At 58.8% G+C, this 57671-nt stretch carries 49 protein-coding genes, 2 tRNA genes, 1 pseudogene, 1 riboswitch and 1 other annotated feature (1 of these 54 only partly in view); of the genes and pseudogenes, 24 read left to right on the plus strand and 28 right to left on the minus strand.

The genetic code is table 11. The features are described from left to right. Positions 1–481: the 5' portion of a thiaminase II gene (tenA, locus tag F4X57_01080; protein ID MYC05769.1), read on the minus strand. 188 nt of this gene lie to the left of the window's left edge; 481 of the gene's 669 nt are visible here — the first part of the coding sequence; it begins with the start codon at positions 479–481; its stop codon lies off the left edge, out of view. Between the two features lie 42 nt (positions 482–523). After that, entirely contained in the window at positions 524–907 is a 384-nt protein-coding gene (locus F4X57_01085; GenBank protein ID MYC05770.1) for a hypothetical protein, read from the minus strand. Between the two features lie 112 nt (positions 908–1019). Between F4X57_01085 and glpK the strand changes: the two genes are divergently transcribed. Then, positions 1020–2522 (plus strand): glycerol kinase GlpK, encoded by a 1503-nt coding sequence (gene glpK, locus F4X57_01090; GenBank protein ID MYC05771.1) that lies wholly within the window; start codon positions 1020–1022, stop codon positions 2520–2522. A gap of 329 nt (positions 2523–2851) precedes the next feature. Continuing rightward, positions 2852–3901, plus strand: a complete 1050-nt coding sequence (locus F4X57_01095; GenBank protein MYC05772.1) for an Ldh family oxidoreductase — start codon at positions 2852–2854, stop codon at positions 3899–3901. Between the two features lie 280 nt (positions 3902–4181). On the opposite strand, the gene F4X57_01100 is transcribed toward F4X57_01095, so the two are convergent. Beyond that, positions 4182–6713, minus strand: a complete 2532-nt coding sequence (locus F4X57_01100; GenBank protein MYC05773.1) for a hypothetical protein — start codon at positions 6711–6713, stop codon at positions 4182–4184. Positions 6714–7065: 352 nt separating this feature from the next. On the opposite strand from F4X57_01100, the gene F4X57_01105 reads away from it, so the two are divergent. From F4X57_01105 to solA, 4 genes are all read left to right on the plus strand, one after another. Then, positions 7066–7515 carry an EVE domain-containing protein gene (locus F4X57_01105; protein ID MYC05774.1) on the plus strand — a complete coding sequence of 150 codons (450 nt, stop codon included), beginning with the start codon at positions 7066–7068 and terminating at the stop codon, positions 7513–7515. A gap of 259 nt (positions 7516–7774) precedes the next feature. Next, complete coding sequence (locus F4X57_01110) at positions 7775–9100, plus strand: MFS transporter (protein MYC05775.1); 1326 nt, start codon at positions 7775–7777, stop codon at positions 9098–9100. 162 nt (positions 9101–9262) lie between these two features. Continuing rightward, positions 9263–10360, plus strand: coding sequence for a 3-isopropylmalate dehydrogenase (gene leuB / locus F4X57_01115; GenBank protein MYC05776.1), 1098 nt, complete (start codon positions 9263–9265; stop codon positions 10358–10360). A gap of 274 nt (positions 10361–10634) precedes the next feature. After that, positions 10635–11771: an N-methyl-L-tryptophan oxidase gene (solA, locus tag F4X57_01120; protein MYC05777.1), complete on the plus strand. Its 1137-nt coding sequence runs from the start codon at positions 10635–10637 to the stop codon at positions 11769–11771. Between the two features lie 88 nt (positions 11772–11859). Here the strand turns inward: solA and F4X57_01125 are convergent, their stop codons facing one another. Next, positions 11860–13026, minus strand: coding sequence for an FAD-binding oxidoreductase (locus F4X57_01125; GenBank protein ID MYC05778.1), 1167 nt, complete (start codon positions 13024–13026; stop codon positions 11860–11862). Between the two features lie 168 nt (positions 13027–13194). Here F4X57_01125 and F4X57_01130 point away from each other — a divergent pair, with 168 nt between their 5' ends. Further along, positions 13195–14130, plus strand: a complete 936-nt coding sequence (locus F4X57_01130; protein ID MYC05779.1) for an ABC transporter substrate-binding protein — start codon at positions 13195–13197, stop codon at positions 14128–14130. A 291-nt stretch (positions 14131–14421) separates the two neighbouring features. On the opposite strand, the gene F4X57_01135 is transcribed toward F4X57_01130, so the two are convergent. After that, entirely contained in the window at positions 14422–16893 is a 2472-nt protein-coding gene (locus tag F4X57_01135; GenBank protein MYC05780.1) for a leucine--tRNA ligase, read from the minus strand. 54 nt (positions 16894–16947) lie between these two features. After that, positions 16948–17208 (minus strand) — a binding site (T-box leader). 177 nt (positions 17209–17385) lie between these two features. Here F4X57_01135 and F4X57_01140 point away from each other — a divergent pair. From F4X57_01140 to F4X57_01170, 7 genes are all read left to right on the plus strand, one after another. Further along, a complete protein-coding gene (locus F4X57_01140; protein ID MYC05781.1) occupies positions 17386–17643 on the plus strand; it encodes a hypothetical protein in 258 nt (85 codons plus the stop codon). Positions 17644–17655: 12 nt separating this feature from the next. Continuing rightward, positions 17656–18222, plus strand: a complete 567-nt coding sequence (locus F4X57_01145) for an adenylate kinase (protein MYC05782.1) — start codon at positions 17656–17658, stop codon at positions 18220–18222. Between the two features lie 189 nt (positions 18223–18411). After that, entirely contained in the window at positions 18412–19482 is a 1071-nt protein-coding gene (locus F4X57_01150) for a tartrate dehydrogenase (GenBank protein MYC05783.1), read from the plus strand. 6 nt (positions 19483–19488) lie between these two features. After that, the gene (locus F4X57_01155; protein MYC05784.1) at positions 19489–20241 is read left to right on the plus strand and encodes an endonuclease III; all 753 of its coding nucleotides are present in this window, start codon (positions 19489–19491) and stop codon (positions 20239–20241) included. A 389-nt stretch (positions 20242–20630) separates the two neighbouring features. Continuing rightward, positions 20631–21671, plus strand: a complete 1041-nt coding sequence (locus F4X57_01160; GenBank protein MYC05785.1) for an N-acetyl-gamma-glutamyl-phosphate reductase — start codon at positions 20631–20633, stop codon at positions 21669–21671. A gap of 183 nt (positions 21672–21854) precedes the next feature. Then, positions 21855–21930, plus strand: a tRNA-Glu gene (locus tag F4X57_01165). A gap of 47 nt (positions 21931–21977) precedes the next feature. Further along, positions 21978–22772 (plus strand): class I SAM-dependent methyltransferase, encoded by a 795-nt coding sequence (locus F4X57_01170; protein ID MYC05786.1) that lies wholly within the window; start codon positions 21978–21980, stop codon positions 22770–22772. Here the strand turns inward: F4X57_01170 and thiS are convergent. From thiS to F4X57_01185, 3 genes are read right to left on the minus strand one after another with little or no spacing between them, the layout of a single operon-like run. Beyond that, positions 22769–23062 carry a sulfur carrier protein ThiS gene (gene thiS / locus F4X57_01175; GenBank protein MYC05787.1) on the minus strand — a complete coding sequence of 98 codons (294 nt, stop codon included), beginning with the start codon at positions 23060–23062 and terminating at the stop codon, positions 22769–22771. The genes F4X57_01170 and thiS overlap by 4 nt on opposite strands. Further along, positions 22965–23666: a thiamine phosphate synthase gene (gene thiE / locus F4X57_01180; GenBank protein ID MYC05788.1), complete on the minus strand. Its 702-nt coding sequence runs from the start codon at positions 23664–23666 to the stop codon at positions 22965–22967. The genes thiS and thiE overlap by 98 nt, the downstream gene beginning before the upstream one ends. Positions 23667–23675: 9 nt before the next feature. Then, a complete protein-coding gene (locus tag F4X57_01185) occupies positions 23676–24467 on the minus strand; it encodes a thiazole synthase (protein MYC05789.1) in 792 nt (263 codons plus the stop codon). Positions 24468–24613: 146 nt separating this feature from the next. After that, positions 24614–24726: riboswitch (TPP riboswitch) on the minus strand. A gap of 297 nt (positions 24727–25023) precedes the next feature. Between F4X57_01185 and F4X57_01190 the strand changes: the two genes are divergently transcribed. Beyond that, on the plus strand, positions 25024–26748 hold the full coding sequence (locus tag F4X57_01190; protein MYC05790.1) for a DUF4349 domain-containing protein: 1725 nt from the start codon (positions 25024–25026) through the stop codon (positions 26746–26748). Beyond that, positions 26729–27229: an NUDIX domain-containing protein gene (locus F4X57_01195; protein ID MYC05791.1), complete on the plus strand. Its 501-nt coding sequence runs from the start codon at positions 26729–26731 to the stop codon at positions 27227–27229. The genes F4X57_01190 and F4X57_01195 overlap by 20 nt, the downstream gene beginning before the upstream one ends. 64 nt (positions 27230–27293) lie before the next feature. Here the strand turns inward: F4X57_01195 and F4X57_01200 are convergent, their stop codons facing one another. Together F4X57_01200 and F4X57_01205 are read right to left on the minus strand one after the other, a co-directional pair. Continuing rightward, positions 27294–27815, minus strand: a complete 522-nt coding sequence (locus F4X57_01200) for a heme-binding protein (GenBank protein MYC05792.1) — start codon at positions 27813–27815, stop codon at positions 27294–27296. A 3-nt stretch (positions 27816–27818) separates the two neighbouring features. After that, on the minus strand, positions 27819–29279 hold the full coding sequence (locus F4X57_01205) for an amidohydrolase family protein (protein ID MYC05793.1): 1461 nt from the start codon (positions 29277–29279) through the stop codon (positions 27819–27821). 207 nt (positions 29280–29486) lie between these two features. Here F4X57_01205 and F4X57_01210 point away from each other — a divergent pair, with 207 nt between their 5' ends. After that, a complete protein-coding gene (locus F4X57_01210) occupies positions 29487–30404 on the plus strand; it encodes a HEAT repeat domain-containing protein (protein MYC05794.1) in 918 nt (305 codons plus the stop codon). Here the strand turns inward: F4X57_01210 and F4X57_01215 are convergent. Beyond that, the gene (locus F4X57_01215; GenBank protein MYC05795.1) at positions 30401–31057 is read right to left on the minus strand and encodes a GNAT family N-acetyltransferase; all 657 of its coding nucleotides are present in this window, start codon (positions 31055–31057) and stop codon (positions 30401–30403) included. The two genes, F4X57_01210 and F4X57_01215, sit on opposite strands and share 4 nt — an antisense overlap. Continuing rightward, positions 31047–32174: an ROK family protein gene (locus F4X57_01220; GenBank protein ID MYC05796.1), complete on the minus strand. Its 1128-nt coding sequence runs from the start codon at positions 32172–32174 to the stop codon at positions 31047–31049. The genes F4X57_01215 and F4X57_01220 overlap by 11 nt, the downstream gene beginning before the upstream one ends. A gap of 11 nt (positions 32175–32185) precedes the next feature. Here F4X57_01220 and F4X57_01225 point away from each other — a divergent pair, with 11 nt between their 5' ends. Then, entirely contained in the window at positions 32186–33181 is a 996-nt protein-coding gene (locus tag F4X57_01225; GenBank protein MYC05797.1) for an ATP-NAD kinase, read from the plus strand. 5 nt (positions 33182–33186) lie between these two features. Then, positions 33187–34782, plus strand: coding sequence for a gamma-glutamyltransferase (gene ggt / locus F4X57_01230; protein ID MYC05798.1), 1596 nt, complete (start codon positions 33187–33189; stop codon positions 34780–34782). Between the two features lie 172 nt (positions 34783–34954). Here ggt and F4X57_01235 read toward each other — a convergent pair whose 3' ends face one another. From F4X57_01235 to F4X57_01255, 5 genes and pseudogenes are all read right to left on the minus strand, one after another. After that, positions 34955–35383: a hypothetical protein gene (locus F4X57_01235; GenBank protein MYC05799.1), complete on the minus strand. Its 429-nt coding sequence runs from the start codon at positions 35381–35383 to the stop codon at positions 34955–34957. Between the two features lie 546 nt (positions 35384–35929). Further along, a pseudogene (locus F4X57_01240) lies at positions 35930–36292 on the minus strand (VOC family protein). Positions 36293–36476: 184 nt separating this feature from the next. Beyond that, positions 36477–37001 (minus strand): tetratricopeptide repeat protein, encoded by a 525-nt coding sequence (locus F4X57_01245; protein ID MYC05800.1) that lies wholly within the window; start codon positions 36999–37001, stop codon positions 36477–36479. Positions 37002–37022: 21 nt separating this feature from the next. After that, positions 37023–37112, minus strand: a tRNA-Ser gene (locus F4X57_01250). 101 nt (positions 37113–37213) lie between these two features. Next, positions 37214–37675, minus strand: a complete 462-nt coding sequence (locus F4X57_01255) for a DUF1801 domain-containing protein (GenBank protein MYC05801.1) — start codon at positions 37673–37675, stop codon at positions 37214–37216. Positions 37676–38066: 391 nt separating this feature from the next. Between F4X57_01255 and F4X57_01260 the strand changes: the two genes are divergently transcribed. Next, positions 38067–39137: a DUF917 domain-containing protein gene (locus F4X57_01260; protein MYC05802.1), complete on the plus strand. Its 1071-nt coding sequence runs from the start codon at positions 38067–38069 to the stop codon at positions 39135–39137. 244 nt (positions 39138–39381) lie between these two features. Continuing rightward, positions 39382–40941 carry a hydantoinase/oxoprolinase family protein gene (locus tag F4X57_01265; protein ID MYC05803.1) on the plus strand — a complete coding sequence of 520 codons (1560 nt, stop codon included), beginning with the start codon at positions 39382–39384 and terminating at the stop codon, positions 40939–40941. A gap of 105 nt (positions 40942–41046) precedes the next feature. Here F4X57_01265 and F4X57_01270 read toward each other — a convergent pair whose 3' ends face one another. From F4X57_01270 to F4X57_01295, 6 genes are all read right to left on the minus strand, one after another. Beyond that, a complete protein-coding gene (locus tag F4X57_01270; GenBank protein MYC05804.1) occupies positions 41047–41559 on the minus strand; it encodes a YIP1 family protein in 513 nt (170 codons plus the stop codon). Then, positions 41552–42583 (minus strand): 6-bladed beta-propeller, encoded by a 1032-nt coding sequence (locus F4X57_01275; protein ID MYC05805.1) that lies wholly within the window; start codon positions 42581–42583, stop codon positions 41552–41554. The genes F4X57_01270 and F4X57_01275 overlap by 8 nt, the downstream gene beginning before the upstream one ends. A 20-nt stretch (positions 42584–42603) precedes the next feature. Next, on the minus strand, positions 42604–44055 hold the full coding sequence (locus F4X57_01280; protein ID MYC05806.1) for a DUF1800 domain-containing protein: 1452 nt from the start codon (positions 44053–44055) through the stop codon (positions 42604–42606). A 733-nt stretch (positions 44056–44788) separates the two neighbouring features. Continuing rightward, a complete protein-coding gene (locus F4X57_01285) occupies positions 44789–46174 on the minus strand; it encodes a hypothetical protein (protein MYC05807.1) in 1386 nt (461 codons plus the stop codon). Between the two features lie 55 nt (positions 46175–46229). After that, on the minus strand, positions 46230–47948 hold the full coding sequence (locus F4X57_01290; GenBank protein ID MYC05808.1) for a DNA polymerase III subunit alpha: 1719 nt from the start codon (positions 47946–47948) through the stop codon (positions 46230–46232). A gap of 747 nt (positions 47949–48695) precedes the next feature. Next, the gene (locus F4X57_01295; GenBank protein MYC05809.1) at positions 48696–48905 is read right to left on the minus strand and encodes a transposase family protein; all 210 of its coding nucleotides are present in this window, start codon (positions 48903–48905) and stop codon (positions 48696–48698) included. Positions 48906–49013: 108 nt separating this feature from the next. Here F4X57_01295 and F4X57_01300 point away from each other — a divergent pair, with 108 nt between their 5' ends. Both F4X57_01300 and F4X57_01305 read left to right on the plus strand, forming a co-directional pair. After that, positions 49014–49268 carry a transposase family protein gene (locus F4X57_01300; GenBank protein ID MYC05810.1) on the plus strand — a complete coding sequence of 85 codons (255 nt, stop codon included), beginning with the start codon at positions 49014–49016 and terminating at the stop codon, positions 49266–49268. Then, positions 49237–50127, plus strand: coding sequence for an NAD(P)-dependent oxidoreductase (locus F4X57_01305; GenBank protein ID MYC05811.1), 891 nt, complete (start codon positions 49237–49239; stop codon positions 50125–50127). Before F4X57_01300 ends, F4X57_01305 begins: the two co-directional genes overlap by 32 nt. Before the next feature lie 20 nt (positions 50128–50147). On the opposite strand, the gene F4X57_01310 is transcribed toward F4X57_01305, so the two are convergent. From F4X57_01310 to F4X57_01330, 5 genes are all read right to left on the minus strand, one after another. Next, positions 50148–51110, minus strand: a complete 963-nt coding sequence (locus F4X57_01310; GenBank protein ID MYC05812.1) for a 6-bladed beta-propeller — start codon at positions 51108–51110, stop codon at positions 50148–50150. Between the two features lie 112 nt (positions 51111–51222). Continuing rightward, positions 51223–52659 (minus strand): DUF1800 domain-containing protein, encoded by a 1437-nt coding sequence (locus tag F4X57_01315; GenBank protein MYC05813.1) that lies wholly within the window; start codon positions 52657–52659, stop codon positions 51223–51225. Positions 52660–52663: 4 nt separating this feature from the next. Continuing rightward, positions 52664–53797: a DUF1501 domain-containing protein gene (locus F4X57_01320; protein ID MYC05814.1), complete on the minus strand. Its 1134-nt coding sequence runs from the start codon at positions 53795–53797 to the stop codon at positions 52664–52666. A gap of 133 nt (positions 53798–53930) precedes the next feature. After that, positions 53931–54818, minus strand: a complete 888-nt coding sequence (locus tag F4X57_01325) for a polysaccharide deacetylase (protein ID MYC05815.1) — start codon at positions 54816–54818, stop codon at positions 53931–53933. A gap of 104 nt (positions 54819–54922) precedes the next feature. Beyond that, complete coding sequence (locus F4X57_01330; protein MYC05816.1) at positions 54923–55714, minus strand: SDR family oxidoreductase; 792 nt, start codon at positions 55712–55714, stop codon at positions 54923–54925. 267 nt (positions 55715–55981) lie between these two features. Here F4X57_01330 and F4X57_01335 point away from each other — a divergent pair, with 267 nt between their 5' ends. Next, positions 55982–57205, plus strand: coding sequence for an MFS transporter (locus F4X57_01335; protein MYC05817.1), 1224 nt, complete (start codon positions 55982–55984; stop codon positions 57203–57205). Positions 57206–57671 lie beyond the last annotated feature (466 nt).

Raw genomic sequence — 57671 nt, forward strand, 5'->3', positions numbered from 1 at the left:
AGTTGGCATATAGTGGCGCGTTTTTCGGCAAGCCGCGGTCATACAGCATCTGCCCTATCTCGCTGTAGCCCCACATGCAGGGCAGTATCGCACTCGAAATTTCGCCTACGCTGCTGCGATGCGCAATCTGCAAGAGGTGGCGCGTGTATGCGTGCGTGGTCGGCGATGCTTGTGTCGCCAGCAGTTCTTCCTCGCTGATGCCGAACTCTTTGCAAGAGCTCACATGCAGCGCCATCTCGGTGTTGAGCGTCTCGTCGAGCAGCTTGGCGAACCAGCCCATGTCGCCCACGTTGGGCGTCTTGGCGGCGGCGAGCGCAATCACGCGACAGAAGTCGATGAGGTAGATGTAATCCTGCCGCATGTAATACTGGAACTTCGCCAATTCCAGCGTGCCGTCGCCGATGCCGCTGACGAGCGGATGATTGTGCTCCGCGTCCCAAATATCGGCGCACTCCCGCCGAAGGTCATCCGAAAACCCCATAACTCCCTCTCAAATCCTGTTTATCCCGTTAGCCATGGCGCATCAGCCCTCTGCCCGCTCCACGGCAATGCGCGTTCCTGAGCGGACTTGTTTCAGCACGGTGGCGTCGCCTTGGATGCTGCCTAGCGGATTGACTGCGCTCGCCGCCCGTATTTCGTCGCCTCTGCTCGCCGGCGTGCGCCCGAAGAACAGGCACAGTGCCTGACCCGGCGGCCAGTACGCCACCGCGCCCATTTCGACGACATCGTTGGCGCCGTCCTCTTCACTCGCGTTCACTGCGATGCGGAAGTAAATCTCGTCGCCCCAGGTGTTTCCGGATGCCTCTAACGGCAGCGCGTCCCATACCAAGTCGGCGGTCGCACTGTCGTTCAGGCTTGCCGTTACGGACACCTCGCCCGCCGTAATTTTGATTCTTCGGTCGCTCAATTGCGTCTGCCCCTTCACAATTCATTGCCGTCCGTCATATACTCACGGCGAATTATAGCCGAAAACGGCCGGACCTTGCGTCAAGCGGAATTTTGATACGGGCAGCACAGCAATGACAACATCGGGATACATACTGGCGATAGACCAAGGCACGACAGGCACGACCGCCCTGCTGGTGGACGGCTCCGGGCGTGTCGTGTGGCAGGCATACCGCGAGATTACGCAGATTTACCCGCAGCCGGGCTGGGTCGAGCACGACCCGAATGACATCTTCGAATCGGTGATTGAAACGGTGGACGAGCTGTTGGAAGCAACCGAGATTGGCGTGCGACAGATTAACTCCATCGGCATCACGAACCAGCGCGAGACGACAATAGTCTGGGAGCGCAGCACAGGCAAGCCGGTGTTCAACGCAATTGTCTGGCAATGCCGCAGGACTGCGCCGCTCTGCGATGCGCTGAAGGCGCGCGGATTGGACGCCGATGTCGTGGAGAGAACCGGGCTGCCCATCGACGCGTACTTCCCCGCGACCAAGATTCGCTGGATACTCGACCACATCCCGGACGGACAGCGGCGCGCCGAGAATGGCGAGCTCGCATTCGGCACGGTCGATTCGTGGCTGATGTGGCAGCTGACGAACGGCACTCTGCACACCACCGATGTTACGAACGCATCGCGCTCAATGCTGTACAACATCGACACCCTCGAATGGGACGCGGATTTGCTAAGTGCGCTGGACATTCCCGACGCAATGCTGCCCGCAGTACAGCCATCGAGCGTTGTATTCGGCTACACGGGCGGCAACTTCTTCGGTGGTCATGCGATACCCATCGCGGGCGTTGCGGGCGACCAGCATGCCGCGCTGTTCGGGCAGGCGTGCTTTGATCCGGGCATGGCGAAGAATACCTATGGCACGGGGTCGTTCATCCTCATCAACAGCGGCGCGGAACGCGTGCACTCGCGGCAAGGCTTGCTGTCCATCATCGCCTGGGGCATCGGCGACAGCGTAACCTACGGTTTGGAGGGCAGCATTTTCTCCACCGGCGCGACCGTGCAATGGCTGCGCGACGGCTTGCAGTTCATCGAAGAGTCGTCAGATGTGGAAGCTCTCGCGGCGTCAGTCGAAGACAATGGCGGCGTATATCTCGTGCCGGCGTTCACCGGGCTGGGCGCGCCGCACTGGGACATGTACGCGCGCGGCACAATGCTGGGCATAACACGCGGCACTGAGCGCGGACACATCGCGCGCGCCGCCCTAGAATCGACCGCATACCAGACGCGAGATGCGATGGACGCGATGAAACGTGACACAGGATTGGATATTCCGCTGCTGCGCGTGGACGGCGGCGCCACCGCGAATGAACTGATGATGCAGTTCCAAGCAGACATTCTCGGCATATCCATCGAGCGGCACGCCACCGCGGAGACAACCGCACTTGGCGCAGCGTATCTCGCCGGACTCGCCACCGGATTTTGGCAAGATACGACCGAAATTGCGCAGAATTGGGAGAGCGACAAGCGCTTCGAGCCGACGATGAGCGCCGAACGCCGTGATAGGCTGTACGCTAAGTGGCAGCGCGCGGTGGGAAGAGCAAAGGCTTGGGAGCGGGCGTAGTCCGCAGTCATTTAGCCACTCAGTCAGTAGAGAGTTACCATATCATCGAGAGGATTTCATAACTCCATAATATTGTCATTCTCCGCTTTTTGTCATTCCGAACGCAGTGAGGAATCTGAAATCATCGCATGCAAACCTGTTTCCGGCTTTAGATTTCTCGCTTCGCTCGAAATGACACGGGTGAATTGCCGAAATGACAGGCATAAATTGGATTTGTGAAAGCGTCTTACATCATAAAACAAGATTGAAATTACATTGCCCTGCCCTAACCTTCCATCAAGCAGGCAGGAACTACAGCAAGGCAGAACAGTAATCGCTAGGAGAGAACAATGCCTACCGTCCAAGCAGATCGATTGCAGAACATAGCGGCGCAGCTCCTCATCGGGGCGGGCGCGAGCGAGGAAGAAGCCGACATAGTCTCGCGGCACTCCATCGGCGCGAATCTTGCCGGTCATGATTCGCACGGGATCATCCAGATTCCCACATACATTGACCGCGCCAAGCGTGGGCATATTGTTCCCGGCGCGCCATTCGACATAATCCGCGAGACATCGACCACGACGGTGATAGACGGCAACTGGGGGTTCGGCTATGTCGTGTCGGAGCGGGCAATGGAGATTACCATCGAGAAGGCGAAGCAGCACGGAGTCGCCGCCGCGACGGTGTTCCGGCAAAGCCACGTCGGGCGTGTCGCGGACTACCCGATTATGGCATCCCACGAGAACATGATCGGCATAATGACCGCCGACTCCGGCAGGTCGTCTAAGGGCGTCGTGCCGTTCGGCGGACGCGAGCCGCGTCTTGGCACGAACCCGATCTGCATCGCCATGCCCAGCAAACTCGAAGGCCCGATGTTCATCGATATGGCGACTAGCGCGGTGGCGGCAGGCAAGCTCGGCGTTGCGGTCGCGCGCGGCGCGTCGGTGCCGGAAGGCTGGATTATCGACAAAGACGGCAATCCTTCGACCGATCCCAGCGACCTGCGAAACGGCGGCGCGGTGCTGCCGCTGGGCGGCCCTGAAGGGCATAAGGGATACGGGCTGTCCGTGATGGTCGAGATACTGTCCGGAATTCTCACCGGACTCGGCTTCGGGCACGACCCGTCTGGCCGCCACAATGACGGCTGCTTCCTCGCCGCGTTCAACGTGGATGCATTCCGCCCGGTCGAAGAGTTCAAGCAAGAGGTAACCGAGTTCGCGCAGTACCTGAAGAGCACGCCCACCGCCGCCGGATTCTCCGAGGTCTTCTACCCCGGCGAGTTGGAGCACTTGAAAGAACAGACGCTACTGCGCGACGGTATCACCGTCGAAGACAGCACATGGGACGCACTCAAAGCGCTCGCCGACGAATACGGGTTGACTGAATCGCTCGAAATGTAGTTATTCCGTCCGATGCACAAGACGATCTCGCCGCCCGTACTGGGGCTCTTCACCCCGTCCTCCCTTCCCCCTTGATGGGGGAGGGATTCACTGACTGAGACGATTTCATAAGTCCTTAATGTTGTCATTCTACGTTGCTTATGTCATTCCGAGCGCAGTGAGGAATCTGAAATCGCTGCATGTAAACCTGTTTGCGACTTTAGATTTCTCGCTTCGCAAGAAATGACAGGCATAAATTGCATTTGTGAAATCGTCTCACTGATTAGTCCTACTTGGACGGCTACGAATACGCGCTGCCGTACAGCGCATTAAACAGCAGTTTATATGTGCCACGTGCTTGCGCTCTGAATTGGGGCCTGAAGCCGAATAGCACAACTTCGCCTTCACCGAGCGGTATGCTTGCGAGTGCGGTCCTGTTGTACAGATTCTCGGGTCCCACCAGCATGCCGCTGAACAGAGGATTGCGCATCGGGAACTTCGCCACCACCCTGCCGCGCCGAATATCGAATGCGGGTCCGTCGTAGAACATCACCGCCGAAAGGCTGGGCATCCCGTAAGAAAGCGGATGCCCAGCGTCCAGCAGCACGGCGAGCAGACTACCCGGGCAGTAGAAGTCGGCGCGCTTCAGATCTGCCAGCACATTGCGCACGGGCAATTCAAGATGGCGTATCGCATACCGCGCCGAGCCGTCCCATGTTACCAGCGTGCCGCCCTGTTCTACGAATTCGCGCAGGTTATCCGCGCCTTGCTCACCAATGCCGCCGGAGTATTTGGGATGGTAGTACGACTTTCTATGTCCCCAGTGGATATGCCGCACGAGCTGGTGTGGTAAAACGATAGCGTCAAACTGCTCGCGCAGATTGCCTTCGTGCGTCTCTTCATTCAGCAGCGAGTGGTAGTCGAAGCCGTATTCGTCCAGCACATAGCGCGTCCAACCCTCTTCCACCGACGCGACGTAGCTCTTGTACACGGCAATGCGCGGCTTCGACAACTTGTGGTAAGCGACATCGGGTATGCTTTCGACCGCGCGTATAGAGTTGGCGGACGGCTCTTGCAAAGTGTCGGACACAACGCCGTTCAACGATTGCGCGTTTTCCACTATGAATGCACCTCGCGCGTATGACACGCCTTCGATGGCGAACGGCTCGCGCGCGCGCCGCACATTCCCGCCTGACCGCAGCAGGTTGTTCACCAACCGCGCGCTCGCGTTCGATTCGGGCGATATAATCCAAGCGGCGTGCTTCTTCAAACCGCCATTACCGCGACGACGCACGCTATTTTCCGACAGCGTGGCGGGCATTGATGGCTCGCTCTCTTCGAGCAGCCTTAGCGGGGCGGAAAATCTGCCTCTGATGGTGTACGAGTTAACGCCCATTAGCATCGGCATGCAGTGTGCCGTAACATCGTAGGGCACCTTGAAGGGACCACCGGGATGCGTTCGCACTTCCGGATATTTGTGCTGTTCCAAGAGCGTCTTCGCGAAACCCCAGTACGGCTGCCCGTTCAGGATGACGCGAGAGCCGGCTGCAAACGGCTGCCCGTCCGCGTTGAATGCCTGCGTCGCTTCGTGGACTTCGACCATACCGGTGCGCAGCGCGTCCAGCATTTCGGCGGCGGCGGAATGGTCGTGCTGCTGCGTGGGAATGATGAACGCGCGCGGCAATGTGTGCTTCTTGATGGCATTCTTCGCCACCTGATAGAAGTTTCGCAACAGCGTCTCGCGCAGCCGGGCGGAATGCGTTAGGCACGACTTCGCGGCAATCAGGTTATATTCCACGATGTCGCTCAAACGCCAAATGCCACCCTTCCATGGCAGCGGATGGTTCCAAGTAATCTCCGTCGGCGTCTCGCCCCTGTCGGTTTGCAGATTGCGCTCCGGCACATTCACCGGCGTAGCGATGCGCGCACCCGCAGCCTCAGTCAGCATCCGCACGCCGCCGTGATACTGCTGGTACGACCTGTTGGGGCTGTACGCATCGTACACGACATTCATCGACACGCCCGCCTTGCCCTGCGCAGTCAGGTCTGCCGCCATCGCCGCGCCGAGCATCGCGCTCTCCGCGTTCAGGATTGCGTCCACATTCGGCCCCATCGGGTTTACGAACGGCGGCACCATCATGCGTACGCCGGTAGAGCGCGTCTGGTGCATGTCCAGCACAACATGCGGACGCCACGCGTTGAAGCAGTGGTCGACTAGCAGACGAGTTTCCTGCTGCGTGAACATGAACCAGTCGCGATTGTTGTCATGTCCGGTGTAGTGCTGGTACAGGAACGGCGGCATAACGCCCTCATAGGATTCGCCGAGCGTGCTCTCGTACCATTGTTTCACATCGATGAGCCCGTCCGGATTCGTGCAGGGCAGCAGCAGTAGAATCACATTGTCCAGGACCGCCCGCGCGTCTTCCCTTTCGTCGGTCGCCAGCCAGTGCGCCAAAAGCATGGACATCTGCGTCGCGCCGACTTCCGTCGCGTGTATGCCGCAAGTGATGGCGATGACTGCCTTGCCCTGCCGTATTAGCGCGTCTGCTTGGTCGTCTCCTGATATGGCGCGCGCATCCGCCAACCTCGCCTGCGCGCGCTTGTGGTCGTCCAAGTTCGACAGATTCTCCGGGGATGATATGACTGTCAATAGGAATGGGTTGTCTTTCGTGCTTCTTCCAATCTCAACCGTCTGCACGCGCTCGGACATCTCACCGAGCATCTCGAAGTATTCAGCGATTTCCTGCCAACCGGCGAGTTTCCTATCCGCGCCAACCTCGAATCCTAAATGTTCCGCAGGAGTGGGTATCGATTGCTCTCTATCGGCTGCCATATAGTAGTCCCGTTTGAAATACGTTGTTGTAAGATATTCTGGAATCGAATCACACGGTGATTCGGTAAACAATACATTATGTCATAGTTGGGTCATATTCGGTCATTTTTGTTTAGGCGGGGAGACGATTTCACAAATCCCTAATGTTGCCATTCCGCATTACTTTCATGTCATTCCGAACGCAGTGAGGAATCTGGAATCGTTGCATCCAAACCTGTTTCCGACTCTAGTTTTCTCGCTTTGCTCGAAATAACAGGTATAAATGGCATCCGTGAATTCGTCTTTCAGGCAGAACCAGATAGTAGGATACATCAAAGGAGTTGGAAAATTGTCTCAAAAGCGATACTGGCTAATGAAATCAGAACCCGGCGCGTACTCGTTCAGCGACCTGATGGGCGAGGAAGACAGCACGGCTGAGTGGGACGGCGTGCGCAATTATCAGGCGCGGAACATGATGCGCGACGATATGAAAGTCGGCGATAGCGTCATCTTCTACCACTCGAACGCCAAGCCGCCCGGCGCGGTAGGCACGGCAGTCGTAGTGCGAGAGGGTTACCCCGACCACACGGCTTGGGATTCTGAATCGGAGCATCCCGATCCGAGAAGCACGCCGGACAATCCCGTCTGGTACATGGTGGACATAAAGGCGGTCGCAGAGTTCGAGCGGTTTGTCCCTCTACGCGAGATCAAGGCGACGCCGGGCTTAGAAGAGATGCCGCTGGTCAAGAACTCACGCCTATCCGTGCAGCCGGTCACCAAGCAGCAATGGGACATTATTCTGGCATTGGGCGCGCAGGAATAGCGGTTGCAGTCGTTGTAACTGATAGCAGATTCAGGCCGTGCATGTTTGCGCTACCGTTGACGACCCTGCCGAACTTGCCCATTCCCGCTTGCCTACTGGCCCGATTGCCTACTGGAAATATGCGTCTGCATGGAATAGCATGCGCCGTTGGCAAGAATCGCTTGTTGACATTCAGTCGCGGTAATGTGAATATCCCATTGCGCATGGCGCGCCGCTTTGCGCCAAGCGACAGCCTAGGGACACGAAAGGTCGCCCGTCAATGCAGCATCCGCACGGCACACCAGAACAACACGAACATACACCTGACCCCGATGTCGCCAATCATGACGACCACGGACATGGACACGGACATCACCCGCAGGGAATACGCGGTAGAGGCGGATTCATCATCTCCGGCTTGACGGGCGGGCATGGCGTCTTCCACTGGTTCACGCAGAGCCTGATTGTCCTTTTGCCCGAGATACGCGAAGCTTTTGCGCTGAGCGGTGGCGCGGTAGGCGGCATCTCGACGGTGCGAGAGCTTGTGTCGGGGTTAGTAACGCTGCCCGGCGGCATCATCGCGGATGCGCTGCGCAAGTATTGGGGGCTGGTTCTCGCGCTGTGCATGGCATTCTTCGGCATTGGTTGGCTGATAATCGGTCTCGCGCCCAGCTATGTAATCTTGCTCGTTGGCATGGGCGTAGTCGCGCTGGCAGCGTCCATCTGGCACCTGCCGGCTATGGCGTCCTTGTCGCATCACTTTTCGCACCGCAGAGGCACGGCGCTGTCGTTCCATGGCGTTGGCGGGCAAGTCGGTGATGTCATTGCGCCGCCGGTTACCGTGCTGCTGCTCGGTATCTTGACATGGCAGCAAATTATCAGCATCTACGCAGCCGTTCCCATCTTCCTAGCTTTCCTTGTCTATTGGGCATTCAAGAACATCGGCAGGACAGGCGAAGAAGATACGGCAAGTCGTGGCGATCAGTGGGAAACATCAAAACGCATTCTACTCAATCCAATTTTGTGGATTGTCGCATTCGTTGGTGGCATACGAGGAATGGCGTTCATCGGGCTAATCACATTCTTTCCATTGTTCTTGGATGACATCGGGTTGTCTCCTGTATCCAGGGGCTTTCATTTTGGCGCGCTACTCGCGGTTGGAATAGTGGCGACACCGATTGTCGGATACCTTTCGGATAAGCTTGGCAGAAAGATTGTCCTCGTTCCCGGTCTGATATTGCTTGCCGTGATGGCGTATTTCCTTGGGCGAGCGGAGCCGGGCATACTACTCATCGCCATAGTATTGCTGATGGGCACTTTCCTGTACGGCGACCAGCCTATCCTGACGGCTCTGGCGCTCGACGTCGTGGGCGACGAAGTACCTACGACAGTGCTGGGAATTCTGTCGCTGGAGCGTTTCGTGCTCAGCGCGGCATCGCCTTTAATCGCCGGTTGGCTCTACGACAACGGCTTCACATTCGGCGGCATAGAACTCGGCGGGCCGGAAGCGACCTTCACCTATGTCGCTGCGCTGTTCTTGATTGGCGCGGTGATATTGCTGGTAACGCCACTGCCGCGTCCGGCGCGCTCGCCGGGGCATCATTGATCGCCGTGATTACCACAAAATGGCTGAACTTGCCCTAGCCTATTTCGCAGGCAGAGGCCTGTGTGCCCAGCGTTGTATTGCAGTATAATACGCCGTGCGAAATACGCGCCGCAGAGCGCTGACGCACTGCATCAAGACAGAGCAATTTTGACGGAGAAGTTGATGAACTATTCTATTACCGTGCTGCCGGGAGACGGCATCGGACCTGAGGTCGTGGCGGAAGCGGTCAAGGTGATGAACGCTGTCGGCAATCGCTTCGGGCATACTTTCGATACGGGCTACGGCAGGGTCGGCGGCAATGCTATCGACGATTTCGGCACGCCCCTGCCGGACGAGACGGTCGAGATGTGCGGCGAGACGGACGGCATATTGTTCGGCGCGGTCGGCGGACCTAAGTGGGACGACCCGCGCGCGCCCACACGCCCCGAGGACGGCATACTGGCAATTCGCAAAAGCCTTGGGCTGTTCGCCAACCTGCGCCCGGTCAAGGTCTATCCGCAGCTGATAAACTCTAGCCCGATAAAATCGCACCTGCTTGAAGGCGTGGACATGATTATCGTGCGCGAGTTGACGGGCGGGCTGTATTTCGCAAAGCCTAAGAAGCGCTGGGACACCTCGCGGGGACGGCGCGGCGTGGACACGCTGAAGTACACTGAGCAGGAAATCGCGCGCATCGTTCGCGTGGGCTTCGAGTTGGCGCAAGGCCGCCGTAAGCGCCTGACATCGGTGGACAAGGCGAATGTGCTCGAAACCGGCAGGCTTTGGCGCGAAATCGCCACCGAGATCGGCGAGGAATACCCCGATGTCGAGCTTGAGCATGTTCTCGTTGACGCGGCATCGATGCAGCTCATTAACAATCCGGCGCACTTCGATGTCATCGTGGCGGAGAATACATTCGGCGACATTCTGACAGACGAAGCGTCCGTGCTTGCGGGATCGATGGGTATGCTGCCGTCTGCGAGCCTATCCGGGCTGCCAAATCCGAGCGGTCGCGGCAAGCGCCCGGTCAGCCTGTACGAGCCGATTCACGGCAGCGCGCCGGACATCGCCGGTCAGGGCATCGCGAATCCCATCGGCACCATCCTGAGCATGGCGTCGATGCTACGCTACTCGCTGGGACTCGACGACGAGGCGGACGCCGTAGAGCAGTCTGTCGAGGGCGTCCTAGCGGAGGGCTACCGCACGCCAGACATTGCCGGAGATGGCGGCGAAGTTTGCCGCACAACCGACATGGGCGATGTTATCGCGGGACGGGTATAGTCGATTATAGACATTAAGACTTGCAAGTGTCTGTAATTCAGACGGATACGTTACCGGCTGCCGAATAGCGTGTGTGTTGGTATTCATGCTCGTCATTCCCGGACAGGCGGGAATCCACGCGGCTGATGGGCACCCATTTTTTGCAACACCAGCACATATTGAGAACGCCGAATAGCGAACCCCATAAAACCTAAAGCCAGTGTATAGTGGTAGTTGATTCAATCGGTTATATTGCCGGCTGGCGGCATAGTTCGCGGACTGCGGAGGCGGCGCAATGACTACGACACAGCACTACGACGCCATCGTCATAGGGCTGGGCGGCATGGGCAGCGCAACGCTGTATCAACTCGCGCAGCGGGGCAAACGCGCGTTGGGCATCGAACAGTTCGGCATCGCGCACGACCAAGGCTCGTCGCACGGCGTAACGCGCATCATCCGGCTGGCGTACCACGAGCATCCGTCGTATGTGCCGCTGATGCGCCGCGCCTACGAACTCTGGCACGACCTCGAAACCACAGCGGACGAACAGATTTTGCACATCACAGGCTCGATAGACGCCGGTCCGCCGGACGGATCGAACTTCAACGGCTCACTGCTGTCCTGCGAAGAGCACGACCTGCCGCACGATGTGCTGACAAGCGCCGAGCTTACCAAGCGTTTCCCAGCCTACCGCCTGCCGTCCGACACGATGGCGGTGTATCAAGGCGATGGCGGTTTTCTGCTGCCGGAGCGGTGCATATCGCTGTTCGTGGAGCGCGCGCAGGCTTTGGGCGCCGCCGTCCATACGGGCGAGCGAACATTGGAGTGGCAGCCAATCACGAACGGCGTGCGCGTGCGAACGGACCGCGGCGAGTACGGAGCCGAAACGCTTGTCATCTGCGCCGGCGCATGGGCGTACAAACTGCTTCCCGGCATAAGCGCGGCGGCAGTCCCGGAACGGCAGGCGCTGGCATGGTTCAATACGCTGCAACCTGAGCTGTACACGCCCGACTCGTTCCCTGTCTTCAATCTAGTCGTGGACGAAGGGCAGTTCTACGGCTTCCCGGAGTTCGGCATTCCCGGCTTCAAGCTCGGCAAATATCACCACTTCTTCGAGGATGTTGATCCGGACACAATCGACCGCGAGCCAAACGCCGCTGACGAAGCAGTGCTGCGAGACTTCACCGAGAAGTACTTCCCCGCAGCCGCCGGTGCGACATCATCGATGAAGGTGTGCATGTTCACCAACAGCCCTGACGAACACTTCATCATCGACCGCCTGCCCGACGCGCCGCAGGTCTCAGTTGCGGCGGGATTCTCCGGGCACGGGTTCAAGTTCTCCAGCGTCGTAGGCGAGATTATGGCAGACTTAGCCCTGGACGGCGCGACAAAACACGACATTGGGATGTTCAAGCTGGCGCGGTTCGACTGACGAATTGGCGCGGTATTCTTGGCATCATACACACCATACGATTGAATGGCGAGTTTACATCAATGCAGTTAGCACTTCACTGATACGCCTAATTTGCCGTCTTCATGCCAGCGAATCGCCCTAGGCGATACGGCGATAGCACGGCATCAACAACCGCGCCGTCGCATATTTCTAGCATCGCGAGTTGGCTTAGCAGTGGCGCCAGTGTTACGCCACTGTGTGTTAGGGCGATGTACAGATTTGGCGCTTCTCGTGTGAAGCCCATTATTGGGTAGCCGTCTAGCGGCATTGGTCGCCAGCCGACCGGGACGGGCACCGCCGTTGAGCCGTTGAGCGCGGGCAGGAACCGACGCGCGCGGTCTAGCAAATCATCTGCGTGCGCTTGGCTGTCGTCTTCTGCTAAGCTTTCCTGATTGCCCTCTCCTATCATCATCCTGCCGTCGGCGCACTGCCGGATGTGAATCTCTTGCCGCCCGTCTGCCGATGAGGGCGCATAGATGACCGGCACACTTTCCAGCACACGCGGCAGCGGATTCGTGCGAATTACCACACCCGGACTCCGATATTGCGGCACATGCACGCTTGCCATCGCGGCGAGCGGTGTAACATCAGTGCCGGCAGCCAGCGCTACGGTGTCACATTCGATTGTGCCGGATGTCGTTTCGACCGCCTTTACCTTGCCATCGTGCGACTGGCTCAACCCGACGACTTCCGTGTTCGTGAGGACTGTCCCACCAAGCTCAGACAACCGGCGCACACATGCATCGACGACCATTTGCGGCTCGACCTGAGCTTCGTTCTCGCTATATTCTGCGGCGGCGGCACTGTCCACCGCGAGCGCCGGCTCAAGCTCTCGCAACTCCGCCGCGTTGATGAGACGCGACGGGTATCCCCACGCCTGCATTTGCCTTACTTCAGATTCGAGCCGCTCCGCCTCATTCGGCTCGGTCACCCACGACACCTTGCCGCCCCAGCGCAGCCCCACGCTCGCGCTGTCTCCGTCGTCCGCAATCTTCGCGGCGAACTGCTCCCACATATCCATTGAGCGGCGGTTTAGGTTGTGGTAGTCAAGCGGCGCCTTCAGGCCGGCATTAATCCATGCAAAGCTGTGGCTGGACGCACCGCTGCCGGGCAACGCCTTGTCGATGAGCGTGACGGCGAATCCGCGTGCAGCTATCCGATAGGCGATGCTCGCGCCTACGATGCCCGCGCCTACGACTACCACACGCGAACTGCCATTGCGCGAGTTTGGCATAAGTATGACTCCTGTTTGCCAATGCCTGTTTGGTGATTATGTTTGCGAAATTGATGCCATTCAAATTATTTTTGACCACTCTAAATTTGGTCTGCGCGGCGACTTGGAATATAATGTCGCCGTGCGTAACAACGATACCATACATTGAACTGAACAGGAGACGGCGAAATGAGCGACACGACTTTGACATTTGCGCTTGGCAATTACGGGCATACGACGCCGCTTAAGGACGGCAGCGTAACATCGAGCAGGTTCGGCATGGAACACAAAGAAATCACGCCTGTGCCGATGATATTCCGGCGGATGGTGCGCGCGCTGGAGTTCGATGTCGCGGAGATGGCACTCGCGACATACCTGTGCTCACGCGCGCACGGCAAGCGACTCACCGCGCTACCTATATTCCTGACGCACGACTTCTATCACGGCGGCATACTGGTCAACAGGAACTCAGGCATCAGCGCGCCGAAGGACCTTGAAGGGCGCAGAGTCGGCGTCCGCAGCTATACTCTGACGCCGGGCGTATGGACGCGCTCGATACTGCAGCACGAACACGGCGTGGACTTAGACGCCGTAACATGGGTGCTGTCGGGCGATGAGCATGTCGAAGAGTTCGTCGAGCCATCGAATGTGGAGTCGTCGGCAAACAGCGATCTCGCCGACATGCTGATTTCAGGCGAAGTGGATGCTACGATAGGCGCAGGTCCAATTGATTCGGACGATGTAATGCCGATGTTCCCCGACGCCCCGCGGTTGGACGCCGCGTGGCACGAGAAGACCGGCTTGTACCCCATCAGCCACCTGCTCGTCGTGAAGGACGACCTGCTAGACGGCATGGACAAGATCGCGCACGAACTCTACGGCATGTTCAGCGAGGCGAAGGCGCCGTATGTGGAGCGCCTGCAATCCGGCGAGGCGTCCGGACCGGGGGATCAGAGCTTCCTTGCGCGAGCCGAAATCGTGGACGGCGACCCTATCCCCTACGGCTACGAAAGCGCCCGCCACACGCTCGAAACATTCATAGCGCACAACGTTGAACAAGGCGTAATTCCCACCGTCGTGGACTCGGAGACGCTGTTCCCCGCGGATACGCTGAAGCTGGCGTAGTTGGCGGGTCGGACGGAGGTCACGGAGGCGTTCCAAGGATTGTGGGCTCAGTGGTCGTCTGACATTCGTCATTGTGAAAGTGTGTGGCAGAGCAATCCCCGTCCGGTATTAAGGGCCTCCGCGAATTGCTACCCAGAGCCGGATAGACAGGCAGGCGGCCGCCCCAAGCAGGAGTCAGCCGCCGACACTGCCGGCAACGCACTGACGGACAACTTCTGTCAAGTGCGTCAGATCACTTTGAAGCTCGCGGACGCGCTTCTAATGCGAGAGCACATCCACCTACCCTTTACGCTACCGCGCCACCACATTCACCAACTTGCCGGGCACATATATCACACGAGCTACTGATTTACCTTCGATGTGCGGCGCAACCCTACCGCTTTGCAAAGCGGCTGTTTCGGCTGCTTCTTGGGTGATGGACACAGGAACTTCCAGTTTGTCGCGGACGCGGCCGTTTACCTGCACTACCAGCGTGAATACCTCGTCGGCGGCTAGTTCTTCGTCCCATTCGGGCCAGGTATTGGCGTGGACGCTTCCTTTGTGTCCCGTAATTTCCCAGAGCTCCTCGGATACATGCGGCGCCATCGGGGACATCAATGTGAGCAGGTTGCTGACCGCCTCAGCCCAGTGCTCGGAGTGGATGCCCTTGTCTTCCCAGTGCTGGTTTAGCCCGTTCGTGTACTCCATCAAGCCTGCGAGCGCCGTGTTGAACTTGAAGCGGTCGAGGTCTTCGCCTACACGCTGAATTGTCTTGTGCATCAGGCGCTGCACATCGCGCACGGCGTCATCGTCGCGCGGGAAGTCGTCGAGCTGTCTCCCGTCGCGCGTGGCGACATCCCAGACACGGTTGATCCAGCGCGCCATGCCGTTGATGCCGGAATCGCTCCAGCTGCCGCCCTGATCCCACGGTCCGAGGAACATCAGGAAGCAGCGCACCACATCCGCGCCGAATGTGTCCACATATTCGTCCGGCGCGATGACATTCCCGCGCGACTTGCTCATTTTCTCGTGGTCGGAACCGAGTATGACGCCCTGGTTGTACAGCCGGTCAAACGGCTCGTCCATGTCCAGCATACCCAGATCGCGCAACGCCTTCACGAAGAAACGCGCGTAGAGCAGGTGCATCACTGCGTGTTCCGCGCCGCCGGTGTATTGGTCAACGGCACCCCACTGCGCCAGCTTGTCCGGGTCGAACGCTGCCTTCTCGTACTTGGCGTCGGTGAAGCGCAGGAAGTACCACGACGAGTCCACGAAGGTGTCCATCGTGTCGGTCTCGCGCTTGGCTGCCCTACCGCAGATTGGGCACTTGGTGTTCAAGAAGCCCTTGTTCAGCGCCAACGGCGACTCGCCTGTCGGGCGAAACTCGGCGTCTTCCGGCAGCAGCACGGGCAAGTCTTCCTCAGGCACCGGCACATCGCCGCAGACTTCGCAATAAACGACAGGAATCGGCGTACCCCAGTAACGCTGGCGCGAGATGAGCCAGTCGCGCACGCGGTATTGCACCGTTCGCTTGCCCCAGCCGTTCGCCTCGATGTGCTCGGCGATACGCTCTTTGCCTTCTGCGCTGCTCAGCCCGTCGAATTGCGCGGAGTTGACCTGCGTGCCGACCGCGACATACGCCTCCTCAAGGTCATTGCCGTCCCAATCGGGCGGAGCGACAACAACACGAATCGGCAGTCCATACTTCTGCGCGAAAATGAAATCGCGGTCATCGTGCGCAGGCACGCCCATCACGATGCCCGTGCCGTATGTCAGCAGAACATAGTCGCCGACAAGTATCGGCACGCGCTCGCCGTTCAGCCTGTTGACGCAGTATGCGCCTGTGAATACGCCGGTCTTTTCCTTTTCGGTGGACAGCCGTTCAATCTCGGTCTGTACGCGCGCCTGCTCGACATACGACTCGACCTCCGCCTTTCGCTCCGGCGTGGTCAACTTCTCGACCAGCGGGTGTTCCGGCGCGAGCACTACGAATGTTACGCCATACACGGTGTCGATACGTGTGGTGAAGGTCGTCATCGTCGTTTCTTCCAAGCCATACTCGGATATGTCGAACTCGATGTCCACACCCTCACTGCGGCCTATCCAGTTGTCCTGCATCCGATTAATCTTGGCAGGCCAGTCTATCTTCGAGTGGTCGAGCAGCTCTTCGGCGTAGTCGGTAATCTTGAAGAACCATTGATTAAGGTCCCGATGCGTAACCGTCGAATCGCAGCGCTCGCACAGCCCGTTGACCACCTGCTCGTTCGCAAGGACGGTCTGGCAGCGCGGGCACCAATTCACCGGCGCGTCTGCGCGATACGCCAGCCCGTTCTTGTAGAACTGCAAGAAGAACCACTGATTCCACTTGTAGTATTCGGGCGCGCAGGTTACGACTTCCCTATCCCAGTCGTAGATGGCACCCATGCTACGCAGCTGCCGGCGCATGTTCTCCATGTTCTCGGTCGTCCATCGGAACGGGTGAATACCGCGCTGTATGGCGGCGTTCTCGGCGTTCAAGCCGAATGCGTCAAACCCCATGGGATGCAGCACATTGTAACCCTGCATGCGGCGAAAGCGTGCGTGCGCATCAGACGGGCTCATTGCGTACCAGTGCCCGATATGCAGGTCGCCTGACGGATAGGGATACATCGTCAGCTCGTACCACTTCGGGCGTAGGTCGTCGTCCTTTACCGTGTGCGCGCCATCTTCAACCCATCGCTGCTGCCATTTGGCATCAATAGCACTGTGATCGAATCTCTGCTCCACCGTCCTGACAACTGCCATCTGCTTGTCCTCCAGTAGGTTCAAATCAGAAATGCACAAAAAAACCGTCCCCAATCAAGGGACGGGTCCTTCGCATGGAAGATACCGCGGTACCACCCTTGTTCCCCAATACACGAACACACGCGTGCATCGGGGCACTCGATAGCTATAACGGGCATACCCGTCCAATCCTACTAAGCGAGACGCGAGTTTTTGCGCGATTTCAGATTGGACGCTCCGGGGCGAGTTCACGGCATAGCTGCGTGGCGAGATTCCACCATCCTCGCCTCTCTGCGTGCCCTATGCGACGCTACTACTCCCCTTCAACGCTTTACATATCTGTATTAAAATAACCTAACATCGGGCGCAATTGGCGTCAAGATTTATTGCCTAGTACGAGGAAGAGGGGACTTGCTAGTGGGAGTATTCCAAGTCGAGCTGGAAATCGGAGACTAGCAAGGGGAACGCTATGAGAAAGTCGATGCGCTCGTGGACTCCGGTGCAACTTACACGATGTTGCCGAGTTCTCTTCTAAGAGGACTCGGAGTCGAACCGATAGAAATCAGGAATTTCATACTGGCGGACAATAGGCGCATACAGAGAGGATTCGGCGTGGCAAATGTCAAAATTGACGGCAGGGAAATCCCATCCCCTGTTGTATTCGCAGACGACAATTCTGTGCCACTACTCGGAGCTGTGACCCTGGAAATATTCGCGCTGGGCATCAATCCCGTGCGTAGCCGTCTGATTGATGTTATTAGTCTCGACTAGACTTGTGCGCCAATGAATGGTGAAAATCGTTATCCGTCCAAAGACACCCGCCGCATCGCCATACTCGGCACCACGGGTTCGGGAAAGACGACACTGGCGCTGCAGCTGTCGAAGATGCTGGGAATACCTGCCGTCGAGCTGGACGCCATACGGCACGGTCCGAACTGGACAGAAACGCCGGACGACGAATTCAGGCGTCGGATTGCCGGTTCGCTGCGTGGCGATCACTGGATTGTGGACGGCAATTACACGGTGGCGCGCGACATCATTTGGCCACGCGCTACAACGCTCATATGGCTCGATTATTCATTCCCGCTGGTGTTCTGGCGCTTATTCCGGCGCACGATGATACGCGGCATTATGCGCACCAGGCTCTGGAACGACAACACGGAGGACCTATGGCGGCACTTCCTGACGAAGGATTCGCTGTTCCTGTGGGCAATTCAGACGCACTGGAAACGGCGTAAATCACTCGCCGACACACTGACATCGGAGGATTACCGGCAGATCGAAGTGCTGCGATTCAAATCTGTGAAGGAAACGCGCAGGTGGCTTGAAAGTATCAGCGCCGAAATGTAGTGTATGATAGCCGGTATCGCTTCCCCGCAACTTAATGCTGCGATACTTCCCTGCCATATTGACGCGGCCCCTTGATACGGGAATCCAGGAAGTGGTTGAAGTGGATGCGTCCACTGGTGCCGCAGCGCTTCAGCCTGAACGAATACCACTAGAACAGCAATTTGAGAAATAGAAACTTGAGAGGTCAGAATGCCCGAGTATAGGATTTCAGTCATCCGTGGCGATGGCATCGGCGTGGATGTAATCGAAGAGGGCATCAAGGTTCTGAATGCCGTCGGCGAGCAGTACGGCATCGACTGGAACTTCATCGAACACCCCTGGAATGTGGACTACTACATTGAGCACGGCAGGATGATGCCCACCGACGGGCTAGACCAAATGGCTGAGTCGGACGCGATATATCTTGGCGCGGTGGGTCGCCCCGACGTTCAAGATCACATCACCCTGAACGGTCTGCTGCTGCCAATCCGCCGCACCTTCGACCAGTATGTGTGCGAGCGCCCAAGCGTACTATATCCCGGCATCACATCGCCGCTGCGAGACGCGAAGCCCTACGAAATCGACATGCTCGTCATACGCGAGAATACCGAAGGCGAATACGCCGAAGTTGGGGGTTTCCAGTATGCCGGATTCGATGAGGAAATCGGCATACAGTCGGGCGTGTTCACGCGGCGCGGCTGCGAGCGCATTATCGCCTACGCCTTCGAGCAAGCGCGCAAGCGCAACAAGGCGAAGCACGTAACATCAATCACCAAGTCCAACGCGCTCGGCTACGGCATGCTCGTGTGGGACAGGGCGTTCGAGCGCGTGGCGGAGCGATATCCTGATGTGGAGACGCTTTCGCTGCTGATAGACGCCGCGTGCATGGACTTTGTGCGCCGCCCGGAAAGTTTCGACGTTGTCGTGGGCAGCAACCTGTTCGGCGACATCCTAACCGACATCGGCGCGATAATCACGGGCAGCATGGGATTGGCGCCAAGCGGCAACATCGACCCGGAGCGCCGTTTCCCCTCGATGTTCGAGCCGGTACACGGCAGCGCCCCGGACATTGCTGGGCAGGGCATAGCGAATCCGATGGCGGCGGTTCTGTCCGGCTCTATGATGCTGCGTCATCTTGGGCACGAAGACGCCGCGGATGTTGTGGACAAGGCGGTGTTCTTCATCATTGAGCAGGGTGAGCTGCTGACGCCTGACCTTGGCGGCACATCGTCCACATCACAGGTCGGCGACGCCATCGTCAACGCACTGGGCAAGGGCTAGACACCGATGCAAATCCAACAGATGGAACCGCCGCCTAGGCCAGCGAGACGCCGCAAGGTCAAGGCACAGGATGTGATGGACTTCCTCGGACCACAGTACGGTCCCGCACAGTGGCACGTGCGTTACTCGCCTGCTGAGGAGCTGGTCTATACCATCTTGTCTCAGCACACATCCGACCTGAACTCCGAGCGCGCGTTCACCAACCTGATGCGCGTGTTCGAGTCGCTGGACGCTGTGGCGGACGCGCCCGTCGAGGCAATCGAAGAAGCGATACGGCGCGGCGGATTGGCAAGGCAGAAAGCGCCGCGCATCAAGAACGTGCTAAACCAGATCCGCGACGAACTCGGTTCATTCGACCTGTCGTTTCTCGCCGAAATGCCGCTCGACGAGGCAAAAGCGTGGCTCAAGCGACTCAACGGCATCGGTCCAAAGACAGCGGCGATAATCCTGTGCTTCTCGCTTGGTATGCCCGCTATGCCGGTTGACACGCACATCTTCCGCGTGTCCAAGCGGCTGGGATTAATCGGACCAAAAGTTAACGCGGACAAGGCGCACGACATCCTAGAGCCGATGGTCGCGCCGGAGGATGTATTCGCCTTCCACATGTATCTCATACAACATGGCAGGCAAGTCTGCAAGGCACAGCGCCCACAGTGCGGCAACTGCGCGCTATATTGGGGTTGCCGCGAACGCCCGAAGATTGAGCGAGAGGCAAAGCGCAAAGCTCGCAAGCCCGCCGCCAAGCGGAAGAAGGTATAATGGAGATGGGAGGAATAACCTGAACATCGAGATACCGCCCAAGATGCCCAAGATGGAATAGAAAATACTCAAGCGGTAGCGTGTTCATATTCGATAGCGACTTCCATATCTACGAGACGATTACACAAATGCTGTTCGACTGCCAAAATCGTCTTTCTTGAGAAGCACTGCCTAGTGAAAACAAGGGAGGGAAACCAGAAAGCGTGGAATTACAGGCGTTCTGTTAATTTTCTTATCGGCTCCGTCGGATGCGCTGATGAATTGTGAAATTGTCTTATCCACCGTCTCGCCGACGGCTCTGCGCTGAAAGTCATCCACTGAAAGCGACTTGTTACCTTATATCGTCTAGGTTTATACTTTCTATCAGCAATAATCAGGAGGCAACTGCGTTGAAAGTGAAAGTTGGCATCATCAATGTTACGGGATACGCCGGTGTGGAGCTCGCCCGTATCCTCGCCCGACATCCCAACGCAGAAATCACCTCAGTCACCGGGCGAAGCCAAGCCGGGCAGAAACTCGGCGATGTCTTCCCGCACCTGTCGGAAATCGACCTGACTATCACGGAAGACATAACCGAGAGCGTGGACGTCGTATTCTCCGCGCTGCCACACGCGGCGAGCGCAGAGCGCATAGGCAACGCGCTGGCGGACGGCGTGAAGGCTATCGACATCAGCGCGGACTTCCGGCTGAAAGACCTTGATGTGTATGAAGACTGGTACAACGTGCAGCATCCCTGCCCCGAGCATATGGAAGGCTCGGTGTACGGCTTGACCGAGCTGCACCGCGACGATGTGGCTGCGTCAGATTTGGTCGCCAATCCCGGCTGCTACCCGACGGCGTCTATAATGGCGCTCGCCCCCGCAGTGGACGCGGGCATTATCGAAAGCGACATCATCATCGATGCGAAGTCGGGCGTGTCAGGCGCGGGTCGTGGGCTGTCGCTGAAAACGCACTACTCAGAGGTCAACGAGAACTTCACCGCGTATTCGGTTGACGGACACCGCCATTTGCCCGAGATTCAGCAGGAACTCGACCTGCTCGACGGTGGCGACGGGCTGCGCATCACATTCCTGACGCATCTCGTCCCGATGACGCGCGGCATACTCGCGAGCTGCTACGCACCGCTGAAGGAAGGTGCAGTCGCTAGCGGCGATGGCGCGAAGTCGGAGATTCGCGAAATCTACAACAACTTCTACGACGGCGAGACATTCGCCAAAGTAGTGCCCATGCCACCGATGACAAAGCACACGCTCGGCAACAACGATTGCGTAGTTTACCCTACTGTGGACACGCGCACGAACCGCCTCGTCGTCATCAGCTGCATCGACAATCTGGTCAAAGGTGCGGCAGGACAAGCAGTGCAAAACATGAACCTCATGTTCGGCTTGCCGGAAGAAGAGGGCATTACGCAGCTCGCGCTGTATCCATAAACATAGCCGAACGAAATCAACGCGGTGTGATGAGTAGTCCCTTCCCCCATGGGGGGAAGGCTAAGGTGGGGAATGCCGCCATGCATCAGCCCTTGGGATGTCGCCAAACCCATCAATTTCATTGCACCCCGCGCGCCAAGTCTCTACAATAGGATAGCCGGGCATTGACGCCCTGCGTTTCGTGGCCCCATCGTCTAGGGGACTAGGACAGCGGCCTTTCAAGCCGCAAACACGGATTCGAATTCCGTTGGGGCCACCACCGCTCTACTCTTCCGCATTCACGCTCCGCATTCAGGTCTTCCGCTCTTGTCCACCGACCGCATCAAGAGGGCAATCCGGCTTGGCTGGGACGAAATGTCCCTGTGGTACCAAGCGGAGACGCGCATTTCCCTTGACGATGTTCACTACGCGCCTCTGTGCCCCGGCGAGCGCGAGCTGCGAATTATTGGTAATGTTCAAGACAAGCGAACGCTGGAATTGGCATGCGGCGCGGCGCAAAACTCTATTGCGCTCTCCAAGTTGGGGGCGACTGCTACCGCCATCGACATGTCCGCAGGTCAATTGGCGCAGGCGCGGGAATTGATTAAGCAGGAAGGTGTATCGGTCAATCTGCTGCAAGCTGATGCTGAACGGCTGGAGATGTTTGACGACGGCTGCTTTGACCTGATTCTGACATGCTTTGGCATGGAGTTTCTGCCGGATCCTGCAGCGTGCTTGTCAGAGTGCTACCGGACGCTGCGAAGTGGTGGCACGCTCGTTATTGGCACGGTGCATCCGCTCACTGCATTCGAGTGGGATGCAGACGAGGGAGTCCTGCGCGTCAACGATTACTTCAGCGCGCCGGTCGAAGTGTGGGACGAGCCGACCGGCGAAGATGGACAAAAGGGGCTAACATTCTTCCGCACATTCTCGGAAATGTTCGCACTGCTGACCGGCGCAGGCTTTAGCCTTGAGCAGGTCGTAGAGCCGGCGCCATACAACTTGGCAGACCCGCGCCGTGAACAGACGCCTTATGGTGGCGAATATTGGGAGAGCCAGCGCGACCGGCTGAGCAGGATCCCATTTGCAATCGTGTACAAGGCGCGCAAACCGGTCGCCTAGCCGCCGCCTACGGCGCGCACAATCTCCACTTCGTCGCCCTCGCCTAGCGTAACCGCGTCAAACTCTTCGCGCCGAATGACCGTGCCGTTGTGCGCCACGGCGATGAACCGCGTGTTCACTTCCAGCGATTCAAGATAGTCCACTAGCGGCGTAGGCGCGTCCAAAGTGCTTTCTTTGCCGTTGATGGTAAGGTTAATCATGGTCGTTACCGTCCTGCTTGAAGTTGCCCGGCGTGAACCGTAGCCGCATTGCGCGCAGCGCACATGGACTGAACGCAGAGCGCATGGCATCTCGCAACGACGTTGCGGCGGCGGACGGGTCCGGCGCGGTCGTGATTGTCGTGATGACCGCAGCTCCCGACGCACCGTACGCTATCACATCGCCCACATTTTCCGCGTCAATGCCGCCGATGCCTAAGAACGGCAAATCTACCGCAGCCGCTACTTCGCGCACGAGCGCAATGCCGCCGGTAATTCCGCCCGGATGTGATGCCGTAGGAAATATCGTGCCAAGTGTAAGCAAGTCTGCGCCTTGGAATTGCGCTTCAACCGCGCCGTCAACGCTGTGTACTGAACGTCCCAGCAATAGCTTACCGCCTGCAATCTGCCTTGCGGCTTGCAACGGCAAGGCGGTCTCGCCCAATTGCGCGCCGTCCGCGCCTGCCACAAGCGCGACATCCACGCGGTCGTTGACGAACAGCAATGCCCTATTCCCTACAACATCTTTCAGCCGCAGCGCGAGCCTATACAATTCGACGGCAGGCAAATCCTTCTCACGCAGCTGCACCAGCCCTACGCCACCATCTATTGCGGCATCCACGACATCCTCGATACGCCGTCCGTTGCATCGCTGCCTGTCGGTAACGAGGCATAGCGTAGGGATATTGAACCGCATTGCGCTGCCCTATCCGGCGCTGCCGACCGGCGCCGCAACGCCTTCGGTCGGGCTGGATGCGATTGCGGACTGCCTGCGCTCTATGCGGCCGGCAAGGTACGCCTTGCGCCCGGCTTCGACACCCAACTTGAACGCCTCGCCCATCAACTCCGCGTCTGCCGCCTGCGCGATTGCGGTGTTGACCAGTACGCAGTCCGCGCCTACTTCCAGCGCTTGCGATGCCTCAGACGGCACGGCAAGCCCGGCATCGACGACGACCGGCACATTCGCGTCGGCGATAATCAGCCGTATTTCGTCCAGCGTAAGTATGCCCTGTCCTGAACCGATTGGCGAACCAAGAGGCATCACCGTCGCGCAGCCGATTTCTTCGAGCCGCCTCGCTAGAACGGGATCCGCGTGGATGTACGGCAGCACTGTAAAGCCGTCTTCGACAAGGCGGCAGGCGGCTTCGTATGTGCCGACAGGATCGGGCAGCAGGTGCTTCGGCTCCGGTATGACTTCCAACTTTATCCAGTCAGAGCCGGTTACTTCGCGCGCCAACTGCGCCGTGAAGATTGCTTCGTCGGCGGTCTTGCAGCCGGCGGTGTTCGGCAAGATCGTGTACTCGTCCCAGTCGAAATAGTCGAGAATGTTCTTCTCGGCGGGATTGTCAAGGTCTAGGCGGCGAATGGCGACCGTGATGATTTCCGCGCCGGAGGACTTAACAGACGCGACCATTTCTTCCATGCTGCGGTGGCGTCCGGTGCCGACCATCAGGCGGGACTTGAACTCTTTGCCTCCGATGATAAGGGGGTCGTTCATCTGAAAGTCTCCTGTGCTATTCGTGGGCAGGCATAAGCCCGTTTCAAGGTTCAGACAATTATAGCATTAGGTTTCGATAACGCTTCTAGCTACATGGCATTTTCGCCAAAAAAACGCCTCTGACATTCATTGCCAGAGGCCTGCCCAAAAGGGCGATTGGACAGTCCCTACGCTGGCATTATCCAGTTCAGGTTGAGGGGTCGCTCCGAAGTGTCGAAGCCTCTCAGCCTGGCTTGCCCAAGCTCCCCCAAACAAATCTGCGTGTTCGCAGTTCGCATATTCGATTGTTCGTTCAGCATAGCCTACGACGGCGTTCAAGTCAATGTGCAGAGTATGTCAGTGAGTTAGTCTTTCGGTTGGTCGGGGAGGGAATAGCCACATAAGGCACAGAGGATTGCGGGCCCCTTTCTAACTTCCTTCCAGAGGGGAAGCGATAGGTTGCGGGATGTGGAACAAAGTTGGCGGTTGATTCGTTATGGGTATAGAAGGGTGTTCATTACGGCACCGGGAACTGACAAATGTGATAATGTTGAATCTGAAGTTGGTGGAGGGTTGAATGATGAATACAAGCAAATTGGCCTTGCTACTGGCGGGACTTCTGGCGATTGCGATTGCGTTGGTGGCGTGTGGGAGCGCGGGGGTGGAGAGTGGTGATAGCGACTTTTACGCTGCCGCTCCAGCGATGCAGCAGGCTCCAGCACCTGCGGCACCTGCGGCACAGATGGCTGCTGAAGCAGCACCGACCTCGCGTAGGGCAATGCCGGCACAGCCCGCTGCGGCCGCGCCCGCAGCGGCGCCGACTGCTGCGCCAGCCGCGGCGAGCCAACGCCTGGAAAAGGTCGTTCTAAAAGAGGTTGAAGCTCAGTCCGAAGAGGGCTTGCAGGCGGGCGAGTTCAGCGAGGAGCGCGCTGCGCTCGTGGCGCAGAACCGCATCATCGTTCGCACGGTAAATATTGAACTTGAAGTAGATGATGTTGTCGAATCCATCGAGGAGATTGCCCAAGGGGCGCAGACGGATGGCGGCTGGGTGGTGAGCACTGACCGGAGCTCGAAGCACATAGGGTTCATATCGGTGCGCGTGCCGGCGGCAAAACTCGACAATACGCTGGAGTGGATGCGCGCGGTGGGCGTTGATGTGATGTCAGAGGCTTCCACGAGCACGGATGTTACCGATGAATACTACGACCTGCGCTCTCGCGTGGAGAGCATGCAAGCGACAGAAGAAGCACTCATCAGGCTGCTGGACCGCGCGGAGAAGGTAGAGGACGCGCTTGAAGTGCAGCGTGAACTTGCGCGCTTGCAGGTGGAGATAGAGGCGCACCTGGGACGGATAAAGCTGCTGGAAGAGACGGCGGCGTTTTCGCTCGTGCATGTCACGCTTTACCTTGCACCGCAGGACATGCGTGTCGATGCCGGCGGAGACAAGACATTCAGCGTGGGCGAGGTCGCGCGGTTCAGGGCAACATTCTACCCGCCGGAGGGCATAGACGAGTTCGACTTCACTTGGGACTTCGGAGACGGCTCGCAGGTCGCATGGGGAACAGTCACCGCGCCGCGAGCGGATGGCGGGCGCATCACCGCGACCGTGCATCACCAGTACAACAGCGATTTGGAGTCGCCCTTCATCGTGGAAATTAAGATGACCGGACGCGGCGATGCAGGTATCGTCGAAGGCTCGGACACATTCATCGCAACTGTAACCGAATTGCCTGCAATTGCCGTATTCGCGGGCGAGCACATGGTCGTGGATGAAGAAGAAGAGGTCGAGTTCTCAGGCTCTTTCACCAGGCCTGAAGGGCTGACGAATTATCAGTACACTTGGGAGTTCAGCGATGGCACGCCTGCGGTTACGGGGACGCCTGAAGAAGGCGCGACCACTGTTACCACGACGCATGTGTACGATAATCATCGTCCGCAGTCCTATACGGCTACGCTGACCGTCAGCGCGGAGAGCGATGCCGGAAGTGTGGAGGGCAGAAATTCAATCGAAGTGTTCGTACAAGAAACACAGGGATTCATCATAGCCGGCTGGAGCGCCGGCGACAACCTCAAGAGTGCTGTGCGCGCGCTGTCCGGCCTCGCGCAGGCGGCAGGCACGGTGGCAATATGGGCTGTGATTTTTACTCCGGTATGGATCGTATTAGGGTTGGTCATTTACTTGATAGTGAGGTCAAGGAGAAGGCTGGGGCTGGAACATAGGAGAAGAACGGGCTCTGAGTCCGGCGTGGACGAGGGTTACCTTTCCACAGGGCAAGACAGCGATGACGAGGAACGAAACTAGAATGACGACGGTTCGCCACTTCACCGCAACAGGTTTCGTCGTCCATCAGGATGCGACGCTGCTGCACTGGCATCGAAAGGTCAAGATGTGGCTGCCACCCGGCGGTCACATCGAGCCGAACGAAGACCCGGTGCAAGCGGTGTTGCGCGAGGTCGAAGAGGAAACCGGCGTGCGGGCGGAAGTCGTGCCCACGGGGACGCCGATAGACCTGGAATATCCGGAGCAGGTACACGCACCGTTCACAATCGAAATTGAGGACATTGACGACCCGGTGCAGGGGTGGCACCAGCACATAGACATGATTTACTTCTGCAAGCCCATCGGCACACCGGGCGTGCTCAACGACGGCTGGCGCTGGGTATGCCGCGAAGATTTGGCGAGCGGCAAGGCATTAGATGCAGGGCATGGCGATGCCGTGCCGCCGCCAAGAGATGTGCGCGTGCTGGCGGCGCATGCGTTTGCGGTTGTGGGAAACGAATGATGGGTAAGAAAGTCCCTGCCCTCTTAACCGAAGAAGGTTAGGGTGGAGGTGAAATCGTCGGCGGTTACGCGCTCTCCACCAGCCCTGCCGCCGCTTCGATGCCCGCTCTCACGCAGTCTTCGTCTTCTTGCGGAGTTCCGCCGCTGCCGCCTGCCGCGCCGACTAGCTCGCCATCCTTGTAGATGGGCAGCGCGCCTTGACTGGGGATGAATCGTCCGCCTTGCATCGCCATAAAGCCGGGGAATATCGGCTCGGTCCAGCGGGATGCCATGTCTGCGCTAGACAAGCCCCAAGTGGCTGACGCGACTGCCTTGCCCTGCGAAATGTACGGCGTGCGCCACGATGCACCGTCAACGCGGGCGAGCGCGATTAGGTCCCCCCTGCCGTCCACGACCGAGATTGTGAGCTTGACGCCCATCTCTTCCATTTTCGCGCGGGCGCCGGCGATTACGCTTTCGGCGTCCGCCAATGTGAGTGATGCCAATTTCGTTCCTCCTATTTTTCGATGTTCTGTGTTTGCCAAGCCTGTCGTGCAGTACGACAAGTGGATTGTGTCACTACTGACATTGAGTGCGCTGTTCGTTATGAACTAACAGACGGGGCGCGCTAGGACTTCCGGAGCGATTTTGCGGCGGACGAACTGTCCGACTGACGGTGTGCCGACTAGCTCACGATCTTCGATCATCACATTGCCGCGCAGAATGGTCGTAACAGGCCAGCCTTCAATCTCCCAGCCTTCCCAGATGCTATAGTCTTCAAGGTGCAGGTCGTCGAGGGACAGCGCGCCCTTGATGGTCGGATCAAGAATGGTGATGTCCGCATCGCTGCCGGCGGCGATTATCCCCTTGCGCGGATACAAGCCCATTATTTTGGCGGCGTTCGTGGATGTGATGTCCACGAATCGCTGCAGCGACATGCCGCGCCGCACCACTCCCTCAGTGTACGCGATTCCAACGCGCGTCTCGATGCCGTTGTGCCCGCCCGTAACATCGGCTACGGTCTTGAAGCGCGTCTTTTCTTCCCAAGTGGTGGACACAAGGTCTGTCGCAATCGTGGAAAGCCTGCCGTCCAACAAGCCCTGCCAGAGCGAATCCGCGTCTTCGGGTGATTTCAGAGACGGGTAGGTATGATACTTCATGCCGTATTCTTCGCGGTAGTTTTCGGCGTTGAAGCAGGCGTAATTGTGGAGAGTCTCCCCGTAAATCGGGAAGCCTGCCCCACGGGTTTCAGTGACCGCACGCACGCCTTCTCCCGCGCTGACATGCACGAAATACACCGGGCAGCGCTTCTGCTCTGCCAGTCGTATGGCGCGCCGGAACGACACATCTTCAGACAGATTGGAGTGAACATGGTGCATATTCCACCAGTCCCACCAATCCCACTCCTTAGCATGGTCGTAGTTGTACATAACCATGTCGTCGTCTTCGGAGTGAATCATTAGGATACTGCCGCTCGCCGCAACCTCGTCCATGATGGCCGACAGCCTGCCGAAGTCCGTCTTGTTATCCTGCATTTGTGGGCTTGGCGGCCGAATGCTGGTGGTGAACACCTTGAAACTGGCATAGCCGTCCTGCGTGAGTTCGCCAATTTGCCCGATAACATGGTCTTCCGCGCCTCTGGTGAAAATCGGGTGGTACGAGTAATCGGTGTATGCGTTGCCGCGCCACCTGTCCGCCGCCTCGCCGAGCGCGTGATGCAGGTCGTGTCCCGGCACCTGATTGGCGAAGTCCAGAACTGTGGTCGTGCCGCCGTATATCGCCGCGAGCGAGACCGGCTCCGCACCCGAGCGTTCGGGTTGACGCGGTCCCCCGATGTGCGCGTGCGGTTCAATACCGCCGGGGATGACAATGTTCCCCGAGGCGTCGATACGCTTGCCTGCTTCGATGTCTAACCCGCCGGGTTCCGTAACGGCGACAATCTTCTCGCCGTGAATTGCGACATCGAAGATTCCGACACCTGCAGGAGTTACAACTTGACCGCCCTCGATGATGATGTCAACCATTCTCGCCCTCCTTTGCGCAAAGTGTCTTATGAGCGCTGCGAACTGCATGCAATCGCAAGCACACCGTATCAGTGGAATAGTACGAGCGGGTGAACAAAGTGTCAAGCAGCGGCAATTCTTCAACAGAACGCGACCCCGCCAATCCGCTTCGCTGCGCAAATTATTCTTGACAGCCTTTCGCGCACTAACTTAATCTCAATAGGCACAGCGATTACGGGATTCACGGCGGCGCCCACGACTAGGAGATTGCCAGCGATGACACTCGATTCATACATAGCGGAACTCAGCGACGAATCAAGCCCTGTGAAGCGTTCGGGCTTGCTTCAGTTGTCGAGCCTGACGCGGGACGACGCGCGCGATTTCCGAAGGCTGTGGCGCGGCGTGGGTAGAGAGCGCAGGCGAGAAGTGCTTGCGGCGCTGACTGAACTCAGCGAGGATAATCTTGAGCTAGACTTCAGCGCGATCTTCCGCGTGTGCCTGTCGGACGAATGCGAAATCGTGCGCGAACAGGCGACTCGCGGCTTGCTGGAAACGGACGACCGCGCGCTCATCCGGCCGCTTATCGGACTGCTAAGCGGCGACCCTTCCGAGAATGTGCGGGCGGCGGCGGCGATCTCGCTGTCAAAATATGCAGACTTGGCGCAACAAGGCAAGCTGATGTCGCGGGATAGTCAGCGCGTCCGGGATGCCCTGCTCGCGGTCATTGCCAATCGCGACGAAGCGCGCGATGTGCGCCGACGGGCTATTGAAGCGGTGGGCAGCTTCGACACGGATGAGACTTCGGCGATTGTACGGGCGGCGTACGAAAGCGAAGACTCTGCGATGCGGCAGTCCGCGATATACGCGATGGGTCGCAGCTCCAACAGTGTGTGGCTGCCGATTGCGCTCAGCGAGACGAATGCGGCGGACCCGGCGATACGATACGAAGCGGCGAATGCGTGCGGTCTGCTGGGCGAGGAATCCACAATACCGCAGATTGCGGCGCTCATCGGCGATGAAGACATTGAAGTCCAGTGTGCCGCCGCCATCGCGTTGGGCAACATAGGCGGCCCGACGGCAAAGCGCGCATTGCGCCGTGCCTTGGATGTGGGCGAGGACGCGCTCACAGAAGCCGCAGCAGAAGCGCTCGAAAACCTAGAGTTCGATGAAGACCCGCTGGGACTCGGGTTTTAGCCAACGAGCCGCTCAATGTCGTTCCAACCGTAGGCGACTTCGACAAGTACCACATCGCCAATTTGCACGCACTTCCTGTCAACCGCTGCGCCGCCCAACCCTTCGTAGAATCGCCTGGCGTTGTAGTTATCCTCCAACACCCACAGCATCATCGAAGTCATACCGGCATCCAACACACCCCGCGCCACCGCAATGGTAAGAAGTCGCCCAACACCTCCGCCTTGATGCTCTTGCAACAGGTATATTGCATACAACTCCGCATCGTATCCTGTTTCGCCTTCGCGTTCAGGTCCGGCATGCGCGAATCCCACGATTGCGCCGTCAAGTGTCACCCCGACAATTATGCAGTTGTAGGGCTTGTCCGCACCTAGGACATTTTCCCACACCTTTTGCCGCGCGCCGTACGAAAGGCTTGCCAGATATTCGTCCGACACGATTCCGGCGTATGTCGTTCGCCACGAATCGACATGCACTTTAGCTATGCCGGGCGCATCGGCGAGTACTGCCTGCCGTATGCGAACTGTCATGATACGTTCCTGCCTTTGTGCGATAGTATTAACAAGAGAAAGCAGCGTCACGTGCCCAAGTCTGGCACCGGCCTGCATAGCGCATGAGACATAGACGTGAATTAAGGCAGCGGCATCAAACCGCATCAAACACCAGCGCAGCCGCGCCAAACAGGCTCACATCATCGCCGAGTTGGGACGGCGCGACTGGCACAGCGCCCTTGAAGTGCGCCATCGCGCGACGCTTGACTTCGGATTCTATGACGGGCATGAACATATCAAGATTCTGCCCTACTCCACCGCCTATAACGATTACTTCCGGATCAAAGATGTGCATCAGGTTAATGACGCCCGTCGCCAGATGCCCGGCAATCCCTTCCATCAGGGACAGCGCCACGGCGTCGCCTTCCCTGGCAGCCTCCGCGATAGTTCGCCCGTTCACTGCGTCGATGTCGCCGCCGGACATGTCCAAAATATCGCTGTGCGCTCCCGCGCGAAGCCAATTGCGCGCTCTGACCGCCAGCGCCGTGCCGGACGCCAGCGATTCCAAGCAGCCGACATTACCGCAGTTGCAGAGTGCGCCGTTCTGGTCGATGGTCATGTGCCCGATCTCGCCACCGAAGCCATGCGTGCCTGTGTACAGCTTGTCGTTGATGATGACCCCGCCGCCGATGCCGGTGCTGACAGTCATATACACCATGTTGCTGCATCCCCTGCCCGCGCCGTATGCGTGCTCGCCAGCCGCGCCGAGCGTGGCGTCGTTACCCGCGAACACCGGCAGCGACATGCGCTCTGATAGGTATGGGATAGGCGTGTACATATCCCACTCAGGACCGAGATTAGGCGGGTTGTACATCACGCCGGTGCCGGGTTCAACCGGACTCGCGAGCGACAGCCCCACACCTACGATTTGCGCAGGCTTGGCTGACGCGACATGCTCCAAAGCGGCGGCTAGTTTGCTCATCACAGCGTCCCTGCCACGCTGCGGCATCGTGTCGGTGGAGTGGTGCGCGGTGATTTCGCCGGACCTGCTTACGAGGGCAGCGCGGGTTCGCGTACCTCCCACATCGGCGACCAGAGCGTATTCAGCCATTGATATTCCCCCTATCAGCGTGCGAAGTGTTAGTATAGCACTCGTCGCAGTTTCCTTGTCATTCGGGCAATCTAGGTATTCTAAAGTCGTAGTGCCGGGAACGGTCCGAATGGCGAGATACCTGCAAAGTTGAAGCCGTCGTACCGAATGGGGACTGAATCGAGACTGCATGTGAGGGACAATTGGCGAGCGTAGGAATAATAGCGAATCCGGCAGCGGGCAAGGATATTCGCAGGCTGGTTGCGCAGGGCAGGTTCGTGCCGAATCAGGAAAAGGTGAACATCCTGAAGCGGATACTCGCCGGGCTGGACGCCGTGGGCGTCGAACGTGTGCTGATGATGCCCGACATGGCGCGTCTGGGCAACGGCGCGCTGGACGGCGGCAAGTACAATCTCGATGTCGAATTCGTGGATATGATTGTGTTCAACGCGGCGCGAGACTCTGTGCGCGCGGCGAGCCTGATGGCGGAGATGGGCGTGAGATGCATCATCACGCTGGGCGGCGACGGCACGAACCAGTCGGTGGCAAAAGGATGCGGAGATGTGCCGCTAGTGCCAGTGTCCACGGGAACGAACAATGTCTTTCCGGTGATGACGGAAGGCACACTCGCCGGCATTGCGGCAGGATTGGTCGCCCAAGGACTCGTGCCGCTCAAAGACGCGACGGCGCGCAGCAAGCGGCTCGAAGTGCATGTGGACGGCGAACTCGCGGACATCGCGCTTGTGGATGTGGCAATTTCCAAGGAACGGTTCGTCGGCGCGCGCGCCATCTGGGATATGGGCACGGTGGACGAGCTTTTTCTCGCGCGCGCAGAGCCTGCTAGCATAGGACTGTCAGCGATCGGCGCGCAGTTGATGCCGCTGTCGCTCACCGATCCGCAAGGGCTGCACATAAGACTTGGCGATGGCGGCGAAGGCGTGGCAGCACCGGTCGCGCCGGGCATGATAATTCCCGTCGGAATCCGAGATTGGCGGGCGATTGATTTCGGCGAGTGCGTGTACATCGAACTGCGACCTTGCACCGTCGCGCTGGACGGCGAGCGCGCGTTCACATTGCGACCGGGACAGGATGCCTCTGTGCGGCTGAGCGACAAGGGACCGCGCGTAGTGCTCATCGAGCCGACATTGCGAGCGGCTGCTATCGGTGGCGTATTCAGGACGAAACAGACACTGGAGTGAGCAGAATGAAGTTCGATTCGCGGCGCTCGAATGTGAGAGCGCTGAACGGGATGGTAGCGACCAGCCAGCCGTTAGCGGCGATGGCGGGGCTGCGGATGCTGATGAGCGGCGGCTCGGCGGTGGACGCGGCGGTGGCGGCAGCGGCGACGCTGAATGTCGTTGAGCCGTTCTCTACCGGCGTAGGCGGAGATGTGTTCGCGCTGGTGTGGAGCGCGGAGGCGCGCAAGCTGTACGCGCTGAACGCAAGCGGGCGATCGTCGTCCGACGCTGACGCAGATGCCTTGCGCTCAGCGGGATACGATAGCATCCCGGACAACAGCCCGTATGCGGTCACGGTACCCGGCGCAGTCAGCGGCTGGCAAGCGCTGCTGGACAGGTTTGGCAATATGGAGATGTCCGATGTTCTGCGACCGGCAATCGACTACGCGCAAAACGGCTACCCCGTGTCTGAGATGGTCTCCTTTCAATGGGCTGGCGCGGAATCGCGACTGAAACAGAACCATGCGGGCGAAGAACTGCTTATGCGGGGCAGAGCGCCGCGCGCTGGCGAGGTGATGGCGATGCCCACGCTCGCCGACACGCTGCGCACGATTGCGTATGGCGGCTCGGACGCGTTCTATCGCGGGCATACGGCGGAGCGCATCACGGCATTCGTGCAAGAGCGCGGCGGTTGGCTGAGCGCGGAAGATATGGCAGCGCACACGCCAAGCTGGGAAGAGCCGATAACCACGAATTACAGAGGCGTGGATGTCTGGCAATGCCCACCTAACAATCAGGGCGTAAATGTGCTGCTGGCGTTGAACATTGCCGAGGGATTCGACATCGGCGCGATGGGGGCGCAGTCCGCCGACAGACACCATCACCTGATAGAAACCGCGAGGCTCGCGCTTACGGACGGCATGTACCACATCACCGACCCGGCGCACATGCGCGCGGACATCGGCATGCTGACATCCAAGTGGTACGCGGGCGAGCGGCGCAAGAGTATTCACGGCGACCGAGCGATGGACGACGTGCCGGTCGGGCTGCGACGACAGGACGGCGACACGGTGTATATCACCTGCATCGACGGTGCGGGCAACGCCTGCTCGCTTATCAACAGCGTCTTTTCCGACTTTGGCACAGGGTTGGTAGTGCCGGGCACAGGAATCGCACTACACAGCAGAGGCGCATCGTTCTCGCTAGACCCCACCCATCCCAACGTGCTGGCGCCTAACAAGCGCCCATTCCATACGCTGATTCCGGGCATGGCAACGCGAGACGGCGAACTATGGCTCAGCTACGGCGTGATGGGCACAGTGCAGCAAGCGCAGGGACAGATTCAGGTTCTGAGCAACCTAATCGACTTCGGCATGTCACCGCAGGAAGCCCTAGATTCACCACGATTCAGCTACCGCCCCTTAGAGGGCGAAGTCGGCCTAGAGCCACGCATCGCCGACAATATCGCTGACGACTTGCGAGGGCGCGGACACCGCATCGTCATCACCGACTCGCATCCTCTCTACTTTGGCGGAGGGCAAGTTATCGCCCGAGACGCGGAGACCGGCGCACTGACCGGCGGCAGCGAGCCGCGCAACGACGGGTGTGCCGTTGGATGGTAACTGACAATAGACGAGACGATTTGGCAAATCCCTACTGTTGTCATTCCGCGCTGTTCTTGTCATTCCGAACGCAGTGAGGAGACTGAATTCGTTGCATGCAAACCTGTTTCCGACTTTAGATTTCTCGCATCGCTCGAAATGACAGGTATGAATTGCAGTTGTGAAATCGTCTCTACTCTTCCGCTCCGGCTACTATCGGCTGCGTGATTCTACGCGCCCAGGGTGTTTCTGCGACTTCGCATAGAGCACCACTGGGCGATGTGAAGCGGCTGGTTACTTGCCCCCAGGGTTCGGTCTTGGTGGGCTGCACTACTTCGATGCCAGCGGATGAGAGGCGTTCTTCGGTTGCGGCGGCGTTGTCCACTTCAAAGCCGACGGTGTAGCCGAGCGGCACTCGGACAGCGGCTTCTGCGCTTCCGTAGGTGGCTTTTGCCGCTTCTTCGCGCGACCAGATGCCGAAGTGCAGCATTCCGGCGACGGTTACATTAGCATATCCTTCGTTGTGGACTTCAACCTCTAAGCCCAGCACGTCTCGGTAGAAATACACTGCGGCGCCCATGTCTTCGACGACCTCTGCGATGCTGGCGAAGTGCCTGACCATTTCTGCTTCCTTTCAATGCGAGAGTTCGCCCAACGCAATGTCGTTACCCTGCCGCCGTCGTGTAAGGGATGCGACGACGACAGAGCAACGATTTAATTGGGGGGAACTATATTATGTGCCTAAATTTGACTATTGGTTATCCGCCGGCGGCGCGTATAGGGAAATACGATTGCCAGCGATGTCGTTGAAGATTGCGATTGAGCCAAATCCGCCCGGTATCTCGCCGGGCTGCATCAGCGCAGTTCCTCCTAGGCTGACTGCCTTGTCGAGATAACCCTGCAAGTCGTCCACGCCTATTGCGATGCCAGGCACGTTCGGTGGCATGCCTTCCATGTGCTGGAATATGCCACCGCCAATGCCGTATTCACCGGCTTGCTGTACTAGGCGATACGACATGCCATCGGGCATATCCACGGCATTAATCTGCCAGCCGAAATTCTTGATGTAAAAGTCTTCGAGCGCCGCCGCGTCGCTGCCGCCGAGTTCAAAATGCACGACCGGCGGCGCATCAACTTTCGGCGGCATCACTCCATCCCAATCGGGCGATTGCGCGTACAGGCCGATCGCGTTCTGCGCGGGATCTAAGAACATCGCCACGGAGCCGACTCCCGGCGCAATCTCCATCGGTGGCATGATTGTCGAACCGCCGCTTTCGCCAATCTTGTCCACCGCCGCTTGAAGGTCGTCAACCTCAATGTAGAAGGTAACGAAGTTGTCCATGCCGCCCATGTCGTCGGTGGTCTCCATGATGCCGCCGCCGATACCGCCATGCGCAGCCGACACCAAGCCGTAGTTGCCCATATCCGGCCCGGAGTCCTGTACTTCCCAGCCGAACAAGTCGCTGTAATACTGCTTTAACGCTGGGCCGTCCGGACCCGCAATCTCGAAATGCACTACTGGATTTGCCATTGTTCCTCCTTGTTCCATCGTTCCGTCAAGTTATATGCGCATTAGCACAATTGATAGAACAAGTTTAGAACGAATAAGTGTTCGCGTCAAGTAGGTACTGGGCGATTATTACGCAATTTTGCGCAATGTCTCACAGGGACAGGTGAAGGCGAGGGAAAGGCAAGGAAGTGAGGGGAAATGAACGCTACCGACGTTCGGTGGCGAGCCGCTTGGCGCGCTCGTAGTCGCGGATGCCGTCGTCGCGGCGTCCGGTCGCCCAGAGCGCCATGCCTCGGTTGTTGTAAGCGTACCAGTAGTTGGGATCGAGTTCGATGGCGCGCGTGAAATGGACGATGGCTTGCTCGTATTCTTCTTTGTCGGAAAGCGCCATTCCTAGGTTGTTGTGGGCGTCCCGGTAGTCGGCGTCTAGTTCAAGTGCCTTCGTATAGTCGGCGATGGCTAGGTCTGTCAGCCCACTGTTGCGAAACGCGATGCCACGATTGTTGTACGCTACGGAGTCGTCGGGAGTAAGCTCGATGACCTTGGAATAGTCGCTCGCTGCGAAGTCGTTCGCGCCGCGGTCTAGGTATGCGTTGCCGCGCAAGAACCACGCGCGGGCGTCTTCCGGATTGTCGTGAATCGCGTCAGTCAAGCTGTGCGCGACCTGCGTCAGGTGGTCATTGTCGCTCATCGCGCTCAAGTTGGGGTCGTTCTTCCAGTTCATAGACATGTTAGCGCCGTGCCGGTGGAATGGCGGAGAGGAAGGGATTCGAACCCTTGGTACCGATAAAGGTACACACGATTTCCAGTCGTGCCTGTTCGTCCACTCCAGCACCTCTCCGCGCGTGATGGGACAAACCGTCGGGATTATAGAACATTATCTTGCTTGCGCGAGAATACTTCAAGGTTTTGCGACGGATACGGCGAAAATAGCAGGGACCGCTACTTCTTCTTGCGCGTCTTCTTTCGGGACGCCTCGTAGCCGGCGATGTACGCCTCCACCGACGTGGATGCTATCGTCTCGGCAATCAGGTCCATCGGCAGGTCGTCAGTGGTCTTGAAGCGCACGCAAGACTTGCCCATATTCAACTTCTTGCCGGTCGCCTTGTAGCGCCGCTCGAATTCGTCATTTGCGCCGTCGTGAGCGTACACACACATCAGATACAGCGACATATAGTTCTTCTGCGACGCGAGCGCGGCATACATCAGCGGCTGCCTGTTGTATGTCGTCGGATAGCGCTCAAGCGGTATTTCCCACGAAATCATGCCCCAGTTCATCGCCTCGCTATATCCGTCCGGCAGGCTGTCTAGGACGACATCACGGACGACCTTCATCTGCTCGCGCCTGTCCGGTTCGAGTTCGTCTAGGTATTCTTCCACTGTCGCCGCACTGCTTCGCGCCATGTTCGCACCTCTTCTACAGCAGTTCGCAATGAGACTAGCATAGAGATTCACAGCGTTCCAGCAAAATCATGTGCCGAATTGGGAGTCATTTCACCATCCTGCCCATCCTGCCTATCGATGTAGGACGAATTCACAAATCCTTAATGTTGTCATTCCGTGCTGTCTTTGTCATTCCGAACGCAGTGAGGAATATAAAGCATGTCCCTGCGAAGGCAGGGATCGTTGCATGCACACCAGTGTCCAACTTTAGATTTCTCGCTTCGCCCGAAATGACAGGCATAAATTGCACTTATGAAATCGTCTTATCGACCCAAGTAATTTGACACTCACCTCACCCTCAAATACACTTTTTGTAGCTTAATTGAGACTACTTCGGCAAGGATTCGAAAGTATGTGGCAGGTTACAGAGGACGATTTGGCGCACATCGCCACCGGCGCGGGTATATTGGGCACGGGTGGCGGCGGCAATCCGTATATCGGGCGACTGCGCGCGCGGCAGGCGATCCGTGAGTGGGGTCCCGTTAGCGTGCTGTCGCCGGACGAACTGCCGGACGATGCGCGCGTGGTCTGTGTGGGCGGCATTGGCGCGCCGACCGTGGGCATCGAAAAGGTGCGCGACTTGCAGTCCTACCACGCACTCCGCGCCATCGAAGAGTACACCGGCGAGCAGGCGACCGCGCTGATTTCCAACGAAATTGGCGGCAGCAACTCGGTCGAACCGCTGATACCGGCTGCGATGGCAGGGCTGCCCGTAGTAGATGCCGACGGTATGGGACGCGCCTTCCCGGAGTTTCAGATGAAGACATTCTTCGTCTATGGCGTACCCTGCTGCCCGATGGCGGTCGCAGACGAGAAGGGCAACTCGGTCATAATCCGCGACACGATTACGCCGCACTGGGCAGAGCGGCTGGCGCGCGCCACCACGATACAGATGGGCTGCGTGGCGTGCTATGCCGTCGCGCCTATGTCCGCGGAGCAGGTGCGGCGCACGGCGATCCCGAATTCGCTGACCCTGGCACGCGAGCTAGGCAGTGCCGTAGAGCAAGCGCGTGACAACGGCGGCGACCCGATCGCCGCAATACTCGCCACCTGCCCGGGCAAGGTGCTGTTCTCCGGCAAGGTCGTTGACATCGAACGGCGCACCACCGCAGGGTTCGCGCGCGGGTCGGTTACCATCGACGGGCTGGACGACTTCGCGGACGGGCAAATGGTTATCGACTTCCAGAACGAGAACCTTATCGCGCGGCTGAACGGCGAGATTGTTTGCATCGTGCCCGACCTAATTTGCGCCGTTGCGACAGACGGCGGCGAGCCGGTTACCACCGAGTTGATGCGCTACGGATTGCGCGTTACGATTCTCGGATTTCCCGCGCCGACGCTGTGGACCACGCCCGAGGGTTTGGCGGTGGCAGGTCCGAAGGCATTCGGCTACGACGCCGAGTACTCACCCCTGACGGTGTGATTCAACGGTGTAATGCAACTGTAAGACTTGAAGCTGTACGCTGTCAGCGCAATCCATCAGCACTGCTTTTAGACTTAAACACTGCGTAATTATGCCGTTCCCCTTGTCCCATTTTTCTTGGAAGCATATTGCGGGTGGGGATAAATCGATTTGTACGCGTCTCTTCGCTACTGGATGGGCATGGATGGACTGCGAAATGAACCCGTAATGCCCGTAACGAATGTAAGTATGTAAGGCAAGCGCAATGTTCTTGGGAGTGGATGTAGGCGGCACGAATACTGACGCCGTGCTGATGGACGGGCAGGAGCTTCGCGCCGCCGCGAAAGTGCCGACGAGCGAGGATGTAACATCGGGCATCGTGGACGCCATCAGCGAGCTGCTGCGACAGGGCATCGACAGTGAGCGCGTGGCTGCGGTGATGGTTGGCACAACACACTTCACAAACGCGCTGCTTGAGCACAAGGGCTTGTGTCCGACCGGCGTGATACGTCTTGCGCTGCCCGCGACTCAACTGCTGCCGCCGCTTGTTGACTGGGATGACGACCTGAAGAACGCGATGGGCGGATTAAGCTGCATGGTTGGCGGCGGCAACGAATTCGACGGGCGCGAGATTGCCGCGCTCGACCGCGATGGTGTATGCGATGCGGCGCAGCGCTTCCGAGAGCAAGGCGTCAGGGCGATCGCGGTTAGTGGCGTGTTCTCGCCGGTTGACCCTTCGCACGAGAAGGAGGCGGGCGCGCTCATCCGCGAGATTGCGCCGGATATGCGCGTATGCCTGTCGCATGAAAACGGGCGCATGGGACTGCTGGAACGCGAGAACGCCGCCGTGCTGAACGCTTGCCTTGCCGATGTCGCAGTGTCAACCGTCAAGGGCATCGAGGGCGCGTTGCAACGGCTGGGCATTGCCGCGCCGCTGTTCATGAGCCAGAATGACGGCACACTGATGGACACCGCTTTCGCGTCCCAATTCCCTGTGCTAACGGTCTCGTCCGGTCCCACGAACAGCATGCGTGGCGCGGCGTACCTGTCCGGCATCGAGGACGGCATTGTCGTGGACATCGGCGGCACTTCAACCGATGTGGGCGCGCTGGTCAAGGGATTTCCGCGTGAATCTGCGGTCGCGGTGGACATATCCGGCGTCCGCACGAACTTCCGCACGCCGGATATGGTGTCGGTCGCGCTCGGCGGCGGCACTGTCGTGGAAGAAGACCCGCTGCGTATGGGACCGGAAAGCGTGGGCTATCGACTGACGGACAGGGCGCTGGTATTCGGAGGCGACACGCTCACAACGACGGACATAGCAGTGGCAAGCGGCAGGGCGCGGCTTGGCGATTGGCGACGGCTCGGCGGAATGAAGCGCGCCGTAGTGCAACGGTGCGTCGCTGAAATCGAAGCGCGCGCCGAGTCCGCCGTTGACCGCGTGAAGCTGAGCCGGGGCGATATGCCGGTGGTGCTTGTCGGAGGCGGGAACATCCTGCTTAGCGACACGCTGGCAGGCGCGTCACAAGTGCTGCGGCCCAAACACGCGGAGGTGGCGAACGCCATCGGCGCGGCGATAGCGCAGATCGGCGGGCAGGTGGAGCGCGTGTACTCACTGGAAGGCAGCAACAGCCGCGATGAAGCGATCGCAGACTGCAAGGCAGCGGCGATACGGCAGGCAGTCACCGCAGGCGCGGAGCCATCGTCCATCGAAGTCGTCGATGTCGAAGAAGTGCCGCTGACCTACGTCCCCAGCAACGCCACGCGCGTCCGCGTAAAGGCGGTCGGCTCAATAGCGCCGGACAGGTTGAGGCAAACCGCGTAATTCGATTCAACCCAACTATTCCTTCCCCTTGATGAGGGAAGGAATAGTAAGTCCGGCAATCTCGAAGCGCCCGGACTGCCGGACGCCGATGATTATAAGGCGAAGCTAAGTACGACGAATGCGACTGCGTTGATTATTAGCACTGGGATGAACGAAATTAGGATGACGAAGAAAGCTCGCCCAGGTCGATGTATAGTCAAGGCTCTGCCGAATTGCGACTACCATCGCCGCTACTCTCCACGCAAGCGACACCACCCCGAATAACCCGCCGACCACCGGAACGAAGACTAGTATGCTGAGAAGGCCCGGAGTCTGCGCGAATCCGGTGCATCTCGCGACCTGTCCCCAGTCTGCCTCAGTATCCTCAGTCTTGAGTATCTTCGTACCGACAAACACGGCAACAAGCGCCCACACAGCCCAGCTCACGATACTGAATACTATGCCGAAAATTAGAGCTCTGACTATGTCGCCCTCCTCGGATAGAAAGCTACCGATAGCGCCGGCGATGGCGACAATTATCACCACAATGAGCGCATACACCATGGCGCCGGAGTCTGCCTCCACTTCCTCAAAGGTTTCTGACCGCAGCAAGGCTGCGCCTATCATTCTGCTAAGCATTTGCTTTTCCCTTCCTTTCACTTGCTTGGTAGATTTGGATACGATGGCGGCAGCTGTCCACAACGAACATCCTGCCTTTGTCGTCTAGCTTGACCGATGTTGGACTCCAGAAGTACTTCTCAATGCTGGCGGATTCGTCGCGTGTGTCGTATGTCGTCAATGGATCGAGAGTCGGCGCAAGGTCTGCCCTCCTCCGCTCTTCCAACTCATCCGGATTGGCGCGGAAGTAATCTTCCGACCACTTGGACAAGCCCGCATCTCCACGGAAATCCGCGAGCGGGTTGCCGTCCGGGTCTATGATTCGCACGCGATGGCTGCCCCAATCCGCGATGTAGATGTTACTCGCCACATCAAGCGTTACGCCGGACGGCCTGTTCAGCGCAACCTTGCCTATGCCCTGCGCGCCGTATGTCGCAAGATGCTTGCCGTCCGCATCAAACTTCTGCACACGGTCGTTGCGCCAGTCCGCAACGAACACATTGCCGAGCGCATCGACCGACAAGCCCCAAGGAAAGCTGAATTCGCCGTCTGCCGTCCCTTCACTGCCCCAACCGCCGAGATATTGCCCGTCCGCCGTGTATCGCTGGATGCGGTGGTTCATGCCGTCCGCGACCAGCAGATTGCCGTCATCGTCGAACGCGATACCGGACGGGCGGTTGAACTCGCCTGCCAGATTGCCCCGCTTACCCCACCTGCCGACGAACCCACCGTCTGTCTCAAAGATTGAAATGCGACTCAACGCCTCGTCCGACACATACAGGTTGCCGTCTGCGCCCATAGCCATCGCCGAAGGCCACATCAGCTGCCCTTGTTCCGTGCCGCCGTACGCGAACTCGCCGTAATAGTCTTCCTGCACGGTGCAGATGCTGATGCGCTTGGAAATCATCCTCTCCGCGACATCCGATCCGGCGCGATTAAGCACATACAGCGTGTCCTCGTCGCCCACGACGAGATCGACCGGGTTGTTGAAGCCGCGTCCGCTGACGGACAGGAAGCCGATGAGGTGGCTATAACGGTAGTTCATAGTGCGCCTATGCGGGTTTGCTATGCGAGCTGATATTCGCGCGTGGCGGCAATGAGCTGCATCATCTCGATTATACGCCGCTCCGGTTCTGCGAAGTCTTCATTGAAATCGTCATCATGACCTTCATCAAAGCGCAGATCGCCCAGCATCGCGGCGTGTTCGTCCAATTCACTGCGCGTGCGTGCGGACGGCTCAATGCAGCCCATCATTTCAAGGCAGACGTCCACGAATTCGCGCGTTGATAGATTGCCTTGCGCGCGAATGCCGTCGATGATGGAGCGCACGCCCGGCTTGGTCTCATCGGAGAATAGGTCCACGGCGAAGTTAATGCGGTTGACCAAGCCCGCCGTGTTTATCCACTCGGTCCCGGTGTGCCAGCCCTCCACGCTGGGCGGGTCTAGAATGCGCTGCCCCATGAAGTTGGACTGAAACCCTAGGCTGATGTCTTCGACCTCCGGGAAGCCAAAGCTGCGTGTTATCCGCGCCGAGCCGACTATCATTTCAACCGGGCTTTTGACTCGCCGGAATGCCGAATGCTTGAAGAAGTCCGAGTTGAATATCATCCGCAGTGTGGAGCGCATATCGTAGTCGGTCTCGATGAGATGCGCCGCGATGGTGTTGACCGCGTCCGCGTTCTTAGGTGCGACGGTTTGCCACGCGGGGACTTGCGCCTCGTCTTCAACGAAGAAGTTGTACAGATGCCGTGCCAAGAAACGCGCGGTCGCCGGGTTCGCACAGATTATGTCGATAACATCTTCACCGTCGAAATCGCCGCGTGCGCCGAGGAACGCCTTGTCGCCGTGATCGTGATCATCTGCGCGGTACTGGAACTGCCAGTCGAGCCTTCCGTATGGCCATACCGAATCCCGCGACACACGCGAGGTGTGCAGCGGCGCGTTGTGTATCGTCCAGCCGGTGAAGGCGCGCGAGCACTGGCGCACATCGTCTTCAGTGTAGTTACCCACGCCCATCGAAAACAACTCAAGGATCTCGCGCCCGTAGTTCTCGTTCACGGCATCTTTGTGATTGTCCTTGTTGTCCAGCCAGAAAATCATCGCCGGGTCGCGCGAGATATGCACCAGCAAATCACGGAAACTGCCCAGCCCGTGCCGTCGAAACATCTCGACCTGCTTCAGTATCGCCTTCGGCTGGTTCAGCTTCGTGTAGCCGGTGGCGAAAATGTGATGCCAGAACAGCGCCAATTTCTCTTCGAGCGGGCGGCGCGTGTTTATCATGCGGTAGAGCCAGTAGGCTTGGCAACTCTCCACGTAGATGAGGCTGTTCTGGTCGATGTGGTAGCGCCGAATAAGGTCTTCGTCTTCAAGCGCGGGCGGCGCATTTTCGGGATGCAGCAGTTCCTCGACGGTTGACTCGTAGCCCTGCGCGACATAGCGTTCGAGTTCCTGCCGACTTTCCCCAAATCCGGCGCGGCGTAGTAGGTGCGCCATCAACGCGAGATTGCTTCTAGCCATTGCGCATCTCCGTAATCCACGCTTGCGTATCTTCAGCACTGCCCTATACTGGCAACAGCAATGTTGGCGCCAAGGGGCTTCATTATATCCAACGATGTGCGGACTCTCAACTGGCGTGCGACATCTTAGTGGTGGGCATAACTCACTCTTGAGCGGACTAATAGACAAGAAAGTTACCGCAGTCGATTCGGCACTGCCACTCACTTGGCGCTTGACGGCGCAGGGCACGACTTCGCAGGCGACGGTTCGCTAATCGCGCACAGCACCGGCGCAAGCCGCTACCCGCAGCGTGGTCAGTCCAACCTGTGAGCGATGCGCGACGAGCGAATACGACATCAATCCATTCCACCTAGCCATCCAGCGTTCGCAAGGCTGCGTTATCGAGCGTGAGATTCTCTCCATTGGTCTCAACGTTTGGCACCACCGATTGACTAACTTCAAGAAAATCCCCCACGCCGCCTTGTGATAGCCTCCTTGCCTCTCAAAGCTTCCTGAAACGGCTGCCAACACTATCAGCCATACTCTTCCCATAAGACCACGCACAGAGATTGGCATATATGACTAAGAGTAACAGCCCCTTATATGACTGTTAGTTATCTGGCGAAGGAGTTTAAGGATGACCGCAACTGACAATTCATCACCAGAAGTCACCAACTCGGTCGGGGAACTCCAAGTCCACAGAAAAACTGTGGACGGCTCCCTTTCAATCACGTCGTCTCTCCAGAGACTCTCGTCAGCGCCAGTTATGCGCCTCCGGCATTCGCACACCGGAGCGCAGTGCCCGCACCTCGGACACGATGGTGTTGGAAGTGCCGTCCCAGCGCGAGATTTCGCCCGCAATCAGCACTACCTGGCTGCCCAGCTCTCTCTTGCACTGCTTATAGATGTGAGGCCACAGGATGACCTGCGCGTCCCCAGTCTCATCCTCGATGGTCACGAATATCGTGCCGTCCCTGCCCTTCGGGTGCTGCCGAGCGACGGGCCAGCCGGCGACCAGCACGGGCGCGCCGTCGTCCAGTCTGTCAACTTCGGCGCAGGTCATCACTTCCGACTCCAGCGTGGGACGCACGAACTCCATAAGATGACCGCGCGGGTATATTCCCATCACGGCGTACTCGGCGGCCATCTTCTCCGAGTCCGTGAAGTCCGCAAGCCGCGGCATGCTCGCATCCATAGATGTGGGCAGCACTGCCTGCCCGTTCCTCCCCGGACGCAGGTGCAGTCCCGCCTCCCAGAGCGATTGCCTGCGGTTGGGGGTAACACCGTCAAACGCGCCCGCCATGACCAGCGAATCCACCGCCTGCGGCTTCAAGCCCGTGCGCCGCACGAGGTCGCCCGCGCCGATGTATGCGCCGCCGTGTTGCCGCTCCCGCAGGATGGTCTCTGCGCCGGACTTTCCTACATCCCTGATGAAGCGCAGTCCCAACAGCACAGACTTGCCCTGCGGAACGCACTTCTCGTCGGAGAGATTGATGCACGGGTTCAGGAAGGGCACGCCGAAGCGCCGGGCGTCTTGCTTCAGCGTCTCCACCGGGTAGAAGCCCATCGGCTGGTTGTTCATCAGTGCCGTGAAGAATTCGGTCGGATGGTATCGCTTGAGCCACGCCGCCTGGTACGCGGTGATGCAGAACGCATGCGAGTGGGACTCCGGGAACATGTAATGTCCATTAACCTTGTTGAATATCTTCCTCGCTATTTCTTCCGAAACACCGTTGGCTTGCGCTCCGGCCAGAAAACGCTCCCAGTGCTTCGCTATCAGGTGCTCGTTGTTGGGTCTTGCGAATGCACGGCGCACCTCATCCGCCTGCGTCGCGCTCATTTCGCCCACATCCATGACGAGCTGCACCACCTGCTCCTGCCACACTATAATGCCCCAGCCGCGTTCCAAGGCGCGCTCTTCCAACGGGTGGTCGTAGTCCCACTCTACGCCGTGGCGGTAGCGATCTATGAACTGCGATACCGCGCTGCCCTGCATGCCCACGCCCGGTCGTATGAGCGCCACCTGATACGCAAGGTCGCGCAGGTTGCGAGAGCGCAGGCGCTGCGCTATCTTGAGCTGCGCCGGAGATTGCAGCAGGAACACCCCCTTCGAGTTGCCCATGTTTATCATGTCGTACACCGCATCGTCCCCGGGACTTATCCTGCTCAGGTCCGGACGCTCGTCCGTGCGATCCTCAGTGAGAATCGAGCGCTTCCTCTATCTGGTCCAATACGGGCAAGGACAGAATGTCTATCTTGGCGAAGCCGGCGTCCTGCACGCTGTCTTTGTTCCAGTCCATTATGTAGCGCCCGTCCATCGCTCCGGCTCTCACCGGCACGGTCTCCGGGATGGGCGAGCTGCTCAGTATCATTCCGCCCACATGCTGCCCCAGCGAGCGGGGCGCGCCCATAAGCTGCGGCGCGAGTTCCACAAGCGTACTCCAGCCCGGCGCATCCACCCTGTCCCTGAATCCGGGCATCTGGCGCATCTCTTCGCCCATCGTCTTCGCGTCGCCCGATAGTCCCTGCTTGGACAGCAGCTTGAGCTGCTCTCGCGGCAGCCCCAGTGCATTGCCCATGTCCTGTATGACGCCCTTCAGCCTGTATGTGCCGATTGCGCCCGCCAGCACCGCGTGTTCCGATCCGAAACGCTGGTGGACGCGCTCAATCAGTGCGTCCCGGATGCTCCTGGGGAAATCGAGGTCTATGTCGGGCAGTGTTCCCACTTCCTCGGAGATGAAGCGCTCAAGGCTGAGGTCACACGCGAGCGGATCGATGTGGCTGATGCCTATGAGGTAGCCCACAAGCAGCGCGACGGACGAGCCGCGTCCCCTGCCCGGCGGCCTGGCTTCAAGCGGCACCTCGGGACTCACAAGCCCGCGCTCCAACATAATCTCCCGCGCTATCAGCGCAATCTCCCTGTACAGCAGCAGAAAGCCCGCCATGCCGTGAAGCTCTATGAGCCTGAATTCTTCGCGCAGGCGTTGCTCCACTTCTTCTGTTACTGAGCCATAGCGCCGAGCGGCGGCTTCGTAGCACAGCCTCTCAAGGTAGGACTGGGGCGTGTATCCATCCGGAACATCGGCATCCGGCAGGCAGTATCCCAGATCGGTGTCGAGGTTGAAGTCGCAGCTCTCAGAGATTCGCAGGATGTTGTCGAGCGCCTCTGGACAGTGGCGGAATAGGCGCCTCATCCGTTCCGCCGACTTCAGGCAGGACTGGTCATTAGGCCTGATGTAACGCAGCGCGCGGTCTGTTGTCGTGTTGTGGGCGGCTGCGACAAGGGCATGCTGAAGCCTGCAACGCTCTGGCGTGTGGTAGAGCGCGTCATTCGTTGCGACCACGGAAACGCCGCAGTCGTGGGCGAGATTTATCAGCCGCCTGTTTCTCTTGGTATCTCCATACAGAAAATTCTGCTGGAGTTCTATGTACACGCCGTCGGGTCCGTACCATTCCATGTACTGCCGCGTTTGCTCCAGCGCTTGAAACTGCCGTCTCCGCTGCACAAGGTTGGACAGGAGACTGTCGCGCCCGCCTGCGAGCAGCACCGTTCCCTCGGTGTGCGCGGGCAGGTACGCAGGGTCAAGGCGCGGCTCGCGGCGGTCGTGCCCGTTCGCCAGCGTGAGCAGCCGTGATATGTTGCCGTAGCCCTCGCGAGTGCGAGCAAGCAGTGTTAGCCGGCTGCCGTCCGTCAACGTGAGTTCACATCCGTTGACGGGCTTTATGCCCAGGCTATTGGCGAGACGGGCGAACTCCAGCGCACCGCACAAATTGGTGTCCGTCAGGGCGAGCGCCGGGTAGCCGTACTCCGATGCCTGCGCGAGCAGCTCATGGACATGGGACGCGCCCTGTCCGAAAGAGTAGAAACTCTTGCAGTGAAGCTCTGCGTATTTTGCCTGCTTGGATGACATCATTTCCTGTGTATGATTTAAGAACACGCTCGTCCTGAGCTTGTCGAAGTGCCTGCTCCCATACAGACAGAGGGCAAATTTCGCAAGCGCGAGATTCCTCTTCCAGCAGACTGAGCTGTCTGCCGGACTCTGCGCTGATGTCTCCCACGGTCGGCGTCAGGTCTTCCATGGGAGCGTCTGGTCTGGCGGTTGTGCCTCAACCCGGTCTCTGACCTGAAGCAGCGCCTCTACGACATCCTCGAACACGCGCCGGTAGTACGGCTCGTCCGCATCGAGTACAATAAGGCCGTTGTGGCAGGACACGGCTTGTTCCAGAGTTATTCCCACCCTTGCGGAAGCCCTGCGGAGGTGTCAACTACCAGAGGCTTCCCATTTGTCCTGTCCACTACGGCTATCGGGCTGTCTCTCAGGTGCGCGTATCTTCGCAGTTCCGACTTGGCTCTCAGATACGTGATGAGCAGGCAGACTATCCTCATATTGCCTCCGTCAGGTTTACCGCGCATCAGGGAGATGCATGACGAATACTAGCGAACAGATGTACGCTTTATCAACTTGCAATTACACGAACATAGGGCAATATCTCATTGCCCCATTTGAATAAGACGGTCTGCCACTGGCGCTCCAGTGCCGCGTGGCAGGCGCCAGTCTGCACGGCAGTGGAAACGACAGCGCCCTCCTGCAGTTCTGCCCGAGTTGCTATCGTTGCCTAGTGAGCGCCACACTGAAGAGCGACGAGTCCGTGCGGGTCGATCAGTGCGAGCCGTCCTTCTTCATGCCTGATCGTTCTTTGCGGTAAGCCCACGAGCGCGTGAATTCGATGCCTCGTTCTTTACAGTACCCTAGCAGAGTCTCGTTGGTGAACACGCTGTCGTTGTCGGAGTTTATCCCGCGGATCGGGACAGGGAAGACGCGGGAGAATGCATCCAGTCCTTCAACCTTCAGAGTCTGCTCACTTGCCAATGATGGAATAGCTTCCGTCCGACCGGAGCACGCGTCGGTGACCACCCAGTCTACTGATATACACCCCGTCACCGTGCCACTCCAGAGCGCCACATCCGCTCTACCGATGTGATCGAGGTTCTCTCTGAGCTGATGGTGATACGTTTAGCACCGGGCCACGTCCGTTCGGACAATGGACCGGAGTACACAGCAAGGGCTGCCAGTGAGTGGCTTGGGAAGGTGGGACCGAGGACGCTTTACATCGAGTCTGGGGCGCCTTGGGAGAACGGATACATAAAGAGTACAATGCAACCGAATGCGGAGTCGCTTGACGAGACGATAGGAGGTCAGCATGCAGACGGTAGGCTTCATAGGGCTTGGTAACTTGGGAACGCCAATGGCGCGAAACATCCAAAGGGCTGGGTTTCCCATGGTCGTGTTCGACGTGGCGGAGGGCGCGACTAGGCCTCTACTTGAGGGTGGCGCTCGGCTGGCGGCTTCCCCCGGAGAGGTCGCGGCCGCCAGCGATGTGATTCTCAGCTCGGTGCCGGGGCCTCCCGAGGTGGAGCAGGTAGCGCTCGGTCCCGAAGGGATCGTCAGCGGCATTGGCGAGGGGGACGTTTACGTGGACATCTCCACCAGTCGGCCCTCCCTCATACGCGAGATAGCGAGAGTCTTCGAAGGGAAGGGCGCCCACGTACTCGACGCCCCGGTACTGACAAGTCCGGCCGCCGCTGAGAACAGGGAGGTGATCGTTATGCCCAGCGGAGACAGGGAAGTGTTCGAGCGCCTTCTTCCAGTGTTCGAGGCATTTGCCGACAAGGTCGTCTATCAGGGCGAGCTGGGCATGGGAAGTGCATGCAAGCTAGTGAACAACATGATCACGCTGGCAGTGAGGCAGGTGGTTGCGGAGGGGCTAACTCTGGGTATGAAGGCCGGCCTCGACCTGGACGCCCTCATGGAAGCCGGCAGCAGAATGATTCTGGGCACTCAGAAGGAAGGCTTAGAGAGGACCGTATTCCGGGGCGAGTTCGAGCCTCCCTCCTTCAGGCAGGCTCTTGCCAGAAAAGATATAGGACTCGCGAACGAGTTGGCACGGGAGCTGAGCGTTCCAATGCCGGTTGCGAACATTGTGGAGCAGGTCGCCATCCAGTGCGGCAACCGCGGCTGGGGAGACCTGGACACCCACGTCATCTACCGGCTGCAGGAGATCGCGGCAGGTGTCGAAATCAGGCAACGCTAGTCCGCCGCGCGGCCCAACGGTCAGCCTCTGACCCTCCGGTACACCTGGACCCGGTGCCTGGAGGACTCTGTGACATAGAGCCTGCCATCAACGTCGAGCGTAACGGAGGCCGGGCCCCAGAAGTACGGTTCCGTCTGCGTCGATACCAAGTAGGGCGTGTTGAGGTGGGAGGGTAGGTCGGGCACAAGGTTGGACTGGTCTCTCGTGGTGCTCTCGTCCGGGTTGACGTCGAGGAACTCCTGCGCCCACTTCGAGACCGTGGCCTCGCCCCGGAGACTCTGCACGAATGCGCCGTCCAGCGCCAGCAACTGCACGCGCTCGTTACCCCAATCGGCGACGTAGATATACCCTTCGGCGTCAACCGCAGGCTTGGCGGGCCTGTGGAACTGGCCCTCGCGCTCTCCCGGCTCTCCAAAAGCGGCCAGAAAGCGGCCGTCGGCTGTGAACTTCTGGATGCGGTCATTCCGCCAGTCAGCAACATATACGTTGTCCTGCGTGTCTAGAGTTATGCCCCAAGGGAGGTTGAACTGTCCCTCCTCTTCACCCTTCTCCCCCCACTGCAGCAGGTGCCGACCGTCGGCGGTGAACTTATGCACGCGACAATTCTTCTGGTCCACGACGTACACGTTGTCGTCGGCGTCGATTGCTAGACCGGAGGGACCGTCCAGTTGTCCGTCGCCGCTGCCGTGCTCTCCCCACTTGTTCTTGAACGCTCCGGACCTATCGAACACGGTGACACTGTGATGGTACTCGTCGGCGACATAGACGTTCTCACTACTATCAACAGCGATAGCAGTCGGAAGCCAGAACTGCCCGTCTTCGTGGCCGTAGGAGCCGAACTCGCCCAGGTATTCCTCGTCGAGAGTGCATATACCGACTCGAGCGAGCCCTGCGTGCCGATTTAGCACGTAGATGCGGCCGCCCTTGCTGATGGCGAGGTCCACAGGATGACCGAAGCCTCTGCCGGTCGGGTTGTTGTTCATTACGCCGATGGTCTTGAGATAACTCAGACCAGGGGCATTTGCTCGATTCACGCCGCTCAGTGGTCGCTCCTTGCCGGATAAGTGCCGTGGTCCGCTGCTTCACGCCGTGAGGCTACGCCCGATGGAACTCCTTTGTCGCCGCGATGAGGCCCAACAGCTCTGCGATGCGGCTGTCGGACTCTCCTGCCGTCCGAGGTCGGAGGGATACATCGCCCTTCTTGCTTACATGGCAAACGAGCGCGTTGCGGGTTGACTCCTCCACCTTTGTCAGAGGGCCCATAAGGTCCAGACAGTTATCAACCAGATCCTCGGGAGTGAAGATGCTTCCATTTTCGTTAGCCAACCGGTCGATGATTTGCCGTACGCCTGGCTTTTCGATGTCGTTGAACTGCTTTGCCGCGAAGTTCACCCTCTCAACTAGCGCTCCGCTGTTAATCCATTCCGTGCCCTCATGCCAGCCTTCCACCGACGGTGGGGCCAACAGGCTCTGCCCCATGTATCCAATCACCGCGTTGGCCTCATTCATAGCCAGCGTCGGCTCGGAAACGCCGCCTCCGAGCCGCATCGCGCCCGCAACGAACTCGGCGGGGCACTTCACGCGCGCGAACTGGGCCTCCTTGAAGAAATCGGAGTTGAATAGGACTCGCAACATAGAGCGTATATCGTGACCGCTGTCCACATACACGCCCGCCAGCGTCTCGATGGCATCTGCGTCCAGCGGTGGAGTGTAGGGCCACTGTGGGACCGGTGCCTCGTCCGCCACAAAGAAGTCGTAGATATGCCTGGCGATGAATCTAGCGGTCGCTGGCTGGCGAGCGATTATCTCGATTATGTCCTCTCCGTTGAATGGCCCACTCTCTCCCAGGAACTCCTTTTCGCCGTGGTCGTGGTCGTGGTCCCGGTAGTCGAAATGCCAGGCGATTGCACCGTACGGCCAGATTGAGGCCTTCATTGCCCTCGCGGCCATGTACTCCGCGTTGCCCACAGTCCAGCCCGTGAATGCTCGGGCGCACTGTTTGATATCGTCCTCTGTGTAGTTTCCGATTCCCATGGAGAACAGCTCGATCAGCTCGCGGCCGAAGTTCTCGTTGATGGCTCCATTGTGATTGTCCTGGTTGTCCAGCCACATGAGCATTATCGGGTCTCTGGATATCTCCAGTAGAAGGGTGTCAAACCTGCCCAGGCCGAATCGCCGGAACATGTCGATCTGGACCGCCAGCGACCGGGCCTGCTGGGTCTTGCTGAAGCTCGAGGCGAAGACGCCATGCCAGAAGAGGGCGATCTTCTCCTCAAGAGGGCTGCTGGTGGTGACCATCCGGTATAGCCACTCCGTAGCCGGCGGGTCTGGAAGGCGGGACTCGTGAATGTCGGCGTGGTACCTTCGGATTACGTCGTCGCCGAGGCGCTGTGTGTGCTCAGGATTAAGCAGATCTTCCACCGTCTCCTCGTAGCCCCTTGCCACACGCTCCTCGATCTCATCCCTGGATGCGCCGAATCCTGCGCGGCGCATCAGATGCGCCATTAACTCTGTCTCTTGCCTGCTGACCATCTCTTCACCCTCCAATAAAGTCGAACTGCTCGAATGTGCCGTTGACAATCGGTACCGGGTCCAGCCCAAGCCATCTCTCCAGTATCGTCGAGTAAGTGGAGCGGAAGTCGTTGTTGAAGTACAGATCCCCCTGGAGCTGGTCGGCCGACTTGAGTGAGGGGTACTCCCCGTACAGACCGCCCTCCACGGAGCCGCCGATGCAGAAGGCGACGCCGCCGGAGCCGTGGTCGGTGCCCGAACCGTTGTCCTTGATTCGGCGCCCGAACTCCGAGAAGACCAGTACCAGTGTGTCTCGGTCCCGTCCATGGTCCTTGAGGTCGTCCATGAAGTCGCCAATCGCGGTGGAGACCTCGTGCCATAGCTTGTTGTGAACGGGAAGCTCGCCGCCATGGGTGTCAAAGCTGCCGTGCTGAGCGTAGTAGATGCGGGTCCCGAGGTCGGCGCATATCACCTGGGCCGCGTCGCGAAGCGTCTGAGCGAACGGATTCGCCCCGTACTCCACTTCTGAATCATAGCTCTCAGGCGCAGACCTGAGGATGTCCGCTCCCTTGAGGGCGGCCTCGCCGGTCTGTCCGATGAACTCGGACACGACATCCCTTCCATCGGCCCCACCGTACATCTGTGAAAAGGTGTTGAGAGTGTCCAGCCGCGCCTGCTCGTCCTGAATGTCAGGGAACAGCCCGTAGGTCTCGAGGTTTCCTACCGATGCCACCGGCACTCCCACGCACGATAGCGCCCTTGGCAGCCCTCTGCCGAGGTTTAAGCCTGTGAGTACGTTCTCACCTCTTGGGTCGAGGTCTCTGATCGCGCGTCCGAGCCAACCCTCCCCGATCACTTTCGTGGGTTCGGCGGTGTGCCAGATGTCCATTGCCCTGAAGTGGGAGCGGTTGGGGTCCGGGTAGCCAATGCCGTTTATGACGGCGACATTGCCGTCGTCCCACAACCTCTTGATAGGCCCCATATGCGGGCTCAGCCCGAGCCGGTCGTCGAGCTTCAGTACCTCGTCCTGCTTGTGGTGGACAGTGGGTCGGTTGTCGTAGTAAAGCTCGTCGTCGTACGGAACGACCGTGTTCAGACAGTCGTTGCCGCCAGTGAGCTCGACGACCACCAGCGACCTGCTTGACTTTTCGGAGACCATGAATCCCTCCTCGGCGCATGTCGGGACCTATTTTCAGGCTCGGGATGTTGTTCCACATTCTAACCGTACTATCGCCCAGTGTACATATGAGACTGTTTCACAAATAATACTCGTAGCCGCTTCATAGTAGTAACTATGGTCGCTGCCTGGGGTGTTTGGCAAGAAAATCGTCCGCAATCTCCTCAAACGTTGCAAAGCGCACGCCGTCATGAGAGCGGATGTATTCCGTGATGCGCTCCAGCATCAGCAGCACCTGCGGCCGGCCGCTCACATCCGGATGAATAGTTATGGGGAACACCGCCTCGTCGTATTCCCGATAGACCCAATCGAACTGGTCTCGCCACATCGATTCAATGTCCCTGGGATTTACGAACCCGTGGCTGTTGGGTGAATTCTTGATGAACATCATCGGCGGCAGGTCGTCCAGGTACCAGTTAGCCGGTATCTCCACCAGGTCGGTCTCCTCGCCACGCTCCAGGGCGTGCATCCAGTGGTCTGCCGGCATGGAATAGTCAATCTTCGTCCAGCGGTCGCCAACGCGGACATAGTAGCACTCAAAATCGCGGTGCATCAGGCTGTGGTCATACTTGATACCATGTTTCAGCAGCAGCTCGTTCGTAACGTGGCTGAACTCCCACCATGGCGCGACGTAGCCGCGTGGCCGTTGCCCCGAAGTCTCGGTAATCAGATCTATGCAGCGTAGCAGCACATCCTCCTCCTGCTTCGGCGACATGGCGATGGGATTCTCGTGGGAGTAGCCGTGCATTCCGATCTCATGCCCTTGCTCCACAATCATGCGGCATTCGTCCGGAAAGGTCTCGATGGAATGGCCGGGTATGAACCAGCTAGTCTTGATGTCCAGTCGTTCAAAGAGTTTAAGCAGCCGGGGCGTTCCCACTTCCCCGGCGAATATGCCGCGGGAAATATCGTCAGGCGAGTCCTCCCCGCCATAGGAACCCAGCCAACCGCAAACGGCGTCCAGGTCAACCCCAAACGCGCACAGAATTTGTTTGTCTGCCATCTCAAATCTCCTCGCGGCGTCCAGTTTCCAATCTCGCCCCATCCCGCGCTGTCAAGGAGCGTGGACGGAGACGTGTGCTTTCTTCGGGAGGCGCTCAGAGTGATCTACATCACCGACCGCACCAGCCCGCCGTCCACCAGCATCGTCGTGCCTGTGATGTAGCTCGACCGCGACGACGCCAGGAACGCTACCAGGTACGCCAGTTCCCGCGGCTCGCCGATGCGCTTCAACGCCGTCTGTTCCGCCCGCTGCTCCAGAGCGTCTTCAATGGAAATCCCCTGCGCCCGCGCCCGGTCCTCCACGTTCTCCATCATCCGCTCCGACATGATGCTGCCGGGGCACACGTTGTTGATGAGTATGTTCTCGTGTCCGATGTCGTCGGACAGGTTCTTCATAAACCCGATGACGCCCATCCGCGTTGCCGCCGACAGCGCCAGGTTCGGTATCGGCGTATAGACCGTGCTCGCCAGGATGTTGATGATGCGTCCGCCGCCCTGCGCGCGCAGATGCGGCAGCGCCTCTCGCGTCATCCGAGCGAAGAAGAACAGCGAGCGATTTGCCGACTCCTGCCACTGCTCTTCGGTGGAATCCTTGGCGTAAGCTTGCGGCGGCCCCCCGGAGTTGTTCACCATGATGTCCAACTGCCCGAAGCGTTCCACAGTGCCTGCCACCAGCTCGGAGATGGTCTCCTCCTTGTCCAGGTCGCCGGCAAAAGTGAAAATCTCTGCTCCCGTAGCGCCCCGTATTTCGTCCGCCGCCCGTTCTAGGTCTGCCGCCGTGCGCGCGCACATCGCCACCTGCGCGCCCTCCTCTGCCAGCACCTCCGAGCACGCGCGTCCCAGCCCCTTGCTGGCGCCGCCAACAATCGCCACCTTGCCGTTCAATTCCAAGTCCATTATAACCCTGCCTCCTCAATTGCTACCGCCGATTATAGCAGGTGAGGCGGTAGCCTTTTCAATCGCTGGGCTTATTGCTGCTCAGCGACCATGTCCGGCTAGTGTTCAGCGATTATGTCCGCGTGATCGAGCAATTTGACGTCTAATGCAACCTAATCTGATACCATCACCGAATAAGTTAGTGACATTTATGCTGGTCATACACGCTGACATTTACGCTGAAGAGTAACGCCACGCTGGCATGTTCTTGTTCCCCCGTTGAGATAGATGATGAACCTGTTAAGACACCGCTGGGCTATCATGGGCCTCTGGCTTCTGTCGAGCGTCGCGGGCTTCATGATGGTCATTAGCGTCGGACTGCTGCTGCCCTCGATCAGCGCCGACCTCGGCCTCACGCCCACACAGCAGGGCTTCTACGGCTCCGCGGCGTTCCTCGGAAACCTGTTTCTGACGCTGCCGATAAGCTGGTGGGTGTCCAGATACAGGCCCAAGATTCTTACCACGGTTACATTCACGCTGAGTTCCGCGCTGATGTTCGTGCAGGGCTGGGGGCCAAATTTCGCCGTCGTGCTGCTCGGACGGCTGGGCTTCGGCGTCTCAACACTCGCCCGCGAGCCTGCCCGCGTCCTGCTCATGCACCGGCTGTTCACGCCAAGAGACTTCATTCTCGTCTCCGGCGTCTATAACCTGCTGTTCGGTCTTGTCGTCGGTGGCGGGCTGGTCCTGACGCCAATCATCCTGAGTCGCGTCGGCGATGACTGGCGGCGCGTCCTGCTGACCTTCGCGGTGACTCTCGGAGTTCTTGCCCTGCTCTGGACGATCCTGGGAAGCGACGGTGAGGAAAATGCCGAATCGGAGCAACAGGAGGCAGACCCCGCCGACGGAAGGCTCGGAATCATCAGGCGCGTGCTGGGATACAGGGAGCTTTGGATTGCGGGCACGGGATCGATGGGAACCACGATGGCGTGGTCGTCTTTCGTGAACTTCTACCCCACCCTGATGCTGGACGTGTACGACGTTTCCCTCAACTGGACCGGGCTGCTGCTGGCAATCGGCATCGCTACGGGCGGGCCGTCCGGGATATTACTCAGCCGGATTGTGCCGAGGGTGAGCGGAAACAGGCGCAGGAACATACTCCAGGCGATTGGGGTCGCTATGGTGGTGACCTACCTGGGAATGACTCTCACGGACTCGATCCCTCTGCTCATCGTCATAACGCTCGTCAGCGGCGTGGCGCAGGGATACTGGCCGATCCTCAACTCGATACCGTTCTACCTGCCCGGCATAAGGCCGCGGGAGTCCACGGTCGCGCTATCCTTCATGATGACGCTGGGCACATTCGGAGTAGCCACCGGCCCCGCGCTGGTAGGCGCGCTCCATGACAGGCTCGGCGACCTGAGACTCGCCATGATGCTCATCAGCTTCGCGCCGGTCCTGCTCGTTATATGCTCCTCTCTGATCCCAATACGCACCGACCGCGACGACGAGTGACGCAAGAGAGAAGACCCTCGCAGGATGCTCCACGCAGGCATCTTCCGAACGCAGCGCCCCACCCTTGTCATTCCGAACGCAACGCAGCGCAGTGAGGAATCTAAAACCCTCGCCTGCGACAAGCCCTGTTTCCCCACAGAGATTTCAGACCCTTCACTCCGTTCAGGGTGGCAACCGAAAAACCCTATCCCCTGAGACGATTTCACAAATCCCCTCCCCCTTGACGGGGGAGGGTTAGGGTGGGAGTGAAAAGCACATCAAGATGCCTGTAATTCCACGATTTCTGGATTCCTGCCCCCGCAGGAATGACGAATCTGGTGGTCGAAGAGCATTTATGAAATCGCTTTTATATGACAAAGTTAAGTTTGTCAAAGAAACACAATACGATATAGGCAAATTCCGTCTGAAAAATCGTATAGAACTCTTGACACCTCCGCTCAGTATCAATTAGACTGGGTCATCCCAC

This window comes from Chloroflexota bacterium (genome assembly GCA_009840355.1).
GTDB lineage: Bacteria > Chloroflexota > Dehalococcoidia > Lucifugimonadales > JADFKI01 > Bin90.

Bases quoted from the DNA above. Each gene is read 5' to 3' on its own strand.
- glpK (MYC05771.1), top strand. From the start codon at position 1,020: ATGACAACATCGGGATACATACTGGCGATAGACCAAGGCACGACAGGC.
- F4X57_01095 (MYC05772.1), top strand. From the start codon at position 2,852: ATGCCTACCGTCCAAGCAGATCGATTGCAGAACATAGCGGCGCAGCTC.
- F4X57_01100 (MYC05773.1), bottom strand. From the start codon at position 6,713: ATGGCAGCCGATAGAGAGCAATCGATACCCACTCCTGCGGAACATTTA.
- F4X57_01105 (MYC05774.1), top strand. From the start codon at position 7,066: ATGAAATCAGAACCCGGCGCGTACTCGTTCAGCGACCTGATGGGCGAG.
- F4X57_01110 (MYC05775.1), top strand. From the start codon at position 7,775: ATGCAGCATCCGCACGGCACACCAGAACAACACGAACATACACCTGAC.
- leuB (MYC05776.1), top strand. From the start codon at position 9,263: ATGAACTATTCTATTACCGTGCTGCCGGGAGACGGCATCGGACCTGAG.
- solA (MYC05777.1), top strand. From the start codon at position 10,635: ATGACTACGACACAGCACTACGACGCCATCGTCATAGGGCTGGGCGGC.
- F4X57_01125 (MYC05778.1), bottom strand. From the start codon at position 13,026: ATGCCAAACTCGCGCAATGGCAGTTCGCGTGTGGTAGTCGTAGGCGCG.
- F4X57_01130 (MYC05779.1), top strand. From the start codon at position 13,195: ATGAGCGACACGACTTTGACATTTGCGCTTGGCAATTACGGGCATACG.
- F4X57_01135 (MYC05780.1), bottom strand. From the start codon at position 16,893: ATGGCAGTTGTCAGGACGGTGGAGCAGAGATTCGATCACAGTGCTATT.
- F4X57_01140 (MYC05781.1), top strand. From the start codon at position 17,386: ATGTTGCCGAGTTCTCTTCTAAGAGGACTCGGAGTCGAACCGATAGAA.
- F4X57_01145 (MYC05782.1), top strand. From the start codon at position 17,656: ATGAATGGTGAAAATCGTTATCCGTCCAAAGACACCCGCCGCATCGCC.
- F4X57_01150 (MYC05783.1), top strand. From the start codon at position 18,412: ATGCCCGAGTATAGGATTTCAGTCATCCGTGGCGATGGCATCGGCGTG.
- F4X57_01155 (MYC05784.1), top strand. From the start codon at position 19,489: ATGCAAATCCAACAGATGGAACCGCCGCCTAGGCCAGCGAGACGCCGC.
- thiS (MYC05787.1), bottom strand. From the start codon at position 23,062: ATGCCATGCGCTCTGCGTTCAGTCCATGTGCGCTGCGCGCAATGCGGC.
- thiE (MYC05788.1), bottom strand. From the start codon at position 23,666: ATGCGGTTCAATATCCCTACGCTATGCCTCGTTACCGACAGGCAGCGA.
- F4X57_01185 (MYC05789.1), bottom strand. From the start codon at position 24,467: ATGAACGACCCCCTTATCATCGGAGGCAAAGAGTTCAAGTCCCGCCTG.
- F4X57_01190 (MYC05790.1), top strand. From the start codon at position 25,024: ATGATGAATACAAGCAAATTGGCCTTGCTACTGGCGGGACTTCTGGCG.
- F4X57_01195 (MYC05791.1), top strand. From the start codon at position 26,729: ATGACGAGGAACGAAACTAGAATGACGACGGTTCGCCACTTCACCGCA.
- F4X57_01205 (MYC05793.1), bottom strand. From the start codon at position 29,279: ATGCAGTTCGCAGCGCTCATAAGACACTTTGCGCAAAGGAGGGCGAGA.
- F4X57_01210 (MYC05794.1), top strand. From the start codon at position 29,487: ATGACACTCGATTCATACATAGCGGAACTCAGCGACGAATCAAGCCCT.
- F4X57_01215 (MYC05795.1), bottom strand. From the start codon at position 31,057: ATGCGGTTTGATGCCGCTGCCTTAATTCACGTCTATGTCTCATGCGCT.
- F4X57_01220 (MYC05796.1), bottom strand. From the start codon at position 32,174: ATGCAGTCTCGATTCAGTCCCCATTCGGTACGACGGCTTCAACTTTGC.
- ggt (MYC05798.1), top strand. From the start codon at position 33,187: ATGAAGTTCGATTCGCGGCGCTCGAATGTGAGAGCGCTGAACGGGATG.
- F4X57_01235 (MYC05799.1), bottom strand. From the start codon at position 35,383: ATGGTCAGGCACTTCGCCAGCATCGCAGAGGTCGTCGAAGACATGGGC.
- F4X57_01245 (MYC05800.1), bottom strand. From the start codon at position 37,001: ATGTCTATGAACTGGAAGAACGACCCCAACTTGAGCGCGATGAGCGAC.
- F4X57_01255 (MYC05801.1), bottom strand. From the start codon at position 37,675: ATGGCGCGAAGCAGTGCGGCGACAGTGGAAGAATACCTAGACGAACTC.
- F4X57_01260 (MYC05802.1), top strand. From the start codon at position 38,067: ATGTGGCAGGTTACAGAGGACGATTTGGCGCACATCGCCACCGGCGCG.
- F4X57_01265 (MYC05803.1), top strand. From the start codon at position 39,382: ATGTTCTTGGGAGTGGATGTAGGCGGCACGAATACTGACGCCGTGCTG.
- F4X57_01270 (MYC05804.1), bottom strand. From the start codon at position 41,559: ATGCTTAGCAGAATGATAGGCGCAGCCTTGCTGCGGTCAGAAACCTTT.
- F4X57_01275 (MYC05805.1), bottom strand. From the start codon at position 42,583: ATGAACTACCGTTATAGCCACCTCATCGGCTTCCTGTCCGTCAGCGGA.
- F4X57_01280 (MYC05806.1), bottom strand. From the start codon at position 44,055: ATGGCTAGAAGCAATCTCGCGTTGATGGCGCACCTACTACGCCGCGCC.
- F4X57_01290 (MYC05808.1), bottom strand. From the start codon at position 47,948: ATGATGTCATCCAAGCAGGCAAAATACGCAGAGCTTCACTGCAAGAGT.
- F4X57_01305 (MYC05811.1), top strand. From the start codon at position 49,237: ATGCAGACGGTAGGCTTCATAGGGCTTGGTAACTTGGGAACGCCAATG.
- F4X57_01310 (MYC05812.1), bottom strand. From the start codon at position 51,110: ATGAACAACAACCCGACCGGCAGAGGCTTCGGTCATCCTGTGGACCTC.
- F4X57_01315 (MYC05813.1), bottom strand. From the start codon at position 52,659: ATGGTCAGCAGGCAAGAGACAGAGTTAATGGCGCATCTGATGCGCCGC.
- F4X57_01320 (MYC05814.1), bottom strand. From the start codon at position 53,797: ATGGTCTCCGAAAAGTCAAGCAGGTCGCTGGTGGTCGTCGAGCTCACT.
- F4X57_01325 (MYC05815.1), bottom strand. From the start codon at position 54,818: ATGGCAGACAAACAAATTCTGTGCGCGTTTGGGGTTGACCTGGACGCC.
- F4X57_01330 (MYC05816.1), bottom strand. From the start codon at position 55,714: ATGGACTTGGAATTGAACGGCAAGGTGGCGATTGTTGGCGGCGCCAGC.
- F4X57_01335 (MYC05817.1), top strand. From the start codon at position 55,982: ATGATGAACCTGTTAAGACACCGCTGGGCTATCATGGGCCTCTGGCTT.